The following is a 54,526-nucleotide window of genomic DNA, read 5'->3' on the forward strand; positions in this document are numbered from 1 at the left end:
TCTGATCGCGCTCGGCACCGACAACGAACCGTCCCATGCCATCCTCCGGTCGTGCAGAGGAAAGCTACCACCTTCGGGGTTTTGACACAGCCAGGGTCGGGAGCGGAATGGCCGCTCGGGGTGGTCTCCTGACGGTCGGCTTTCAGATGGTAATGCATGGAAGCGGACGTCGTCTCCGAGCCCGCTCACATGGCCATACGGGCGACCCGCCATGCTTGTTCCCCCGGAATGCATTCGGGTCGACGAGTAAGATCGATGCCGAACATGCAACCAAGCTGCTGCCGCTTCAAAAGACTGGCGGTGGTGTAACCCGCGAGGCGGAGGTCGGAAGCCTCGGGACCGGCCGTTCACCCCTCTGGCGATCTCGGTTGACATAAAACCATATGGCTTCATCTACAGAGGCGACGCTGGATGCTCTGTTCCACGCGCTTGCCGACCCGACCCGCCGTGCGATCCTGCGCATGCCTGCAGAGAGGCCTCACGGCCTCGGTGAGTTTGCTCCCGCCTTCCCAATGTCGAGCGTCGCCGTGTCCAAGCACGTGAGGACGCTCGAAGCCGCGGGGCTTGTCACGCGGCAGGTGCAGGGCCGCTCCCATCTGTGCCGTCTTGAGCCGATGGCCCTCGTGGCGGCCCATCGTTGGCTCCAGGCCTATGAAGTCTTCTGGACACAGCGCCTCGACGCGCTGGAGGACCTGCTCGCGGAGATGAAGCGGAAGGCAGGTCCGCCCTAGGCTGGTTTCCTACGTGCTGGCTTTCGGCCGAGAGTTCGCGAAAGTGGACGCAATTCTATGGCTTCGTGATAGGTAGCCCTTCTGAAGGCCAGACAAGACCAGCACCGATCGCAATCCAAACAAGGTGCGCATCGGTGCGTGCACCAAGCGTGGTGCGGATCACCGAGAGGTTGTTGTGCACCGTCTTGAGACTCAGGCACAGCGCCTCGGCCACGGCCTGAGCGGTCATCCCTCCGGCGGTCAGGCTTAGGATTTCGAGTTCCCGCGGGCTCAGTTCTTCAAGCGCTGTGCGCCCACCCGCTACGTCGTCCTGTGCGATCGCACGAGCGATATCGTCGCTCATTGCCCGCTCGCCGCGTAGCACGGTGGCTACGGCCGTCAGCAGCTCGCGGGGCGAACTGGCCTTGCTGACATACCCGCTCGCGCCTGCGGCGAAGGCTTGGCGCGCGATCACCGCCCCGGTGCGCATGCTGAACACCAGGATGCGGGCGGCGCCGTCCCATTGACGGATGTGGCGGATGGCCTCGATCCCGCTCGGACCCAGCAGCGAGAGGTCGAGGATCACGAGCTCCGGCGCGTGGGCCTTGTATTGGTGATAGGCAGCTGCGGCGGTTTCAGCTTCTGCGACCACGACCAAGCCTGGCTGCCGCTCGATAAGGCGCCGATAGCCCTCCCGTACAACGGGGTGGTCATCGACAAGGAGGATGGACGTCGCCATGCCGCGATCTCAGCCCGTGGTTGGTACAGACGCGCAGGCACGGATGCCACTGTCGGTGCTTGTCAGCGAGAAGCTTCCGCCCACGGCAGCGAGCCGGGCCCTGATACCGATCAGCCCGCGGCCGGTGTGGGATGCCGTTTGGGGCACATCGCCCCCGCCGTCGTCATCCAGCGTGAGCGTCACCGGTCGTGCCCCGGCCTCCGAGCGGTCGAGCCGCAGGAAGACCCGGCTCGGCCTGCCGTGGCGGAGAGCGTTCGTCAGAAGTTCCTGCGCAATCCGGTAGAGGCTCGCCGACACGTTCGTGGGTACGCCGGTAAGATCGCCGGTCACGTCGAGGTGCAGGGCTGGCCCGGACCTGAGCTGCCCCCGCCAGTTCGCGACCAGACCACGGAGGGCCGACTCCAATCCGGCTTCGGCGAGATCGGGCAGTTCGAGGCGTGTCAGAGCCCCGCGCAGACTCTCCCGCATAGTAGCGATAATGGCTTCGATGCCGCGGGCATCCTCGCGGAGCTCTTCGTACTCCGGGGGCGCAGCCAGTTCGATCGCGGCAGCCCGCGCCCCCGCAGCGGCCAGGCACTGGCCGAAGGCATCGTGCAAATCGCGCGCGAGCGCCTGCCGCTCCTCTTCCTGCACGGTGACGAGCCGTTGCATCAGGTCCGCGCGTTCGGCTTCGTAGCGGGCAAGCCGGTCGGCGAGCGCGTTGCAGGCGAGGGCAATTCGGTCGAACTCGGCGGCGGCGAAGCGTGGCAGCGGCGACCGAGCGCCGACTGTGTCGAGGTTCTCCAGCCCTTGCACGATCCGCCCGGCAGGCGCGACGAGGCGCATGACGGTGAGCCAGCTGAGAAGCGCCGTTGCCGCAGCTAAACCGAGGGCGAGCCCACCTGCAAGGCGCATCCGCCGCCAGAGACGAGCCGTCGATGCCATCGGGTCGGGCCACGTCGTGACACTGCCGATGGTACGATCGCGATACACGATCGCGCGGATCGTTGGTGCCGCATCGGCTTCCCATACGGGCACCTTGCGGAACCATGAGGGGGCGGCATCGAGGCCATCCCAGTCACCGCAGAAGCGGCGGGGCAATTCCACGCCGAGATGAATGTCGGCGCAGATCCCCGGCAGAAGCGTGAGGATAGCGGGTGCGGCCTGCGGAGCGTTCGCTGCCATAGCGGCCGGCCCGGCGCTGCCGAGCCCCGGCTGGCGCGCAAGCTGCGCGGCGATACGATCTGCAGAGGTCGCAGCCTCCCACCGGAGGTTCGCGTGGGCCTCCCAGGCAGCCCATGCGACCGCTCCCGCGAGGCAGAGCGCGGCGACCACCACGAGGCGTAGGCCGAGATGCGCGGGCAGGCTCATGGATGAAACGGCCGGGCTCGAAGCAAGGGTCCGATTTGGCACCGGGAACGTCCCGGCGCGCAAGCCAGGGTTCGCAAGGTCGGGAAGAATGCCCGGCCGTCAGCGGGAGGACTTCCCTGGCTCGATCCTGACACGATCCGGAGGATGGCGCGGCCTCATCTGCACGGAGCCGCTCATGTCCCTTCGTCTCTCCCGTCGCAACCTGCTGGCCGCTTCCGCTTTGCTGCCGCTGGGGTTGCGCGTCCCTGCCATAGCTGCGCCCTCGAGCGGGTCCTACCGGGTGGGCGCGTTTACAGTTACGCCCTTGCTGGACGGGCTCTTCCCTCTGGAACCGAGCATGATCCCGGCCGCCGAAAGCCAAGCCGGACAGGCCTTGTTGAAGGGGGCAGGCCTTCCCGCGACAGGACCGTCCCCGGAACCGGTCAATGCGTTCCTGATCCGACGCGGAGAACGCCACTGGCTACTCGATGCGGGCTGCGGCACCGTCCTCGGGCCGGGGTTCAACCGTGTGACCGCGGCACTGGCGGCGGAAGGCGTGCGGCCGGATCAAATCGAGACCGTTTGGCTGAGCCATCTCCATGCCGATCATGCCGGCGGTCTCCTGACGCCGAGCCGCCTCGCGCGGTTCGCGAACGCAGAACTCGTGCTCCAAGAACGTGAGGTGACCTACTGGTCGGATGCAGCTGCCAGGGCTTCTGCTCCGGCCGCTTTGAGCCCGATGTTCGAAACGGCGCAGGCGGTGCTGGCGGCCTATCCGGATCGGATCCGCCGTGTCTCCGGCGAGGCGGAGCTCGCACCATGTATCCACGCGCTGCCACTGCCTGGCCATACGCCGGGACATATGGGCGTGCTGATCGTAGACGGTTCTGAACGGCTGCTGATCTGGGGCGACATCGTCCACTCGCGGCTCCTGCAGATGCCGCATCCGGACTGGACGGTGATCTGGGACACGGATCCGGCGGAGGCGATCGCGACGCGACGGCGCATCCTCGACCGCGTGGCAGTGGAGGGGTTGAGCGTGACCGGGATGCACCTCGCCGCGAGCGGAAGGATCGAGCGCGCCGGAACAGGATATACGCTGATCTAGGCGCACCAGACCTCAGGGGATCACAGGCGTTCGCTCACGTGAGGCTTCAAACGGCCGTCCGATGATCGCACCGGAGTGAGATCAGAAAGGCTGCTTGGGTGGAATTTAGACGGTCCGCTTCTGGGCAACCGTGCTTCGAAGCGGACGTTGGCCCCGCGCCTGCTGGCGACCCAACGCCGTCGCCGGGCTTACCGTCACTCGCACTTGGATGCGCTCGTCGGACCGCCGGGGCAACACCGTGCATCGAAGCTTTGAGCGAGTTGGGCGAGGCTGACTGAACCGAGCCGCGTGACCAACAACGCCTCGGCCTCCCGAAGCGTGTCCTCTACCGCCTCGTTGACGACCTTCTCGACACCGCAGCCAGGGCTCGAACGATCGCTACCGATCGCGAAGATACGTGGACCGCCCACCGCGCGATGGACGTCGAGCAGCGAGACCGCGTTAAGATCCGCGGCGATGGTCCATCCGCCGCCATGCCCCTTCTCCGACTTCACGTACCCCGCGTTCCGAAGCCCGGCCATCGTGCGGCGGACGACCACGGGGTTCGTCCCGAGCATCCGCCCGATCGCCTCGGACGTCATCGGTCCGTCATGGCGCGCCATGTGAAGCAGGACATGGAGCGTTCGGGAGAGGCGGCTGTCGGTGCGCACCCGTCGATCCACCACACCCGGCCCGGGATTGGCAACCAGGCCCAATCACGATACTTATCAAGTTGCGTGACAGGGCGGAGCTGAAGCGGTGCACGAGTTCGAGAACCCAGCTCGGTGGGACAAGGTCGCCGAGCACTACGAGACGACCGCCCACCCGTTCACGGCGCGCTTCGCCGAGGCGGCGCTCGCGCGGGTGCCGCTGACCGGAACCAGCCGCGTCCTCGACGTCGCGGCGGGCACTGGTGCTCTCGCGCTGGCCGCGGCGCGGACGGGAGCGCAGGTCCTCGCGGTCGATTTCTCGCCCGGCATGGTGGCGCGCATCGCCGGGGCGGGACTGCCCAACGTCGACGCGCGGGTCATGGACGGTCAGGCCCTCGCGCTGCCCGACGGTGGTTTCGACGCGGTGTTCTCGATCTTCGGGGTGATCATGTTCCCCGACTGGCGAAAGGGCCTTGCCGAGATGGCGCGCGTGACGCGACCGGGGGGATGGGGCGTCGTCGCGACGTGGCTGGACCAGGGCGCGGCGACGTTCCTGCTGCTCGGCGAGATCCGCCGCAGGCTGTTCCCCGAGCGCGAGAGCCGGGCGATGCCCGAAGGGGTGCGGGCGCTCGGCAATCCGGCCGGTTTCGCCCGGGAGCTGGTCGCTGCCGGGTATGGAGCCCCCCGGATCGAGCGGGTGACCTTCGACTACGCGCTCGACGTCGCCATGCTCGACGACCCGGACACGGTGTTCGGCCTGTCGCCGGACTGGGTCGACTTGAACGCGGCCGACAGGGCCGCGGTGATCGCGGAAGCGCGGCGCATGGCGGGCGGTCGACCCATCCTGACGATCCCGTCCACTGCCCTGATCGCCGTAACTGAGCGATAATGGCCGCTCCGTTGCAGGGAACCCCACAACTGCAAAGCAACAGTGCGCAACCCAACACCCCGGCTGTACGTCCGCTTCGGCAAGTCGCTTCCAATAGCGGACCAGAGACCTTCCACCCCGAACCGCAGTTGCTGGACTTCTGACGAATATCCGCTATCGAGCAATGCCGATGTCGATCTGGGTGATTGTGACCTAACCGGTATTTTGGACCGAGCCGATTGAGCGACTGTCTTGTCGGTCAAGCGGTTTGCCATGGCGTTCCGTCTCTCAAGATGGCGTTGAGGATTGTGATCAGCTTTCGAGCGGTGGCAATCAGGGCAACGAGCTTGGGCTTGCCGGCCGCGATGAGCCGGTCACGGAAGGTTTTCAGCGTGGCGTTGTGACGGCTGGCCACCAGGGGCCCCATGAACAGCGCCGTGCGGACAGGCGCGCAACCGCCCGCGATAAAGCGTCTCCCGCGCCACTGACCGGATTGCCGCGTCCAAGGGGCCAGGCCGACCAGTGCGGCGACTTGCTGTCCGTTGAGGCTTCCAAGCTCGGGCAGATCTGCGATCAGGGTTCGTGCGATCGTCGGTCCGGGTCACGCCCCACGCGGCGAGACCGTTCGCGCACAGATTCGCGCACAGAGGAGAGGGACAACGATGATCATCTGGTCCGGCTGGGGCATGCTTTCGGCGCTGATCGCGGGCGCGGGCTTGGTCGGCAGCGTGCTGCTCGACCCGGCGCTCGCGCGCCTGGGCGTCCCGACACCCACGGGGGTGATCCTCGTCTGGATCGTCGCGGCGGGCTTCAACTGGTGGCTCGGGACCCGGCTGAACAACCGGCCGGGCCGGGAACTCCTCGATCCACGCACGGGGCAGACCGTGATCCTGCGCTCTCGCCACACCCTGTTCTGGATCCCGATGCAGTACTACTCCGTGCTCATGGTGCTGCTGGGTGTGCTCGCCATCATCGGCGCGATGCACGCGGGCACGTCGGGGCGGCCTGTCTGATGCCGGCCCGCCCGGTCGCGGGCGAACGGCCCGGGCCGTCGCGCCGGCCGGTGCGGGAGCCGGCACCGGACGAGGGCCGCATCGATATGCCCGTGGCGCGCTGGCGCCTGACGGGCCTCCTCGCGGACGCCGTTGCCTTCATCGCCGGCATCGCCTTCGCGCTCGTGTCCGGGGCAGGCGTCATCGGTGCCTCCGTGCTCGTTTTCGGCGGCGCGTTCCTGGGTCTGGGCGCCCTCGCGATCCTGCACGATCTTCTGCGGCACGGCCCGGTCGTCTCGGTCTCGGCACACGGCATCTTCGACCGGCGGCTCTCGACGGACTAGGTCCAGTGGTCGGCGCCCGGCTACGTCGGCGAGTCCGGCATCGGCGCCCAGGCCTTCCTCTGTCTCTAACCCCCGGGCGGATCGCGATGCGGCGCTTCCCTGGGCGTGGCGGGCGCCTCACCGCGCGCCGCAACCACATCCTTGGCGGGCGGCTACTGGCTGCCCAGGCAGGGCGTGCAGGGTGGCATCCCGGCGATCCTCGACGCCATGGCGCAGGTGCGGGGCCGGCGGCGCTAGGGACAGTCCGGCGTAGCCGGTATCGCGTCGAAGGCCCGCGGTCCGGGCTCGGCACGAAAGCGGAAGACGAGGCGCACCGTTACGCGGCAGCCACCGGCCCGCACCAGAAAGCGATCGCCATCCAGGCGTTCGACCGCCTCGACCGGACGCTTGCCGAGGACGCGCGCGGCTGCCTCCACGACGGCCTGGAACTCGCGCACGCGCTGCCACGACGGTGGCAGGGCGGCCAGAGCGGCCATCGGCGAGAACAGGAGCCCGGCCGCCAGCGGCCAGCGCAACGCGGCTATCATGTCCCGGTCCCTCAGTGCGGTGGCGTGAAGGCGTCGTCGCCCACGAAGATCATGTCGCGGTCGATCGCCGGCGGATCCCCGTGGGAGGCGAAGGCGAAGAACAGGCGCCGCACGCGGCCGTCCGGCGCGGTCAGGGTCAGGGTATGGCGGTCGAGGGCGTAGCGCCCGCCCTCCGGCGCGCGGCGGCCGGAGACGGCGGAGCCGACGCCGCTCGTCGCCCCCGAGTTCGTAGCCCCCACCGAGCCGCCGCGGCCGTAGGTCCCGTCCGCCCGGAAATCGTAGCGGTTCGAGACGGCGATCATGACGTCGCCGCCCATGGCGGTGTTGCCGCCGCCCGACAGGTTCCGGTAGCTCCGCGCGACCGTCTCCCCCGCGCCGGCCGGGAAGGCGCGGAAGAAGCGGCCGTCCTGGAGCGTGTAGGTGTCGGCGCGGCCCCGGTCGTCAATGAGCGTGACCGTGTCGCCGGCCCGCGTCCAGCGGCCGAACCGGCGGGGCTCGGCGGCGCGCTCGGCCGTCAGGTCCACATCCTCCAGCGCCGCCGCGGCGACCGCGTAGGTGGTGCCGTCGCGCAGCAGGATCAGGGGCTCGAAGCGCAGGATCATCATGCCGCCGACCCCGACGCCGTACGCGGCGCGGAAGTACACGCCCTCGACACTCGCCCAGTTCCCCGGGAAGCGCGGCTCGGCCGGCAGCTCCGGCTCGGACGGCCTCGCGCGGGCGGCGTCCCCGCGCGCCGGGGCCGCCGCGGCGGGCGGCACCGCCCGCGTCCGGGCGTCCCGCGGCACCAGCCCGTCATCGGTCATCGCGAGGGTGCGCAGCGTCGCCGGCGCGAGGAGGTCGCGCGGCAGCGTCGCAAGGAAGCGCGGCAGCGTCCCCGCGCCCTTGGCCGCCTGCCAGCCCGCATGGTGGAGGACCGCGCGCAGCTTCACCTCCTCGGCGAAGGCCGCCCGCGCGCCGGGCAGCGACAGTGGCGGCTTGGTCGCGAGCGGCGCCACGAACTGGCGGCGGATCGCCCGCAGCGCCGCCGGGCTCGGCTCCGTCGTCGCGTCGTTGGCGACCATCCATTGCAGGACGACGAAGGCGGCGAGCACGTCGCCCGCATCGGTCTCGCGCAGTGCGGTCCCGGCGAGGAATCCGCGGAAGATGGCGTCGTAGTCGTGCCGCGCGAGTTCCCGGGCCGCCACCGCGGCGCCCAGGGGATCGGCGACCTGCATCCGCCGCAGCCGCTCCGCCACCGTGCGGGCGCGCAGGTCGGGCGTGGAGGCGAAGGGCAGGTCCGGAGCGCCCGGATCCGGAGCGGCCGCATCGGACCCAGCCTCGGGCGGCCGGGCGGAGCCGGGCGCGGCCTCGCGGAGGCTGTCCAGAGCCGGCGCCTGCGCCGCGGCGGTGGCGGGGATCAGCAGGAGCCCGAGAAACCCAAGGCGTCCGCGCATGCGCGTCTCCCGTTCCGACGGTACGATCCGGCCTCAGCGGACCGCGAAGACGGAGGCCGGAGCGCCGTGGCGGCGGTCCCAGCCCTCCCAGGCGACGTCGGTCGGTCCCACGGCGAAATCGACGACCCGCCAGCCGTCGCCGTCCTGGTGCAGGAGCGCGGCGTAGTCGTCCGACGCCAGGTCGTCGGCGCCGCGCCCGAGGGGGCGGCCGTCGGGCCGCTGCATCCGCGCGAACAGGAAGGCCCAGGGGCCGTCCCGGTTGAGGGCGTGCACCACGAACTGCACCGGCTGGCCGCGCCCGGCCTCGGCGGGGCCGCGGGCGGCGTCGAGGAGCGCGCGCCGCGCCGCGCCCTGCGGCGTCCCGGCCCGGGCGGGCTGTCCGACCCCGCCGCCGCAGGGCTGCCAAGTCCGCTGGGCGCCGATGTCGCCCGGCCGCCCGTAGCACCAGCCTGCGGCGGCGAGCCGGCGGTCGATCGCGTCGCGCTGGTCGCAGGCTGCCCGCGTGCGCGGGTCGTCGCCGGAGCCGCCGCGACAGAGGCCGTTGAGCGCCGTCCAGTCCCGCAGGAGCTTCGGGACCGCCTCGGCGCGCGCCGGCGCGGCCATGACCAGGGCGCCGACCGCGCCGACGAGGATCGTTCGCATCATCAGGTCTCTCGGGTTCGCATCGCGGTGCCGGGGCAGGGCGGGCGGAGACAGCGGCGCGAGGGCGCGGGACGGCGTCACGGCGGCGTCACCGCAGCGCCAGGGAGGCGGCCACGCGCTCGATGCCGTCGAGCGCGCGCGTCTGGTCGGGCCCGGCGACGCCGAGGAGACGCAGGTAGCCGGATTTGGCGAACAGCATCGTCTGCGTCACGCGCAGGCTGCGCCCGGATCGCGCGTCCTTGGCGGTGCCCTGGAGGCGCACGACCGTGACGCCGTCGCGGACCGACCGGTCCTCCCCGGTCACCGCGATGTCCGTGATCTGCGGCAGGCCGCCGAGGAGGGCCTTGCGGGCGAGGGCGCCCTCGCCGCCGGCGGGCACCGCCACCGGCCCCATGGACGGCGTGACGATGGCGAGCGCCTGCGTTCCCTCGGGGTCCACGTCCTTCGGGCCGTCGGTCAGCAGGAGGCCGCTGCCCATGAAGACGCGCACCGGACGCAGGCCCCCGAGATCCCCGACCGTGTAGGGCAGGGCGGCGATCTGGTCGTTCAGGCTCGCGGGGGCCCGGAAGCCGATCGTGCGCAGCGCCGCCTCCACGGCGGGCGCCGGCACCTGCGCGTCGGCGGCCTGCGGCACCTGCACGGTCACGAGGCCGGTGCCGGGGGCGCCGCGGACGATCGCGACCCATTTCGTGTAGGTCAGGCCGTTCGCGGCCTGGCTGCCGCGCAGGATGCGCCCCTCGCCGCCCGCAACGGGGAGGGGCTCGCCAACCCCCTGGGCCGCGAAGCCGGTCGCCCGCAGGGTCTCGGGCGTGAAGCGCTCCACGAGTTGCGGGTAGGCCTCCGGCGGCATCTCGGCGATGACGATGGAGGCGCCGGACGGGTGCTCGAAGCCCGCGAAGGTCTTCGCGGGCGTCATGCCGGGCGGCGGCACGAGGCCGACCGAAGCGTTGGCCGGGAAGACCGGCTCGGCGGCGCGGGCGGCGGGCGGCGCCGTCAGCAGCGCGACGAGCCCGACGAGCGCGGCGAGCCGGACCAGCGGGCGCGGCGGGATGCGGTGAGCCATCGGCATGTCCCTGACGGAGGCGCGGGCTTCAGCGCGTCGCGATGCGGCGCACGACGATGGTGTTGCCGGAGAACTGGACCTGCCCCGGCGCGCTCATGTGGTCGAGCATCAGCCGCAGGTTGCGGGTGAGGCGGGCGGAATCGGAGCGCGTCTCGTACCAGTACTCGGCCGAGGCGCCCCCGGCGCGCACCGGGCGGTGGTGCTCGTAGCAGCGGAAGGCCGCCATGTACTCCTCGGCCGCCTGCACCTCCTGGGGCGAGAACCCGTCGAGGCGCACCGTGTAGGCGGTGGGCAGGCCGCCGCAGCCCTCGCCGCCCGCGGCCGGGCCGCCTCCGGCGACCGGCGCGGCCGGCGCGGCGTCGCCCGCGGGCGCTCCCGCATCCGACGCGCGGCGGGGTGCCACGAAGCCGTCGAGCTTCGCGGTGAGCGCCGCGGCGACGTCCCCGGCGATCGTCTTTGCCTCGGCGCCGACCCGCTCCAGCAGGCACTCGCGGTCGCAGCCCTGCGGCAGGGGCGGCAATTGCAGGCCCGCGACCTCGAAGGCGCCGAGCGACTGACCCGTGCGGACGTTGAGGAGCCGGCCGGGGATGCGCACCTGCGGCCGCACGATGTCCGAGTAGGCCGACTTCGAGGCCGAGGCGTAGATCTGGAAGATCGCCACCACGTCGAGGGGCGGGCTCGACACCGCACGGGCGACCTCGATCAGCTCGGCGTCCCGGCGCCGGACGCGGTTCGGCTGGGTGAAGCCCATGGCGACCGCAGTCTCGTCGTAGACGTTGTAGCCGCGCAGGTTCATCGTCTCGGAGAGCTCGGCGATGACCCGCTGGAAGATGCGGTTACCCCGCGGCACGGCATCCTCGTCGGCATCCTCGCCCATGACCACGATGTTGGGCTTGGCCTGCGCCTGCGCTGGGGCGGCCGACAGGGCGAAGACGAGGGCGAGGCCGGCCGATACGGCGGCGGAGAGCGTGCGCATGGGTTGGGCTCCTGTCTCGGGTCGCGGGGATCGGTGAAGGGTCAGTCGGCGCAGGGCAGCGGCGTCGGGGCCGCGTCGAAATCGTCGAGGTCGAGGGCGACGCGGCGCCGGGGATCGGCGAGGCCCGGCCCGGGGCAGCCGGCGGCGGCGACGGGAAAGCTCCAGGCCCCCAGCGCGGCGCCGCGCGGTGCGATCAGGCTCACCTCGACCCGGCGGTTGACCCGGGCGAGCGGCGCGTCCGGATCCTTGAGCCGTCCGGGCCCCCAGCCGTGCACGCGCAGGCGGTCGGGATCGATCCCGTAGGTCGCGACGAGATGCGCCCGCACCGCACGAGCCCGGGCCAGCGACAGGCGCCGGTTGTACGACCAGCCCCCGGCCGCGTCGGTGTGCCCGGCGATGAGGAAGCTGTGGCGGGCGAGCTCGCCCGAGCGCAGCGCCTGGCCCAGCGGCTCGAGCTGGATACGGGCCTCGGGCGTCAGCCGGGCGCTGTCGTAGGCGAAGAACACGGTGAGATCGACGGCCCGCGCCGCATCGACCCGGATCGGCGCGCCCCCGTCGGCGGGCATCACCGCCAGCGGCTTGGCGGGGGCGCCCGGGTTGCCGTCGGCGAAGGGGGCGAGGGAGCGGATGATGGCGGTGGCCGAGGGGTTGGCGGCGCGCGCCTCCTCGGCCTCCGCGGCCTCGTCGCGGGCAGGCGGCGCCGGGGCCTGAGGCACGGCGTCCCGCGCGCCGGGCACCTCGGTCAGCGGTCCCGCCCAGGCCGACGGCGCCGCGAGCAGGATGGCGGCCAGGATCAGGGTCGGCGGTGGCGCGAAACCCGTGGGCATGGCTGTGCTCCTCGTACCTGCGGGCCGCGCATCGGCCCCTCCTGACCCGTCCATGGGCGATGCAGAGCGGTTTTTGCCGCCGGATCCCCTCACCGGCCGCGCAGGATCGCGTTCATCCCGTCGGTATCGAGGGGACCGCCCGCGGGCGGGTTCGCCGCGGCGGCGCCGGCGGCCGGCGGGCGGCTTGCGGGTGGGGCAGGGGACGCGGCAGGGGGCGGGGCCGGGGCTCTGGCGACCGGCCGCGCCTGCGCGGCGGCCTCGGCGAGGACGCGGCTGTGGCCGAGGATCGCGGCGAGCCGGGTGGCGGCGTTGAAGCTCGTCGCGTCCTTCGGGTCGAGCCCGCCCTCCTTGTGGAGGGCGACGCCCGCCTCCGCATCGAACATCAGCGAGCCCGACGAGCCGCCGAGGGTGTCGCAGCGGTGGCGCAGGTCCGGACCCTCGGCCTGGTCCTTGAGGGCGAAGCAGCGGAAGCGGCTCATCACCTTCGGCCGTCCCATCGGGTGGTGGATCACCAGCATCGAGCGGTTGCCCGGGACGGCCTCGGCGGACAGCCGCACCGATCCGTAGGTCCCCGTCGGGTGGCCGGCGACGCGGGCGACGGCGTAGTCGAGGCGCGGGTCGAACTCGACGGGGCGCGGGTCGATCTCGAACCGCCGGGCGCCCGTCCCGTCGAGGGTCAGGTAATCCATCAGGATCGAGGCCTTGACCGGCCGGAGGTCGCCGGATTGCGGCAGGCAATGGTGGTTCGTGAGCACGTAGTCGCCCGCGACCAGCTCGCCCGTGCAGGAGGCGCCGATCATCTGGCCGCTCGACACGTTCTGCATCACGATGTCGACGCGGCCGATCGGGCGGGCCAGCACCGCGAGGGCGCTGCTGGGGTCGAGCTCGGCGACGGGCTCGAAGGCGCCCTTGTTCTGGTCGACGTAGGACGCCGCGTCCCCGGTCGTCTGGCGCAAGGGCAGCTGCGCCTTGCCGTAATCGGCCGGGTCGAAGCCGACGCTCTGCGCCCGCGCGCCCGTCGCCGTGCAGGCTGTCAGCCCCGCGAGGGTGGCGAGCGTCGCGCGGCGTCTCCGGTGGCGGGCCTCAGCCATTCCTGTCCTCCCTGATCGGGCCGCCGAAGCCGCGCCCGGGCGACGCCGCTTCGCCGACGCGACGTCTCATGGACGCTCGATGCGGCGCTCGGTGGGGCGCTCGAGCGCGTGAGTGATGCGGCGCGCGGCTCCCGCCTCCGGAACCGCTTGGACCGCGTAGACGAAGTTCTGGCGCGCGCCCTCGCGCAGGAAGTACGCCTGGGCGCCGTCGTTGAGGGCGCTCGGCGGCAGCGACGCCGCGCGCAATTCCGGGCCGACCTCGATCCGGCTGCCGGGCAGGGCGGAGCGGAAGGCGAGGCCGCACAGCTCCGGCGCGAGGCGGGTCGGGCGCAGCCGCCCCTCCGCCTCCTCGGGCACCGGCCGGCGCTCGGGCGGGTCGGCCCCGAAGGCGACCCGCCGGCAGGAGGAGCGGGCGGGCGCGACGAGTTCGTCCACGCGGATGACGGGCGCGGCGGCGGGCGCGGACGCGGCCGTGACGCCGACCGTGGCGGAGCTTGGCGCTGCCGCTCTCCCGCCCAGCTGGCCCGGGCGCGGCTCCGGGCCGGCCGCGGCGGTCGCCGGTGCCTCGGCCGTGGGCGGGCGGGCGTAGACGGCCCCGAGGGCGACGCCGGCGAGGCCCAGGGCGAGGGCTCCGGCCGCGACGGCTGGGCCGCGCCGCCGCCGCGGCACGGGGATCGCGGATCCTGCGTCGGCGGCCTCGCGCGCCGCGAGGGTTTCCAGCGCCGCCGCCACGGTGGTCGCCGGCAGGAGACGGAGGGCGCCCGGGGCGCCGAGGGCCTGGACGGTGAGCAGAGCCTCCGCCCGCTCGGGACCCTCCGGCAGCAGCACCGCGCGCGGGGTCTGCGGTGCGGCGTCCAGCAGCGCGCGCGAGCGCTCGATCTTGTCGCGGAGGGCGTAGTCGCCGGGCAGGACCGCGAGGTCGAGATCGACCGCGCCCGTCGCCCAGAGGATGAGATCGGCCTCCCCCGGCTCGGCGACGAGGCGATGTCCCCGCGCCAGGAGGCCGTGCGCCAGGCAGACCGGCACCTCCCAGGAGCGGCCGGCGTCGAAGGAGCCGGACAGCCGCAGCTCGTGCGCGGCCGTCGCGCCCGTGAGGGACGAGAGCGGTCCGCCGGGGGCGGCGAGACGGGCGTAGTCGCCCGACCACGGCAGCGGCCGGTAATCGCCCTGCGCGAAGGCGGCCGAGGCCGGCAGTCCGGGGCGGACCTTGAGCGAGCGCACCACGAGCGGGCCGCCCGTGGTCGGCACCACGATGAGGACCGCGGCCAGCGTCATGGCGTTCCGGCCCTCACAGCAGGAAGACCGCGGCGGCGGGGTCGCGCAGGAGCTGCCCGAGCCGGTCGGCCTCCGGCACCTCCGGGTCCAGGGCGATCACGATCGCGCCCTCGACCGGCGGCGGGAGCGCGAGCCGCACCGCGTCGTCGCCGAGGCTCACCTCCAGCGCCCGGACCGGCCTGTCGCCGCCGCCGCGGATGACCAGAAGCGGCGGCGCATCACCGTCGGCGGGCACCACCTCGAGGACGAAGGGTCCGACCCGGCGCGCCGCGAGGTCGCCGTCCGAGGCGGCGATGGCCAGGGGGGCGTGGGCCACGGCCTGCCCGGCGAGCAGCGTCCGGTAGCGCCGCGCGGTCTCGGGGTCGCCGCGGAGCGCGCGCACGACCGCCAGGTCGACCGGCGCGCCGGCCTCCCGAACGGCATGGGCCCAGAGCGCCGCGGTCGCGGGCCGCACGGTGGCGGGAGCGGGCGTGCGCATCAGTGCGCGGGCCGCGTGGATCTCGGCGAGCAGGCGCGCCGCCTCCTCGCTCACGCCGCCGCCTCGCCGGCATAGGCCGCCGAGAGGGTCTCCGCGAAGACGGCGCGGTCGGCCGCGAAGGCCGCGTCCAGCGGGCGCTGCCGCGCGAGCGCGTCGAGCGCCCGTTCCAGGCCGCCGATCTCGTCGGCGAGGCGCAGGAGCGCCGCGTCCGCCGCGGCGAATCCGGCCTGGACCTGTGCGCGGTCGTCGAAGCCCGCCCGCCGCACCCGCTTCAGGTCGGCTTCCGCGGCGGCGAGGGCCGCGCGCACCTCCGGCGCGAGGCCGTCGGCGGCGGCGAGGCGCAGAGCCGCCGCGATGCGCAGCATCCGCGCGAGATGGGCCGACAGCGCCTTCGCGCGGGCCGCCACCGCCGCGTAGCTCTCCGCCTCGGCGCAGGCCGCGCGCTCGGCGAGGCCGGCCCCGCCGCCGCCGCGGCGCAGGCGGTTCGCGAGCCCGGACTGGACCCGCCCGAAGCTCACCGCGCGCAGGCTGGTGAGCGGGCGCGTTCGGTGGAACGGGTCGAGGCGCAGGAGGTCGGCGAGGTCGTCCCGCTCCGCGCCCGTCAGGATCTTCGGGCCGTCCGGCAGGTCCGCGAGCAGGTCCGCGAGCCCCTCCGCCGGCTCGGCGGTGGCGAGGTCGGCCAGCGAGGCGTCGAGACGCTCCTCCCAGCCCGCGACCGCGTCGAGGGAGGCGGCCGAACCGAGGCTCGCGAGGCTGCCCAGGAGATGTCCGGCGACCTCGAAGGTGACGAAGTGCTCGGCGACCGTGCGGAAGCCCGGCCGCTCGTCGCCCGCCGCCATCTCGCCGCGCCAGAAGCCGACGATGTCGTCGTCGGTGAAGGCCGTGCGCCCGTCGAGGTGGTCGAGGATCGCCCGGAAGCGCCGCTCGAGGGGGGCGAGCGGCAGGTGGGCGTTCCTGTAGGCCGCGAGCTGCCGCGCGAGGCGCTTGGCCAGGAACTCGGCCGCGTCGGGGCCGGGGGCGCGCACCAGTTCGTCGAGCCAGCCGGACACCGTGGCGAAGGACGCGAGATCGTCGGCGGTCAGCAGGAACTCGGCGACAGTGAGCAGGCGGCCGAGCCCGGCCCAGGTGCAGCGCCAGTCCCGTGCCCCGGACAGCACGAGGCCGCGCGCGTCCGTGGCGGCGCCCTCCGACCGCGCGTCGGCGAAGCGGGACGCGGCCGCCGCCGGCTTGGCCAGCCGGGGGTCGAGGATGAGGGTGACGAGGTCGCGTCCGTCCCGCGCCCGCGCGAGGGCGGCCAGGGCGGCGAGGGCGTGGGCGAGATCCCAGAGCGGCTTGTCGCGGTTCGGTCGCACGGCGCCCGTCACGACGCGGACGAGCCATGCCCGGTCCTCGCGCGTCAGGTCGCGCCCCTCGCCGAGACTGGCGAAGTCAGCCGCGCAGCGTTCGTCGTAGCCCCCGATGAGTCGCCCCCCGCGGTCTGTCTGGCGCGCCCGAAGGCCCGGCTCGCCGATAAACTTTCCGTGACCCCCTGTCATCCCCCGAAACCCCTGCGTGAGCTGATCGCGTCTCAGCCTTGGGCCTCCAGAGCAGATTTCGCGCGCGTTCAACGCACGGTGATGCGCGCGGTCGCCTCGGTCACGCCGGGCACGCGGCGGATCCTGTCGAGGAGATCGAGCACCTCGGCGGGCTGCAGCAGGCGCGCCTCCGTGCCGGCGGCGGGCGCGGCGTCGAGCCAGCGCGCTGCAAGCTCGGGGGGCAGACCGCCCTCGACCCCGAAGCAGGCGAAGAGGTTCTCGAAAGGCTCGGACGCCACGATCTCGTCGAGCCCGTAGCCGCGGGGATAGCGCCGGGCCGTGCCCGGGGCGACGGGCGCCTGCGAGGCCGCGTTGCCGCGCACGGGCAGCGCGACGAACGCGGTCTCGTCCGGAGCCAGGACCCAGCAGTAGAGGTTCTGGCGCGCCTTCGCGTCGATCCGCACTTCCAGGCGCTCGCCCCGGGCGAACGGCGCCGAGACCGCCGAGACCGAGAGCCGGGCGCCGTCGGTCGGCGCCGTGGCCGCCACGTGGTCGAGGAAGGGCCGCGGCGTGGGATCGCAGCCGAGTCCCTCGATGCCGATGCGGCGGCGTCCTGTCGGCGCGACGACGGTCCCGTCGCGCTGGAATTCCAGCTCCATCCAGAACTGCCGGGCCGGATCGGTGAGGAAGCGGCCGCGTGCCGTGAGGCCGGTGCCCGGGCAGGCGCCGCCGGGGGGCTGGCGCCGCACCTCCAGGCGCCCGCCCTTCAGGATGCGGTTCGGCGCCCGCGCCTCGGCGTCGAGGGCGATCGCGAGGCGGTCGGTGAGGGCCGCCGCGCAGGAGGAGTGGCCGCCATCGGTGGCGAAGGGACAGAGGTCGACGCGGCTCGCGTTCGGCACGGCCGCGTCGAGCGCCCGGACCGCGCCCTCCATCACGGCATCGATGTCCGAGACGCCCGGCCCGGCGCGGATCGGCACGACCACCGGCTCGCTGGTTGCCTTGCAGTCGGCGGCCTTGGTGATGGCCTGGAGGCGGAAGGCGGCGGTGTCGCCCGCGCGCCGCGTGTCGACGAGGAAGACGCTGGCGTCGCCCGCGAAGGCCGCGCGGATCTGCGCCTCGGCCTCGCTGGCCGAGAGTCCCGTGGTGCCCTCGCGCAGGGCCTTGATGCGCACCACGTCGGCCGCGGCCGCCAGGCGCACGCGGCCGGTGGCCTGAAGCCGGGTCTCGGCCGCGAGCCGCACCTCCTCGGCCTGCTCGCGCGAGAGCGCGGTCTGGCCCGGATCGACGCCGATGACGGCGAGGGTGAGGTCGGACCGGCCGGTGCAGGCCGCCACGGCGTCGAGGAGGGGGGTCAGCGCCGCGGTTCCGGGATCGGCGCGGGCCGGGGACGGCGCGGCGAGAGATGCGGCGAGGCATGCGGCCACGAGCAGGGCCGGCCGCCGGCCCGCCCATCCCGCGCGGCGCGTGGACCTGGTGCGGCAGATCGGGGCGCGCGGCCGCGCCGGCCCTGGTCCGCTCATTCCGCCTCGTTGGCGCGCGCGTACTGGTCGAGCGCGCGGACGAAGACGGGGTTGAAGCGGCCGTCGATGGCGCCGGGGTAGTAATCCGCCTGCTTCACCGCCTTCTGGACCGCCCGGATCGTGTCGGGCTTCAGCTTCTGGGCCGCGGTGTCGGTCGCCGAGACCGAGGCGGCGCCGAGTTCGCCCCGCTTCAGGGCCTGCAGCACGAGGTCGGCGGAGCGCACGCCGGGGAAGAAGCGCGCGAAGCCGTTGTCGATGAGCGTCGCCATGGTGGCCATGGCGACGGGGTCGCCGCGGTCGGCGGCCTGCCGGAACAGGTCGAAGCCCTGGCGCAGGTCCTTCGGGAAGCCGTAGGCGCCGGTCGCGTAGTGCGGCACCAGTTTCGAGATCGACGCGACGTCGCCGCCATCCACCGCCCGCTTGTAGAGGGCGACCGCCTGCGCCTCGTCCTTGGGGATGCCGTTGCCGTACTCGAGCATGCGCGCCGCGTTGGCGAGGGCCACCACGTTGCCGCCCTCGCCGGCCCGCCTGTAGAGCCGGAACGCCTCGGCCTGAGAGCGCTTCACGCCCTGGCCGTTCTCGTAGAGGGCCGCGAGGTTGTTCATCGCCGAGATGCTGCCGGCCTTGGCCGCCTGGTCGTAGGCCGCAAACGCCTCCTTGTAGCGGTCGGCGCGGTCGTATGCGCGGCCGAGCTGATAGGCGAGGCGGCGCAGCTTCGGGTAGGCCTCCGCCGCCGGGCGGCAGGCCTCGATGGCGGCCGCGGATTCGATGCGCCCGAGCTTGATCCCGGTCACGGCCGCGGGCCGATCGGGATCGTCCGTCCCGGCCGCCAGCGCGTCGCACCGCTTGACCCGCGGGTCGGCCGCGGGATCCGAGCCGCCGAGGTAGCCGAGGGCGAGGCTGCGGTAGGCGCAGACCGCGCCGCAGGAGTCGAGATAGGCCTGGTACTGCCGCGCCGCGCCGAACGTCGCCCAGTTCTCCTGGTCGAGGGCCGCCGCGTCGCGCTGCCGGCCGGCGAAGAGCCGGTCCATGGCCTGGGCGCGGTAGGCGCAGGTCGGCCCGCAGGTGCCGATATAGGTCTCGACGGCCGCCTGGGTGCCGAGCGCCTCCGCCCGGCGCCACGCCGCCTCGTCGCGCACCTGCGCGACGCCGTCCGCCACCGCGGCGACCGGAGCCGAGGCCTTGAGGACGATCGGGGCGTCGTCCACCTCGGGCACCTGCTCGCGCCCGCTCGCGCGGCGCGCCGCCTCCGCAACCTCGCGGCGCAGATAGGCCTTGAGCGCGGCCCAGGGGACGTCGCCGCCCGACTCCTCGGCGAGGCCGGAGACGCCCATCAGGAACCGGCTGGTGAGGAGGCCGAGCCTGTTCGCCGCGTCCCAGTTCGCCGGTGTCGCCCCCGAGGTCGCGACGACCCGGACGATCCCCGCCTCGGCCTTCGGCTTGGCCGGCGCGAAGCCGGGGGCCGAGACCGCCAGCAGGCTCTCGCCCTTCCGGCCGGTCTCCCCGGTGAAGCAGGCATCCACCATCACCACGAGCTGGCGCTCGGGGCCGATCTTGCGCTTCACGAGGTCGAGGTTACGGTAGAGCGTCTCGAGGGAGAAGCCGCTCTCGCCCTGGTTGGGGTTGCCGTCCTGCGGCAGCAGGAACGGCTGGCGCGTGGCGAGATCCGGCACGCCGTGGCCGGAATAGTACACGAACACGTTCGAGCGGCCCTCGCGCACGCTGCGCCACAGGCGGCCGGATTGCGGGTTCCGCTCGGTGCCGAAGACTTGGTTGAACTCGTTCAGCGTCGCGTCCTTGAGGACGAAGACGTTGGCCTCGCGGTAGCCGAGGCGCTGGACGAGGTAGTCGCGCATCGCGTCGGCGTCGTTGTGCGCGTAGTCGACGGGCACGGTCTGCTTGTAGTCGCGGTTGCCGATCACCACCGCCACCGAGTCGCCGTTGTCGGCGAGGGACGTGGGTTCGGCGGCCCGGGCGCGGCCGCACCAGAGGCAGGCGCACGCGACCAGCACGAGGACCAGCAACCAGCCGCGCGGCAGGCACGGATGTCCACGACGAGCCGACACCGTGACGGGGGTCACCATGCGCCTCTCCTTCTCGGCTGCCGACGCGACTGCACGCGTCGCCGAATACTCAGGACCGGGGCCGGAATAGTCGGCCAGGACCGGTGAGACAATGCCGGCGGCGATGGCCGGGGCACACCCGCTCACATCCGGTCGATGAGCGCGAAGACGAGGCCGAGAGCCGCGAGGTGCAGGGGGGAGAGCCGGGCGAGCATCATGCCGCTCCCCCGTCAGCGCAGGTAGAGGCCGCGGCCGCAGCGGCGCACGCGGCGGGCCTCGACGTAGCCGGTGTAGCGGTTGAACACGTCCACCGTGCGGTAGACGCAGAAGCGGCCCGAGTCGTGGCCGTTGTAGTAGACGCCGCCATTGTCGAGATCGACGCCGATGAATTCCTGGTTGCCGCGGGGCTCGGCGGACGCGGCCGGCTCCTGCGCCAGGGCGGGGTGCGCCGCGCCGATCAGGCTGCCGGCCACGAGCACGAAGATCATCGTCTTGGTCATGTCACGTCTCCCGCGGGCGGTCCGTTCCGCCCTTACGACAGCCATGGGTCGGGCAGAGCCGAATTTGCGGGCGCCAATCCGAAGCCGAACACGTCCGCGCGCGTCGTCCCGCGTGCGGTACGTCCGCCGGGCGTGTCGCGAGCCCCGGTACGGAGCGCAGAAGAGCCTCTACCGCCCCGCTTTCATGCTTTGTTCGCGTCGGGAATCCGAACCAGTACGCCATCACTCCGGATCGGAGCGGCAAGCTGGGCAGGTATGGCTAACGACCCGCAAACCTCAGCCCATTCGGGTTTGCGGCAGGCCCGAAGGGGCGGCACCCGAAGCCTAGCACCCCTTGATGCCCCAGGTGCAGTCGGCGGTGAAATACACGGCCATGGCGCTCTCCAGCGACAGCGATGCGCGGGCCGGCTGGTCTCCCATCGGCAGGTCTTGCCGGCTCAGGACGCGGCGCGTTTCGCTATCAATCGGAGGGTCGTCATAGGCTCGCGGCGCACCGATCGGCGACTGTGAGTAGGGGTGGATTCGAGGATCGGTTAGCGATTCCCTGACCTGCGAATACGACGCGGCGGGCCGCCCATCGTTGTATCCCCGCTGTATCGCGAGGCCACAGACCCTCATCGATGAGGACCAAGATCCCCGCGCAAGCCGTTGCTGCAAATAAGGAAAGGGAGTGGAGCGGGCGATCGGGATCGAACTGACGACATTCAGCTTGGGAAGCTGAGGCAGGCTGTTGATTTTATTGAGAGGCGTTCCCGCAGGCCGAGAAAAGCTCCGCGAGCGGCTTCTGCCGAGTGACGCAGCTCAGCGTCTTATGATGTAGCAGGGTCTGCCTGCCCGAGATCGACGATCACGATCTCGGGCGGCACACCCAGGCGTACCGGGCGGCCGGCCACAAAGTGAGAGCCTAAGCCGGCTGAGACCACGAGATCCCGGTCTCGCTCGACGATGTGGCCATAGGCGTATCGCAGACCGTAGCGGGACGGGATCCAGGGTGACCAACCCAGGATGCGAATCTGGCCCCCATGCGTGTGGCCCGACAAAGTTATGACCACACGCGGATCGTGATCCAGGGCGAAGATGTCTGGCTCATGCGCCAGCAGGATCACGGGCTCGTCGACCGGCACATCCCGGAGCGTTCGTTGCAGGGTACCGAGGCGGTAGCGGTCGAATCTCCCTCGCTCGCTCGGTACACTCGGCGTCTCCTCACTCTCCAGTCCGGCCAGCCAGATCGGTACGGGAAGATCGAGCCGCACCGTCGTGTTCTCGATGAACGGAATGCCGACCGCCCGTAGCGCACGTTCGGCTTGTGTGGGGCCGTGGCCACGACGGCGCGCGTCTCGATCGTCGCCCCAGTCATGGTTGCCCTGGATCGCGTAGACGCCCTTCGGTGCCGCGAGGTCGCGCAGGATGGCGGCGACCGTCTCGATCGGCACCGGTCCTGGGCTCTGCGAGGCGTAATCCCCCAGCAGCACCATGAGATCGGGCGCGAGCGCGTTGGTCCGGGCAACCACCGCCGCGAGCTCAACCTCGCCCATGCAGCGCGGATGAGCGTGGAAGTCGGTCAGGATCGCGATGCGCAGCCGTAGACCCGGCGGCCAGCCCCGGGGCGACAAACGGTAGGTTGTGACCTGCACGCGATGTGGCTCGAACGCCGTCGCGTAACCGGCGCTCATCAGGCTGCCCGCTGTGGCCAGGGCGCCGGTTAATGCAGGGCGGGAAAGCAGCGCACGTCGCGTGAGCATCAAGGTGCAGCGCCTGGGATTGGCGAAGGTTCACGGGAGATAGCACTGGTCGCGTGTCTAAATCGACCCGATCACGTGCAGCCTTTTTGCACACGCCAGGGCAGTAGCCTCGACCGTCATATTCCCATTGCGGTCCGTCGGGCGATTCCAGCAATTTCCCTAAAGCCGACATTGCAGCAGCGCATTTTGTCCCTCTTGGGTGCGGCTCGAGCGGACCTCGCCTGGGCGCGCCTTGAACGGGCATGTCGATCTTGAAGCAGCCCGCAGACTGATAGCCGCGGGATGAAATTAACGATGTTCGTAGAAGTCTGAGTATCAGACTACGAATCCCTGCTGTTAACAATTTATTAATCTTGATCGGTTGCCGTTCTAGGACCGCCGAAAGAGGTGCTCATCACGCAACAGCAGACCTACACCGCCCGCCGCGCCTATTCGGCTCACCTGCAGACAGCTGTTGCTCGGGGGAGAAGGAGTTACGGACGACGCCGCCGTGAGCCAACGACACGGAGGGATGGATTGCATGAGCGAGGCAGCAGCTGCCTCCGGTTTGCTGATGTTCAGCCAGCAATTTGGGCCAACCTGTGCGGCTCAACGACGATTACCCGTTCACGGCCGAGTCGCACGATTTCCTGCTTCTGCCAGGCACTGAGGACCCGACTCACAGTAAAGTACGTGACACCCGTCATCTCGGCCATGTCATTGCGCGTGACCGGGTGCCTGATCTCTACGCCCTTGGGAGAAGTGCGCCCGACTTGGCTGGCCAGACGAAGGAGAACGCCGGCGAGCCGTGCCTCCACCCCTTTAGCGCTCAAGTCCGTCACCCGCTCGATCATCTCTTGAGCGCGACCTCCGACGCTCTTCAGCGCATTCGATGCGACTGCGGGATAGCGGTGGATGAGTTCGAGGATCTGCGCGGCACTCCAGCACAGCAAGCTGCAAGGCTTGCTGGCAATCGCGGTTGCGGGAAAGGGAAACTGCTGGAAGATCGCGACGCAACCGACAAGCTCACCGGGTCCCATGAACCGGAGCGTTGTCTGCTCACCGTTCGTGCCAACCCGCGACAGCTTCACCAATCCGGTCACAACCTGGAAGAGCTGGCTGGGCACATCCCCCTGGTGGAAGAGGGCCATGCCCTCCGCAATCTGACGGTGCGTGGCAGCGTCCAGCAAGGCGTCGGCTGCTTCGCGATCGAGATCGCTGAATAACACACCTGCGGCCGCTCTCATCCTTTGCGGTGATTGGTTCATCGCTCCCTTCTGTCTTCATCCTGATGCTACCAGCCCCCTTCCTGCTACTCTCCGGGACAGTGGCTGGTGCCGATGACGGCACGGTCTGGAAAGCTGAAGGGTGGTCGGGCCTTCGGCTGGCCCGCGATCAGTGCACTGTCCGGCCCCTGGGCGCGTTGATACACCTCAAGGGCCCACGGCAGCACGGCCAAGCACGGTGGGGGCAAGGCGCACGCGGATTTCGGCACAACCTGAAGACGTGTTTGCGCAAACGCAAAGAGCGCGGGGCGCTTTCGGCTACGGTGCGCGAAGGCGCCCCGCCAAGGTGCACGTATCCCCGGCGCCATCGATGCGGCGAGTGCGTGCGCCTCGCGGGGTTACAGAAGCCGGAGAGCGGTCTTGCACCTGGTTCTTGGCGTTGCTGTCGCGATTGCGCTGATGGGATCGGTGCTGGGGCCGGCGCACGGAGAGTCCCCCGCATCTCCACCGGATACGATGGCCGAGCGCGTGCTGGCCTGCGCCCCTTGCCATGGCGCACAGGGCGAAGGGACGCGCGATCCCTACTTCCCGCGCCTCGCGGGCAAGCCGGCAGGTTATCTCTTCAACCAGCTCGTGGCATTTCGAAACGGCCGGCGGCACTACCCGCCCATGAACTACCTTCTGGCGTACCTGCCAGAAGCCTACCTTAAGGACATGGCTGAGTATTTGGCCAGCTTGAACCCGCCGCTGCCGCCTCCCGCCGTTCCAACTGCCGCAGAGGAGGTACTGGCAACAGGACGAAGGTTGGTCACTCAGGGCGACGCCGCGCGTAACATCCCGGCCTGTACGAGCTGCCACGGTCCCAACCTGACCGGCATGGAGCCGGGTATTCCCGGTCTCCTCGGGCTCAAGCCCAGCTACATCAGCGCGCAGCTCGGCGCCTGGCGCTACGGCACGCGGACCGCCCTCTCGCCGGACTGCATGCAGGTCGTCGCCGGACACCTCACGGAAGCGGACGTCGCGGCCGTCACCGCATGGCTCTCCTCGCGACCCGCGCCGGAGGAGCGCCGCTCCGTTCCAAAAGGGACCTACGCGCTCCCCTTTGCCTGCGGGAGCCAGCCCCAGTGAGGAGGAACGTCGTGGCTAGCCTCGCCCGCATGGTCTTCCCGGCTCTGCTCGCCGCGCTCCTCGGCACCGCCGCCGAAGCTCAGACCCCACCAGCCGCCCGTCCTGACGCTAGCCTACTCGCCAAGGGCGAGTACCTGGCGCGAGCCGGCGACTGCATCGCCTGTCACACCGCGCCTGAGGGCAAGCCCTTCGCCGGCGGCAGGTCCATGGCGACCCCCTTCGGCACGCTCTTCACCTCCAACATCACGCCTGATCCGGAGACCGGGATCGGCAAGTGGACCTCCGACCAGTTCTACCAGATGATGCATACCGGCCGCTCGCCGGACGGCGGGCTGCTCTATCCGGCCATGCCTTTCGGCTCCTATACCAAGGTGACCCGCGCCGACAGCGACGCGATCTACACCTATCTGATGTCGGTCCCGCCCGTGAAGCAGGCGAATAGGCCGCACGATCTCAGGTTTCCCTACAATAATCGTCAGCTTATCCTCGGCTGGCGTACGCTGTTCTTCCGCGAAGGCGAGTTCAAGCCTGATCCAAAGCAGTCGGAGGAGTGGAACAGGGGCGCCTACCTGGTCGAGGGCCTCGGCCACTGCGGCATGTGCCACACGCCGATCAACGCGCTCGGCGGCAACTCAGAGTCGCAGGCGTTCCAGGGCGGGCTCATCCCGATGCAGAACTGGTACGCGCCGTCCCTCACCTCCAACCGCGAGGCCGGGGTCGGTGACTGGACCATTGAGGAGATCTCCGACCTCCTGCGCACCGGTGTCTCGCGACGCGGCGCGGTTTACGGCCCGATGGCGGAGGTCACCTACAATAGCCTCCAGTACCTGACGCCCGAGGACACGCGGGCCATGGCGGTCTACCTCAAGAGCCTCGGCCAGGAGGTCCCGCCGCCGGTCACGTCGAAGGTGCCCACGGCCGAGAGCAGCCTGCTGCTCGCGCTCGGCAAGACGGTCTACGACGGCCAGTGCGCGAGCTGTCACGGCGCGCAAGGCCAAGGCAAGCCGCCGCACTACCCGCCGCTAGCCGGCAACCAGTCCATCCAGATGTCGTCGGCGGTGAACGCGATCCGCATGGTGCTGAACGGGGGCTATCCCCCGGGCACGCAAGGCAATCCGCGTCCCTACGGCATGCCGCCCTTCGCCCAATCGCTCTCGGACAACGAGGTCGCGGCCGTGGTTACCTACATTCGGACCACCTGGGGCAACCACGGCGCGGCGGTGACCGCGCAGGAAGCCAACCAGCTTCGCTCCGCTCCCTTGGACTGAGGTCATGCTGAACTCTCCCCCTCTGCAGCACTGCGACGAGGAAGCCGAGCGCCGCGACGTCGATTCCGTCGTGAGGGCGGGGCCATCCGGCGCTGTGACGGTCGCGGCGATCGCGACGGCCATCGTCGTGGCCTGCTGGTTCGCCTTCTACCTGTTCGTCTTCCTGCCGCGCGGGAGCTGACCCGGAGCCCCGATGACGACTCATGAGCACATTGACGAGGGTGCCCGCGTCGCCGAGCGGGTCGAGCGCCGATGGGCGACCCTGTCCATTGGCATCATCGTCCTGCTGGCCGGAATGGCAGCCTTCGCGGGGATCCACCGGGCGACGATGCCCCAGGCGCGCGTGGAGACGATCCAGCCCCAGACTCTCCACCTCACCGGCGAGTTCGTTGAGAGCAACCTCGGCAGCGCGGTCGAGCCGGATGGCTCGGTGACGGTACGGGCTGTGGGCCAGCAATACAGCTTCACGCCTCAGTGCATGGTGGTGCCCACCGACACCCCGGTGGTGTTCCGGGCCACGAGCCCCGACGTGGTGCATGGCTTCCTGATCCAGAAGACCAACGTCAACACCATGCTGGTGCCCGGCTACGTCTCGGAGATTCCGGCCAAGTTCAGCAAGCCGGGCGAGTACCTGATGCCCTGCCAGGAATACTGCGGCGTCGGTCACGAGGGCATGTGGGCCAAGGTCAAGGTGGTCGACAAGTCCGCGTTCCTGTCCATGATCTCTGCCAACCGGAGGGTCGCCTGTGTTGAGTAGCAGGAGGCTCGTCCTCGCCCATTTCTGGCTGGCCTTCGCCGTCTTCGGCCTCGCCCTGCTGCTCGGGGCCTGGCAGATGTTTATCCGTAGCCCGCTCCATACCTGGATCAGCAACCCCGAGTGGTATTACCGCTCGCTGACGGCGCACGGCACCGTCATGGGCTACGTGTTCCCAACCCTTGTGGCGATGGGGTTTGGCTACGCCATTAGCGAGGTCTCGCTCAAGCAGCGCCTCATCGGGCTGCGGTGGGCCTGGGCCGGGTACTGGCTCGTCGTGGCCGGTGCGGTCATGGCGATGGTCCCGGTGTCGCTCGGCCGGGCCTCGGTTCTGTACACCTTCTACCCGCCCCTGATCGGAAGCCCCTTCTACTACCTGGGCGTGGTGCTCGTGGTGGTGGGCTCCTGGATCTGGGTCGCCCTAATGTCGGTGAACCTGCACGCCTGGAAGAAGGCGAACCCCGGCACGCCGGTGCCGCTTCCGATGTTCGCCAACGTGGCCGGCTCCTACCTGTGGGCCTGGACGGCGGTGGGCGCAGCGCTCGAACTCCTCCTGCAGATCCTGCCGGTCGCCTTCGGCCTGAGGTCGACCATCGACGCGGGCCTGTCGCGGGTGTTCTTCTCTTGGACGCTGCACGCCATCGTCTACTTCTGGCTGATGCCGACCTACATCGCCTACTACACCATCGTGCCGCGGGCGATTGGCGGGAAGATCTACAGCGACACCATGGCCAGGATCTCGTTCATCCTGTTCCTGGTGGTAGCGATGCCCATCGGCATGCACCATACCTTCGCCGACCCTCAGGTTGGCGCAGGCTTCAAGTTCATCCACTCGGCCTTCACCGCGCTCGTGGCACTCCCGACGCTGCTGACTGTCTTCACCATCTGCGCATCGGTGGAGATCGCCGCACGCCTGCGCGGCGGCCGCGGGCCCTTCGGCTGGATCAAGGTCCTGCCCTGGTCGAACCCGATCATGCTCGCGGTCGCGTTCTCGTTCGTGATGCTCGGCTTCGGCGGTGCCGGCGGACTGATCAACATGAGCTACCAGCTCGATACGTCCATCCACAACACGCAGTGGATCACGGGCCACTTCCACCTGATCTTCGGTGGCGCCATCGTCATCATGTACTTCGCGATTGCCTACGACCTGTGGCCGCACCTCACCGGCCGCGCACTGGCTGACCTGCACCTGATGCGCACCCAGCTCTGGCTCTGGTTCGTCGGCATGATTGTCACGACCTTTCCCTGGCACTGGGTTGGCATCCTTGGCATGCCGCGCCGCATGGCCTACTTCGACTACGGCGACCCTGCCGTCGCCACGCAGGCCTTCTCGGTGATCCTCTCGGCCATCGGCGGCTTCATCCTGGTGGCGTCGGGAGCCCTATTCATCCTCGTGCTAGTCCGGGGCCACCACGCGCCGCGGGAGGATGCTGGCGCCTACCGATTCGCCGAAGCTCTCCACCCTCCGCTGAGTGTACCGGCGCTCAACGGCTACGCCCTATGGATCGCCCTGATGGTTGGCCTCACGGTGACCAACTACGGCTTTCCCATCGCGCAGCTCGCGTTGCGCAAGGACACGTCAGTACCGGCGGTGTACGTGGGGGCCAATCCATGAGCGACGATCGCCTCCTTTCGCCGAGGGACCCCTGGTTCACCGGTTCAGTCAGCATCACCGTCGGCCTGCTCGCCGTGACCGCGCTCGGCGGCTTTGTGCTGCTCCCGTACGCACAGCCGGACCTCAAGCTCGCCGGCGTTTGGGACGCCATCTGCAGCGCCGCGGGCGTGCCGAAGTCTTCCTCGGCAACTGACCCGGTCCAGCCGGACGGCAAGCTCACCCGGGTGGTAATAACCTCTGCGCTGCCCAGTACCGCTGACCCGGAGGCGGTGGGACGCGGCGCGACGCTCGCGCAGCAATGCGCGATCTGCCATGGGCCAACCGGAGTGAGCCGGGCCGACTCTCCCAATCTCGCCGGTCAGTACGCGCCCGCGATCTACAAGCAACTGGCCGACTTCAAGTCAGGCGTGCGGGTCAACGCAACGATGACGCCGTTCGCCGTGAACCTGTCGGAACGAGACATGACCGATCTCTCGGCGTACTACGCGTACCTGCCGCGGCTGCCCGGATTCCACCCGGCCAGCGACAAGCCCGTCCCGCGCATCGTCATCAACGGTGCTCCGCTGCGCAACGTTGCGCCCTGCGGCTCCTGCCACGGCGTGCTCGACAACAAGACAGGAAGCCCATGGCTGGAAGGTCAGCCCGCCGCCTACGTGAAGGCTCAGCTCCAGGCCTTCGCCTCAGGTGCGCGTCGCAATGACATCAGCCAGCAGATGCGTAACGTCGCCCGGAGGATGACTTCCGAGGAGATCAACCAAGCGGCGGAGTGGTACGCCTCGCAGCCGCCGACGGGCATTCATACCCAATGAGCCTCTAGCCTGCAGCATTGCGCCGAGGATCTGTACGCCAGCGAGTCGCCTGGGCCTTGAACAAGCCGAGAGGGCGAACCGGGCTAAGCTGGCCGAGCTCCTCGGCGGCAACCAGTCTGCTCCCGCCCCTGCGGGCCCCGGCGCCGGCGCACAGCTTCGGCTGCGCGCTTGGCGGGTTTCCGGGCGGCCTGCTCGGCAACCACCACGACACGGCTCCTGGCGGATTCCTCAACAGCCGACCTGGGGAAGATGCTGGCGCACTTCCTGCGGGCCGGCCACGGTGCTGGCCCACGAGGCGGCAGGCGTACCGCTCCGAGAGACCATGCTTCTCCCAGAGAGCGTCCACAACCTGCCTGTGCCGCTCGGAGGCTACAAGTTTCCGAGCTGACGGCCTTCAGCTCGTAAGTCATACCTCAGGGCGGACCACCTCAGGCGAGGATCAGGATCACTCCGAGGCTTTCACCTTTGCCGCACGAGTGTCCGTTTGTTCACTCCCCGAGCCTCGAAGCGGACGAGCTGCTTACGGCCAGACTACACCATGCTGGATCGCCGATCAGCGCAAAACCCGTCGTTCGGCTTTGCGCCCGGCTCGGCCGTTCAATGTTCCGGACGCGATGTCCATAAGCGGACGTAGGGGCCGTGCCCGGTTGTATCGCGACGGGGCAACGGCTGCGGCGTTGCCCTGCGAAGGTGTCAGCGATGCCTCCACAATTGTCTGTCAAACCGTGCGTGTGCGTCTTGGCAACCGTGGTGGAGCCTCCTTAAATCGCCGGCGGCGCACGGTTTCCTATGGTGAGACGGGCGGGTGGACCTCGATGTTGGAAACCGCCGTCAGGCCTGGAAGGACGGCGGTCGGTGCGACGACGATGCTGGACAACCCGAGCCACGACGCCGTCAGGCGCAGCTCCCCGAGCAGCCGTTCCGCGGTATCGGCCGGCGCCCTCGGCTCGACATGGGCGCGCTGGACGACCAAGACGCCGACCTTCCGGTCCGCCTTCAGGTCCACGCGGGCGACGAGCGCGCCGTCCAGCAGGAAGGGCAGCACGTAGTAGCCATGCTCGCGCTTGTGGGCCGGTGTGTAGATCTCCAGGCGGTACCGGAAGCCGAACAGCCTCTCAGCCCGAGGACGATGCCAGACGAGCGGGTCGAAGGGGGAGAGAAGCGCGGAGGCGCCGAGCCTGCGGCCGGGCTTCGCGTCCCTGTGTAGATAGGCCTGTTTCTGCCAACCGCTCACGTGCACCGGGACGAGCGTGCCCTCCTCGACGAGCTGCTCAATAGGCAGGACCGCGTCCGCCGGCGGTATCCGGTAATAGTCGCGCAGATCGTGCACCGTCGCGACGCCGAGCGCCTTTGCCGAACGCGCGATGAGATCCCGCCTCGCATCGATCCCGGTCGGCGTCGGGATGTCGAGAACGGCACGGGGCAGCACCCGCTCCGGGAGATCGTACACGCGCTCGAAGCTGCTCCGACGATGCGTCGAGGCCACCTGTCCCGACCAGAAAAGCCATTCGAGCGCGTGCTTGGCGTCGCTCCACTCCCACATGCCCTTCGCGGCCCTGTCACCGGCCACGTCTGAGGCGGCCAACGGCCCCTCCTTCTCGATCCGGGCGAGGAGAGCATCGGCCTCGGCCCGCTTCTCGCCCGCGAAGGGCTCGAGCCGCTGCCAGACGCCCTGACCGCGGAGTGCGCGGTCCATGCGCCAGCGCAGCAGGGGTTGGAGGTCGATGGGCAGAAGGGACGCCTCGTGCCCCCAATACTCGAAGAAACGCTTCGGCCTGGCGACCGTGACCGCGTCGAGGAGGTCGCGATCGTACGGCCCCAGGCGCGAGAACAGCGGCAGGTAATGGGCTCGTGCGAGGACGTTCACGCTGTCGATCTGCAGCAGGCCGAGCCGGCCGATCGCGCTGCGGATCCGCGTCGCACTGACGGGACCTTCGCGAGGGGGCGCGTCGAAGCCCTGTGCGGCGAGGGCGATGCGCCGGGCTTCGAGCGCGCTCAGATCCGTCTTCAGCGCCGATCCCCCGGGATCGTCGCAACGAAGGTCCGGAGGTCTGCGAGCATCAGCTCCGGCTCCTCGAACGCAGCGAAGTGGCCGCCGGCCGCCATTTGGCTGTAGTGGACGACGTCGTAGGTCTTCTCGGCGAAGGACCGTAGCGTCGGCAGGAACACTGGATCCGGGAACGCGGCTATTCCCATCGGCACCAGGACGCGTGTGCCGGCGGGGAAGCGGTCCGATCCTTCGAGACGCTTGCCGTGATAGATCCACGTCGACGTCACGACGGCCGACGGCCCCAGGTACAGCATGATGTTCGTGAGGAGGGCCTCCTCGGAGAAGCGTGCCCAGAGGTCGGGGCTGCCGTCGGCGCGCTTCGGAAGGTCCGCCCACTTGCCGAACTTCTCGAGGATCCAGCCGGCGGTGCCGACCGGGCTGTCCGCCAGCGCGACTCCAAGGGTCTGCGGACGGGTCTCCTGCTCCAGGTTGTAGCCGGTCTCCCAACGGAGGATCGCGTTGCGACGTGCAGCGACGTCCTTTTCCTCCGCCGTTGTCGGGACCGCGTCCTCTGCGTGGATGCTGGCCATGTTGACGTGGAAGCCGGCCATCGCCTCGGGGCGCAGGTACGCCATCCAGCTCGCGATATGGCCGCCCCAGTCCCCGCCCTGGACGAAGAAGCGCGTCTCTCCGAACAGTCGCGCCATCAGGCCATGCATCAGTTCGGCGATCCGGCGCGGGCCGACGACGCAGCTAATCGGCTTCGAGAAGGCGAAGCCCGGCAGCGAGGGGACGATCACGTCGTGCCCGTCCGCGGCGAGCGGATCAATCAGGTGCTCGAACTCGATGAAGGAGCCGGGCCAGCCGTGGAGCAGCAGAATGGGCGGCTTCGACCCGTCGCCCCGCTTGTGAAGAAAGTGGATCCCCTCGGCCTCGATCGTCGTGTGAAAGTTGGGCAGTCGATTCAGGCGGGCCTCGGTCCGACGCCAGTCGTAGTCGTCAAGCCAATACCGGACGAGCCTCTTCAGGTCCTCGATCCCGACCCCGGCGGACCAGCCGCCCGCATCGGAGAGCTGGCTCCAATCATACGCCGCGATCTTCGTCCTGATCGCGGCGAGCCGCTCGTCGGGGACATGGATCGTGTAGGGCGAGATCATCTGCGTCTCCGGCGGAGCGGCGAACCGCCGGCTTAACGCAGAAGTGTCGGCGGACGGTCCATGCCCGGACCTGTCGACGGCCAAGTCCCCGCTCCCCCCTCTGGGTGGACATGGGCGGGACCATCTCGCATTCCCTCCAAGAAACGTCGATGCTGCCGGTGGCTTCGAACTAAAGCCACCGGAAAACCGAGGACGGACCGGAGCCGGCTGAATCTGGCCGTAAGCTGCCGGTCCGCTTCTGACGTTCAAACCGGAAGAGCAGACCTTTCTCGTGACTGAAGTGGTTGCTCCTGAAGGAGGCTGCGCGGTCCTTCTACCTGCTTAAAGGTCCACTCTAATCCGAGTGGTGCACGCTCGACGAACGACCACAACCTGCTCAACAAGCACACAGCCGGAACCGTCGTGAACCCGGAGATCAAGATCACCAACATCATCGCGCTGTTGCTGCTCGTTAGGCTTTAGAGATAGCCGATAATAGCCGCCCCAAAGATCCGATTTGGGACCCAGAGTTCCGCTATAAAACTACCTGAGGTTACGAGGGGCGGCTGCCACGTTGGAAGCTGCCCCTCGCTCGAAGTGTCATAGGCTGAGGGCCAGGCCGACCTGCTGCAGCTGGATCATGTTGGTTCTGGAGCGTCTCACTCGTTCAGCAGTCCGTCCTTGTGTCCGAGGGCTACGCGGACAGGAGAATCCCGGCTCTATGCGGAAGACTGAAGGAGCCTCGTCCGATCAGGGTCGAGGACGAACCAACCCTCTCCGTCACGGTTCGCAACCGGATTTCGGAGATGCCGCCCATGGTCATGATCATCATCTGCTTCCTGGCGCCATGGCTCGCCATGTTCCTGCGTGGGAAGGTGCTCCAGGGCATCCTCTGCATCTTCCTGCACCTGACGCTGATCGGCTGGATACCAGCGACCATCTGGGCTCTCATCGTGACGCGGCGCGAGAGCGCCGCCTGACGTTCATCGGACGGGGGACGGCACCATGAGGTCACGTCGGAAACCGCTGGCCAAGGCTGCCTCGTTCCTCACGATGGGCGCCGAGCTCGCCATGCTCGGCGTCGAGGCGCAGATGGTCATCGGCCAGCGCCTGGCGCTGTTCATGCTCGGCGGGCCCAAGGCACGGAACAAAGCCCGGCTGATGGTGACCGAGCATGTCATGGCCCATCAAGCGACCGAAACGCTACTGCTTGGTTCAATGCTGAACCCTTAGGTTTCACGGGTATTCACAGGGTGAGATCGGTCACGATCTTCCCGGGAGCATGCCCGGTGCGATTGCGCTCGATTGCAGCGGGCAGATCGTCGAACGCGACCACCTCGGCGACGGTCGACCGAAGCGTGCCGGCGGCGACCTGGCGAGCGATTGCAGCCAGACGCGCGGTGTCGGGCCTATTCGACAGGAAGACGCCGCGCCCGCCTTGGGGCGTACGCGATACGACGTCCGGCGCGGCGATGCTGACGAGGAGGCCGTCAGGCGACAGGATCGCCCAGGACCGATTCACGACCGCCCCGCCGACGAGATCGATCACCAGATCGACGTCCTGCGCGTGCGCCTCGAATTTCTGTTGCCGATAGTCGATCACCTCGTCCGCGCCGAGGGCCCGGACATGCGAAAGGCTCGTGGTCGAGGCCGTAGCATAGACCGATGCGCCGGTCGCCTTCGCGAACTGGACGGCGAAGCCTCCCACGCCGCCTGCCGCCCCATGGATGAGCACCCGTCGCCCGGCGAGGTCGAAATCCGCAGCCTGGATGATATGCCAGGCCGTCATTGCCGCAACGGGGATGGCCGCCGCCTCGACGTCCGTCAGGGTCGGCGGCGTCGGGACGAGCTTCTCCGCGTCGATGATTAGATGGTTGGTATAGGCGCCGCAGTCGCCGAGGGCGGCAAGGACCCGGTCGCCGGGCTTCAGGATTTCGACGCCGGGTCCAGGCCGCAGCACGACGCCGGCCATCTCGATGCCGATGGTCGCCGGCAGCGAAAGCTCGAACTTGTTGCGGACGTAGCCCTCACGGATCTTCCAGTCGATGCCGTTCACCCCGGCGGCCTTGACCTGGACCAGGACTTTGCCGGGACCCGGAACGGGCGCAGGCACGCGGTCAATGACGAGGCCTTCCCGACCGCCGTAGGCATGAAGCCGCAAGGCCCTACCGAAGGCGGCGGGTTCGGAATCGGAATCGTTGCACATAAGATCGTCGGACTGGGACATGGGTTTCTCCTTCCTGTCGGAAGGTACGTGTCCCCGGTCCTCTCGGTAGGCCGACGATTTGGGACGGCCCGTCTCATCAATGAGACGTTGGTGTTCCAGCCATCTCCTCAGCCGGATCGATCCTCCGGCCTTGGCGATGGGCCTTCTTCACCGCGAGGCCAGTTGTGCGATCAGCCATCGACCCGCAGGGCCCGGCGGGCGCTCAATGGGGTAGACGGCCCACATCGGCAGGAACAAGCCGCCCTTGGGCAGGGCGGCGATGTCCAGCCGCACGAGTTGGCCGTTGGCAAGGTCATCCGCGACGACGTCCAGGGGCATCCCGCCCCAACCGAGGCCCGAGCGGAGGAAGGCGTGCTTGGCCCCGAGATCCGCCAGCCGCCAGGTCCTCGGCGAGAACACGCCGAACTCGCGCCCCTTGGTCAACTCGCTGCGGTCGGTCAGCACCAGCTGGACATGCTCGGCCAAGTCGGACGTCGGGATCGTCCCGGTCATGCAGGCCAGCGGATGCGCGGGCGAGGCGACCATCACCAACTCGACCTGGCACAACGCCTCGCGCGCGAGCTCGGGGGGCAGCAGGGGCGTGGCCCCGGCGACCGCGAAGGCGCAGCGCCCGTCGAGAACCGGTGCGATCACCGCGCCAAGGGTCTCGACTTGGATGCGCAGGGGGGTCGTCGGGAAAGCCGGCTGGAACGCGGCCACGGCGGCCGTGAGTACCTGGATCGGAAACAGGACGTCGAGCACGATGCTGACCTCCGGCTCCAGGCCGCCGGCGAGCTCCCTGGCGTGCGACTTGAAGGTTTCGGCGGCTGCCACGGTCGCACGGGCATGGGCGAGCAACACGCTGCCGGCCTCGGTCAGAACCGGATAGCGGCTGGAGCGGTCGAACAGCTTGATGCCGGACTGAGCCTCAAGGTTGGCCATCGATTGGCTGACGAGAGACTGCGCTCGCCCAAGCTTGCGCCCGGCCGCCGAGAAGCTGCCGGTGTCAACGGCGGCGACGAAGGTTCGCAACTGGTCGAGGGTGAGATGATCGAGCATCCATCTGTCCAGGTGATGGGACGCATCGAAAAATAGAGGCTTCGATGGGAGATGGAAGGAGCTTAGCTCTTTTGCTCACAGCCAAGCCGCATCCGCGGTCGGCCACCTCGAACCGGATGTCCATCATGTCCCCGACCCTCACGGCCTCGCCCGCCCCGTCGCGCAAGCTCAACATCGTCGCCTGGTCGCTGCAGGTGCTGCTTGCCCTGGTGTTCCTCGCCGCCGGCGGCGCCAAGCTCGCTGGCGTGCCGATGATGGTACAGGTCTACGACCTCATCGGCGTCGGTCAGTGGTTCCGCATCGTCACCGGCCTCGTGGAAGTCGCCGGTGCCATCGCCCTGCTGATCCCCGGATACGCCGCCTTCGCCGCGCTCTGGCTTGCCTGCACCATGGCGGGCGCCATTCTGGCCCATCTCACAGTCCTGCCCACGCCCGCCGCTCCGGCCGCCGTGCTGCTCGCCCTGACGGCGACCTTGGCCTGGCTGCGCCGGGATCAGATCCTCGCCGTTCTCGGTCGCCGCTGAGCCCTTGCCGACCGGCAGGTCGCGGCCGCCCGCCTCGGCCTCCCTCGTCCAAGGACGAACGACCCAACACGTCCCCTTGGTCCCGCGTCACGCACCACAGGCCATCCGCCATGGAAATCGGCATCGACAGCTTCGCCGTCACGCTTCCCGACCTGAAGACGGGCCGCACTGTCACGGGGACGGAGCGGATGGAACGCCTGCTCGACGAGGTCGAGGTCGCCGACCGCGCCGGGCTCGACGTCTTCGGCATCGGCGAGCACCATCGCGCGGAGTTCCTCGACTCCGCACCCGCCATTATCCTCGCCGCCGCGGCCGTGCGCACCAGCCGCATCCGCCTGACGAGCGCCGTCACGGTGCTCAGCGCCGCCGACCCTGTGCGCGTCTTCCAGGAGTTCGCCACCCTCGACCTCATCGCAAAGGGCCGGGCCGAGATCGTTGTCGGACGCGGTTCCTTCGGAGAGGCCTACCCGCTCTTCGGCTTCGCCGCCGAGGATTACGACGCGCTCTTCGTCGAGAAGCTCGACTTGCTCCTGGCGCTACGCGACCAGACGCACGTCACCTGGCGCGGCCGTTTCCGCCCACCGCTGACCGGCCAGGGCGTCTACCCGCGGCCGCACCAGGACAGGGTGCCGGTCTGGATCGGCGTCGGCGGGACCCCGGCCTCCTTTGCCCGCGCGGGCACCCTCGGCCTACCCCTGATGGTCGCCATCATCGGCGGCAGCTTCCAGCGCTTCCGTCCCCTGGTCGAGCTCTACCGGGAGGCCGGACGCAAGGCCGGTCATGACCCGGAGACCCTGAAGGTGGGCGTGCACGCGGTCGGTTTCGTCGCCGACATGGACCGGGCCGCACAAGAGGCGTTCTTTCCCGGCTGGGCCCAGATGTTCGGGAAGATCGGGGCGGAACGGGGATGGCCGAGCACGGACATGCGCGAGCAGTTCGCGGCGATGTGCGGCCCCTACGGCGCCTACCTCATCGGCTCGCCGGAAACGGTCGCGGCGAAGACGCTTGCGGCCAGCGAAGCGTTGGGGGGCATCTCTCGCCTGACGTTCCAGATGAGTTCGGCGATGCAGGAGCCCGACGCCATGCGGCGGTCGATCACGCTGCTGGGCACCGAGGTGATCCCAAGGGTCAAGGCGCAACTCGCCCAGACCGCGTGACCGACAACGGCGCCCACGGCCATGGCCGGACCTGCGGCCTGACATCACCTGCCCGGCCGATGACCGCCGGGAAGACCAACCTACCAATCTCAGGGACGTACGACCATGACCGATGCCACGTTCAAGCCGACGGTCTACCTCAAGACCGGCTGCCCGTTCTGCCTGAAGGTCCGCCTGTTCCTGCTCGAAACCGGCCAACTCGATCAAGTCGTCCTGCGAGAGTTCGTGCCCGGCGACGATGAGGTGACCGCGATCCGCGCGCTGCTCGCGCCCGTCGTCGAGAAGGTCACCTTCCCGACGGCCGAACTCACGCCTGGCCGGTTCACGACCGAGTCCGACGCCATCGTCGCCTATTTCGCCAAGCTAGCCGGCGTCGATCCCGACGCCCTTCCGACCTACCGGTCCTATCTCGACGGGGTCCACAAGGGCATGCAATCGCTCTTCCGAGAGAACCTGCAACTCAAGAAACAGGCTGAAGCGGCCTGATACTCGGCCACCTCCATCCGGCCTGGCCCGTCATCCGCTGATATGGGCGGCCAATTCATCGGCGGTTCCCATCGGAAATGCCTCCTTGAGGTGGTCGAGGAAGGCGGACACCCGCGCGCTCAGCAGTCGCCGGGACGGGTAGAGGGTCCAGAGGGCGATCTCGGGTCTGTCGAGATCGCCCCAGAGCACCAACCTGTCGACAGCCAGGTCATGGCTGACGAGGGAGATGGGAAGGCGCCCGGCGCCGACGCCAGCCAGGACGGCATCGCGGACCATCATCAGCGATGGAAGGCCGAGGACGGGCTCGGCGATGACGTTCGACTTGCCCGCTGGTGATCGCACGGGCCAGGTCATGGAGTCCCCCATCGACCCGCGCACGACGGCGGGCACGGCCGCATCGCCCTCCGGCCGAGGCAGGCTCGGAGCAGCCACGACGACCAGACGGTCCCTCAGGAAGATGCGTCCGACCAGGCTCTCATCCGGATCGGGATTGACCCGGATCGCGAGGTCATAGCCTTCCTCCACCATGTCGACGGCACGGTCCTCCGTGGTGACCTCAAGCCGAACCTCGGGGTGCTTTAAAGCGAACCTCGCGGCGAGCTTCCCCATGGCGGCCTGGGAGAAGAACACGGGCGCGCTGACGCGCAGCCGGCCCCGTGGCTTGCCTCCGCCCGAAGCGACGACCGCCGCCGTCTCGTCTAGCTCCGTCAGTAGCACCCTCGTCCGCTCGTGGAGCGCCCGGCCTTCCTCAGTCAGCTTCAGGACGCGCGCCCCGCGTTCGAAAAGGCGCAGAGCGAGACTGGCCTCCAGTTCCGCGACACGGCGGGACAGGGTTGCCTTCGGGCGTCCCGCGGCGCGGGCAGCCCGTCCGAAGCCTCCATGACGGGCGACGAGGTTGAAATCAGCGAGGGCGAGGAGGTCCATGTGTTCCACCAGCGAGACGGACTGTCTTAACCGACCATCTCCCGGGTCGCGAGTGGATCGAGCATCTTCTGGATGTCCCTAGAGGCAAACCAGGAGTTACCCCCATGACCATTCTCGTTATCGGCGCGACCGGCACCGTCGGCGGCCATGTCGTCGAACACCTCGTGAAGCGCGGCGCCAACGTGCGCGCCCTGGTTCGTGACACCGCCAAGGCCAAGTTGCCGGCGGGCGTCACCGCGGTCCAGGGAGACCTGCTCGACGTCGACGCCATTCGGAACGCCCTGTCGGGTGTCTCAACCCTGTTCCTGCTGAACGCGGTGGTGCCCGACGAGGTCACCCAGGCCCTGATCGCCCTCAATCTCGCCCGCGAGGCCGGGATCGAGCGGATTGTCTACCTGTCGGTGATTCACAGCGACCTCTACGTGAACGTGCCGCATTTCGCGGGCAAGTTCGCGGTCGAGCGGATGATCGAGGCGATGGGCTTCCACGCCACCGTCCTGCGCCCGGCCTACTTCATGAACAACGATTTCATGATCAAGGACGTCGTGCGCGACTACGGCGTCTACCCGATGCCCATCGGCGCCAAGGGCCTCGCTATGGTCGACGCCGCCGACCTTGGGGAGATCGCGGCCCTCGAACTCATCCGTCGCGAGCAGGCCGAAACCCCGCTTCCCTTCGAGCGGATCAATGTCGTGGGTCCCGAGACGCTGACCGGTTCGGACGTCGCCGCCATCTGGTCCGACGTCCTGGGCCGCCCGATCAACTACGGTGGCGACGATACCGCTGCCTTCGAGCAGAACCTCCGGCAGAAGCATGCGCCGGGCTGGATGGCTTACGACATGCGCCTGATGTGCGAGCGCTTCCACAGCGTAGGAATGCTGCCCGACGCCGGCGATGTAGACCGTCTTACAGCACTGTTGGGACGTCCGCCCCGCTCCTATCGTGACTTCGCCGCCCAGGCCGCAGCGACCGCCTGAAAACTTGTTGTGATACATTGGTGTCGCTGATGAGGCTCGCATTAAGGTCAGGGCGGACCTCGTCGGCGATCATCAAGTCAGAAGGTCAAGGCCACCGGCGAGGCCGCGGTGACCATCGCCATGGGCGGAACGCCACGCAAGGTCGTGAGGGGCTATCGCCGCAAGGTTCGGGCGAACCAGTGGCGCCTCGGCGAGGGGTGATCCAGCCCAAGGCATCGGACTTGCGCCACGCACGACGTCATGCGCCGACACATCGAAGGACCGCGAACGCAACATGGGCCGGTCGGTGCATCGCATCCGGCCGCGGTATTCCTGCCCGGCAGGCTACGGCGCCTACTGGGCGGACTGGATGCTCGGCGGCCCGAGGTGCTGGAGGAAATCCGGCTTGCCGAGGCTCACCCCAGCCGCGCGCAGGATCGCGTACGCGGTGGTGACGTGGAAGAAGAAGTTCGGAAGCGCGAAACCGGTGAGATAGGCCTGCCCCGTGAAGCGGTAGCCCATGCCGTTCGGGAACTTCAACTCGACTTCCCGCTCCGCGCCCGAGGCCAGCGCCGCCGGATCGACGCCCTCGACGAAGGCAATCGTCCTGGCGCAACGCTCCTTGAGTTCGGCGAAGCTCGCCTCGACGTCCGGCATGGTAGGCGCCTCGATCCCGGCAAGCCGCGCCACGGCGTTCTTCGCGCTGTCGGAAGCCATCTGGTACTGGGCCGGCAAGGGCCGCATGTCGGGGGCGAGACGGCCGAGGAGCAACTCGGCCTCGGGCTTCTCCGATGCCGCCTTGTCGAGCCACGCGCCCATGTTGCGGAGCGAGTTGACGAAGACCGGCACGCTGACGTCGTGGATGGTGATGTTCATGCCCTCAGCCTAGGGCATCCCTCCCCCTCGACACAACGACGATGCGCCTCGCACGGGCAACGCCCGTGCGCCTCCGCCCTGCTCCCGTGCATGACGGCAGGACGTACGAAGCCCACCCGCGCCACGGCCGGATGCGTGGTCCGGGGGGGCAATCCGGATGCCGCCGGCAAGCGACGGATCGGCCGAGCACGGATGTGCTGCGACCGGCGGGTCAGGTTTGCGAGCCCTCGGGCGTTGCTTCGTCACGCCGCCGCAGTGCATGTGCTTGACGGCATCATACCCGTCGTCCGGCGACCGTATGGACGCCGAGATCCGGGGGCTCCTGCAACAGGACGACCGCAGGGCTCGATGGCTGCGGCGCTTGCGTGCACCCTGACGGTCCCGGCGCCTCATGCTTTCGCCGTCGTTCCCAGACGCGCGGTCGGGGGCAAGCAAGTCGTCTCGTCATCCGCCTTCGCCTTCCATGCAGGAAAAGCCTGGGCTCGCCGCGCAACTCCCCGGAGGTCATAGATGGAATGCTTCGAAGGCGATGCTTTCGGCTCCCTCGATCACTTCAGGCTGATCGAACGACCGATTCCGGTGCCCGAGTCCCATCAGGTCCGCATCCGCATTGAGGCGACCGCACTCGGCTTCGTGGACGGCCTGATGGTCCAGGGGCGCTATCAGATCAGACCTCCGCTTCCCTACGTCCCCGGCGGCGAGATCGCCGGGGTGGTGGATGCCGTCGGCCCTGGGGTCGGTCACCTCGACGTCGGCGACCGGGTCGTCACCTGGCAACTGGGCGGCGGCCTCTCCGAGTACACCGTCGTGGCCGCCGACGAGGTCGAGACGGTCCCGGCAGGCCTCCCCCTCGCGAACGCCGCCGCGATGCTGGTCGACTACCAGACCGCGCACTACGCCCTGTTCGAGCGCGGCCGGATCGCAGCCGGGGAGACGGTCCTGATCGCGGGCGCCGCGGGCGGGGTCGGCTCGGCGGCGATACAGCTCGCCGCGCGGGCGGGTGCCTACGTCGTGGCCCTCGCCTCGACCCCGGAGAAGCGTGAGCTTGTCCTCGCCCTGGGTGCGAAAGCCGCCATCGCCCCGGGCGGCGACGATATCCGTGGCGCCATCATGGCTGCCGCGCCGCGCGGCGTCGTCGATGTCGTCGTCGACCCGGTCGGGGGCGCTGGCTTCGAGGCGCTTTTCCGGTCCCTCGCCAAGGAGGGGCGTCACCTCGTGATCGGTTTCGCCGGCGGCGCCATCCCCACCCTCCCGGCGAACCTCCCGCTGTTGAAGAGCGCGGCCCTCGTGGGCGTCGAGATCAGGCACTACCTGGCATCGAGGCCGCTTGAGGCCGGTGCCGTCCGGGCGGCCCTGTTCGGCGACGCCGCCTCCGGCGCGCTGGCCGGCGCCCCGGATCGTCCCGTTCCGCCTCGCCCGGGCCCGGGACGCGCTGGATGCACTCTCGCGGCGTGACAGGGTAGGCAAGGTCGTAGTCTCCCCGTGACGGCCGACGGTCCCCCGCATCCTGGAATTCAATCTATTTGGCGGCATCACGGACCGCCTTCTTGATCTCCTTCGCCCAATCCGCCTCGCCAGACGCCCGTGCGAGCATGTTCGCCCCCACCATCGCCGCGAACAGCAACCGAGCCCGATCCTCGTCCATGGTCTCCCGGGCCTTCGCCAGGAAGGTCTCGAAAAGCGCGCCTGCGCCGTCAGCATAGACCGAACGCAATGCGCCTCCCTCATGGCTCCGCGCCGCATCCTCGCCATGGCCCTGCATGGGGCAACGATGCTCAGGTGGCTGGACCGAGAGGTAGTAATCGACGATGGCCGGGATAGACGGCCCGTCGTCCCCGGGTCCTTGCCCGGCCGGCCGCGCCCACGCAGCCTCCACGGCCGCGAAGCCGGCGTTCCACGCCTCGCAGGCCAACGCCTCCTTGGTGGCGAAATGCTTGTAGAACCCGCCCTGGGTCATCCCGGCGGCCTTCATCACGTCGGCGATCCCCACGGCGTCGTAGCCGTGGCTGCGGAACAGCTCGCTCGCCGCCGCCACGATCCGCTGCCGGTTCGAAGCCACCTGATCCTTGCTCGAACGAGCCACTTGCGATCCCCGGAATGGCGGTTGACCGAACTCTAAACCGCGTATAGAGGTTGGTCAACCGCTATCGGCTGCGCGGTGCAAGCCACGGTGACGTTGGACCCAACCCATGGGATATGATCCGTCGACGACCGCCATCCTGCTGGTGGACCCGTATAACGATTTCCTGAGCGAGGAAGGCAAGGTCTGGCCCCTGGCCAAGCAGGTGGCCGAAGAGGTCCACCTGCTGGACAACCTCCGCGACGTCGTCGCGTCGGCCCGGTCGGGCGGGTTCAGGATCTTCTTCGTTCCCCATCACCGCGCGGAACCGGGCGACATCGCCGACTGGCTGCATCCCACGCCCCTCCAGCAGCAGAGCTCGTTCCATCAGACCTTCGCGAAGGGAAGCTGGGGCGGCACATTCCACGACGACTTCCAGCCCCGGCCGGGCGATGTAGTGGTCCATGAGCACTGGCAGTCCAGCGGCTTCGCGAACACCGACCTGGACCAGCAACTCAAGCAGCACGGCATCCGCAGCATCGTGCTGATCGGCATGGCCGCCAACACCTGCATCGAGGCGACGGGCCGGTACGGCAGCGAGCTCGGCTACCACGTCACGCTGGTGAAGGACGCCACCGCGGCCTTCAGCCACGAGGCCATGCACGCGGCCCACGAGATCAACGGGCCGACCTATGCCCACGCGATCCTCACGACGGATCAACTCGTCGCGCAGCTCGGGGGCCGGAAGTGATGGACGCCGAGACCACGGCGCTGGTCCTCGTGGACCCCTACAACGACTTCCTGGCCCGCACGGGTCAGGCCTGGATGATGACGAGGGACGTGGTCCTCTCGAACGGGATGATCGGCAAGGCCCAGTCCATCCTGGAGGCCGCGCGCCGCCGCGGGATGACCGTGGCGTACGCCCCGCACCATCGCTGGCGGCCGAACGGCCTCAAGGGACGCAAGTACCTGCATCCGACCCAATTCATGCAGGACAAGTCCCACATCTTCGCGGAGGGCAAGTTCGGGGGCAGGTTCATCGCCGAGCTCGCTCCGGCGGACGGCGACGTCATGTCGAGCGAACATCTCTGTTCGAGCGGCTTCGAGGGCACCGACCTGCACACCCAATTGCAGGGCCGCGGGATCACCCACCTCGTCATCATCGGCATGATCACGAATTCCTGCATCGAGGCGACCGCGCGCAGCGCCGTGGACCTCGGGTATCACGTCACCCTCGTGACCGATGCCGTCGCCGCGTTCTCACCCAACGAGCATGACCTCGCGATCCGCGAGACCTATCCCCGCATCGGGCACGTGGTGACCGATACGTCGGGCCTGCTCGAAACCTTGAGGTCCTGACGGATGATCAATCGGCTCCTGAACGCCGCGACCGGCTGGTACGTCCGGCGTGGCCTGCGCGCCTACCACCACTTCCCGGCCGACAAGACGGCCGTCATCCTCGTCGACGCGCAACGCGCGTTCGTCGACTCGGGGCAGCCCCTCTCCGGGTCCTTGGCCGAACTCGCCCGCTGGGCGCGGGCCAGAAAGTTCGCGGTGGTCCACGCGCCGATTGCGATGGGTGCCGGTGGTCCCTTCAAGACGCCCGCGCATCGCCGGATCGAACAAGCGCTGGCGGGGCAAGCAGACGGGCCCGGTCTCGCCCCCGCCGTCGGGCCGTCACCCGGCGACATCGTGCTGCCGGCGCGCAAGACCCTGAGCATCTTCGGCTTGCCCGAGACCGACGCCCTGATCGAGGCGCGTGGCTTCGAGCACCTGATCCTGGCCGGACCGCTGGCGGACCTGACGCTCGATTCCTCCCTTCGGGACGCCGCGCAGCGCGATGTTCACGTCACGGTGGTGAGCGATTGCGTCGCGGCGTCGACGCCCGCGGCCCTGGAACTGGAAGTCCGCCATACGATGCCGCGCTACGCCCATCTGGTCACCGGCCTCAAGGACCTGGAGCGACGCGTCGGCGGGTGATCGAGCCGAGGACGGCGTTCGGGGCGATGCATCCGGCTCGCCCGACCTCCGTCACCGGGGACGGGCGGGGGGCACGGGAGGACATCGGAAGGGCCGAGGACGACGGCCCTTCCACTATCGCTGCGGCGGAAGCGGCGACCGGCCTGCCCGGCCGCTCTCCGTCCTGGCGAACGGACCGCCGGGCGACGTCGGCCACGCACCCCAAGCGAGCGCACCGGCGTTGACGGCGGCCGGCATCGCGAGGCCCGATCCGAGGGCGACGAACAGACCCGCGGGGCCGAAGCCGAGATGGAGCGCGATCAGGCCACCGCCGAGGGCGACGGCGCTCGGCAAATGGCCGGCCGCGAGCGGCCATCCCACTTGGCCCGCACCCTGGGCGGCGAAATAGAGGGCGAGGCCCAGCCCGAAGAGCCCGTAGCAAGGCCCGACGATGCGAAGGTACTGCGCGGCGACGGCGAGCATCGCCCCGTCCTCGCCGAACAGGGTCAGCCAAGCCTCAGGGCGAAAAGCAGCGCCGGCCCCGACGCATTCCGTGACCAGGCCGGCCATGACCGCGCCGGTCCAGGCCGCGCGCCGCGCACGGGCCACGTCGCCGGCCCCCATCGCCGTACCGATCATCGCGGCCAGCGGGGCGCCGAGGCCGAACACCATGGGCACGAGAAGGTATTCGAGGCGGGCGCCGGTCCCGTACCCGGCGACCGCCGCGGGCCCGGCCACGCCGACGAGGCCCGTCGCCGTGGCTATGGTGACGTTCGTCGTCGCGCTCACGATGGCGGATACGGCGCCGACGCGCAGGATCGCCCACAGCGCCCCGCGCGAGAGCGCCGGTGGCCGGACTGAAGGGTGAAGCACGCCGTGCCCAAACCAGAGTTAGGCGGCGTAGGCCACGATGCCGGCAGCGTAGTACGTGAGGACCGCAACGGCGCCCCCGACGACGCCGAGGGCAGGAAGCGGCCCCCAGCCGAAGATCAACGCCGGGGAGAGCGGGACGAGGGCCACGGTGCCCGCACACATGACCGTGGCCGGGAGAAGCATGTTGCCGGTGCCTCGGATCACGGCCGGGAGCGCGTTGAACAGCCAGACCAGCACGGCGCCGGCGAAGATCACGTCGGAGTAGACGAGCGCCGCCGTCAGGGAGGCCCCGCGTCCGCCCATGGCCGCGTACAGGCTCGGGCCTGTCAGATGGGCCGCGACGGTCGTCAGGACGCCCAGGCCCACGGCGATGGCGACCGCGTGCCAGACGAGGTCGTTCGCCTCCGCGCGCCGGCCTCCGCCGAGGGCCCTGGAGATCGCCGAGAGCATGCCCCCGCCGACCGCGCCGCCCGCGATCATCTGGACCAGCATCAGCATCGGGAAGACCAGCGCCATGCCGGCCAGGGCATCGGTCCCGAGATGGGCGATGAAGTAGGTCTCGATGAGACCCGTCGACGCCTGGGCCGTGGTCATGAGGACGTTCGGGACCGCGAGGCGCAGGAGGGTGCCGGCGACGGGGCCGCGGAGCAGCCGGTCCGTTCGTTCGTCCCGCACCGGGACGGTCCCGGCCTGCGGACCCGCCGTGTCGTCGTCGGTCGGGATTGCCCTCCGGTCGGCTTGTCGGGCGCGCATCAGGAAATTCGCGTCCATGGCGCCAAAACCGGATCCACGACCTCCGGCTCGGGGCGGTCGCGGGCCGGGACGTCGAGGAGCAGGCATGTCGAACTCGCCGTGGCGCAGAGCCGGTCGGCACCGTCCGAAAGACGCGCCTCGGCCACCGCTTGCCTACGCCCGGAGTGCACGACCTCCCCGACGGCGGTGAGCGGTCCCGAGGCGGTTGTGACGGCGCGCAGGTAGTTCACCTTGATTTCCAGGGTGGTGAAGCTGCGGCCTTGAGGCAACGTGGAATGCACGGCGCATCCCATCACGCTGTCCAACAGGGACGCGACCGCCCCGCCGTGGACCGTACCGAGCGGGTTGTAGTGATGCTCGCCCGCCATCATCCGCATGGTGACCCGGCCCGGCTCGGCCGAGACGAGGTCGATGCCGAGCAGGGCGATCAACGGCGGAGGCGGGAGCTCGCCGGCCATCAACTTCCGCAGGAACCCGAGGCCGTCTAGACCGTGGCCGGCCCGTGCCAGAACCGCGGGATCGGACCATTCCACGACGCGACGGCGGAGCGGCTGCGAGTTTGAAGCGTCCTCATCGGTCATCTACGCAGGTTCCTTTCGACGGGGTGACCTCACGGGTCCGCGACGGACTCGATGGCAGAGGAGAGAAAAATTCCTTCGAGCTGCCGGACCGGCCCTCAGCTCGCTTCCAGCAGCAGTGCGATGCCCTGACCGCCACCGATGCAGAGGGTGACGAGACCACGTCGGATGCCGTCCCGCCGCATGGAGTGCAGCAGGCGAGTCGTCAGCACCGCGCCGGTCGCGCCGATGGGGTGGCCGTGCGCGATGGCGCCGCCCTCGACGTTGACGATGTCCTCCGGCAGGCCGAGTTCCTTGGCGACGGCAAGGGGGACGACGGCGAAGGCCTCGTTGATCTCGACCCGCTCCAAGTCCCCGAGCCCCCAGCCGACCCGTTCCAACGCCTGCCGGACGGCTGGGACTGGCCCGAGGCCGAACAGGCCGGGCTCGCAGGCTCCGACCCCGTAGGCCACGAGGCGCCCGAAGGCGTCGAGGCCATTGGCCTCGGCGAAACCGCGTTCGGCGACGATCATAGCCGCCGCGCCGGAATTCAGCCCGGGTGCGTTGCCGGCCGTGATCGTTCCGTCCTTCCGGAAGGCCGGCTTCAACTTCGAGAGGGTCTCGGCCGTCGTCTCAGGTCGGGGCGCCTCGTCGCGCGCGAACGTCTCCGGCCCCTTCCGGCCCCTGACCTCGACGGCGGCGATCTCGGGGTCGAACGCGCCGGCGGCCTGCGCCTTGGCGAACCGTGCCTGCGAGCGGGCCGCCCAGGCATCCTGAGCCTCCCGACCGATCCGGGACCGCGCGGCAAGGTCCTCGGTGTGCCAACCCGAATGCTCGCCGGAGAACGCGTCGTTGAGGCCGTCGTTCAGCATGCTGTCGAGGATCTGGGCGCTCCCCATGCGGTAGCCCCAGCGGCCACCCTCCATCAGGTACGGGGCGCGATCCATGTTCTCCATGCCGCCCGCGATGGCCACGTCGTGGCGCCCGAGCCGGATCTCGTCGGCCGCCGTGGCGATGGCCTGGGCGCCCGAGCCGCAGACGCGATTGACCGTGAGCGCCGGCACCGAGACGGGTATGCCACCGTTCACGGCCGCCTGCCGGGCGGGATTCATGCGGTTGCCGGCCTGGACGACATTGCCCATCGTCACGCCGCCGAGCTTGCCGGCCTCCAGGCCGGCCCGCCTCAGGGTCTCCCGGATCGCGGTCGCGCCGAGGTCGGTCGTGGCCACACCTTTCAGGCTACCGCCATAGGCTCCGATGGCGGTGCGGACGGGATGGCAAAGAACGATGTCACGCATGGTCGTGCTGCCTCGTCTTCAGCGTTCGACGGATGAGGAATCGTGGGGGAGGGCTCGAACCCTCGAAGGCCCGTTGCCTTCGACGGTCCCTCGTTCAGGCATCGAGGAAGGCGACCGCCTTCCGCGTGAAGGCTTCGTGGTATTGGAAAATGCCGCCGTGGCCGGCGTCCTCGTAGAAGACGAGTTCGGCGTTCGGCAGCCGACGCGCCATGTCCGTTGAGTTCGGGCTCGGCACCATGAGGTCCCGGTCGCCGTTCGCGACGAGGACGGGGCACGCGATGCGAGCGAGGTCCTGCGGCGCCTGCCGACCCCAGGCCTTGATCGCCTTGAGCTGCCTCAGGAACGTCCCCATCCCGACCGCCGTGTCCCGATCCGAGGTGCGCTCCTTCAGGCGCCCCAGGAACGCCCCGGCGGCACGCCGGCTCGTCTCCGAGGCGGTGAAGAACAGGTAGGTCTTCGGATCCTTGAAGGTCAGGAGCCCCTTCAGGATAAGCGGCCAGGACACCGTCCCGACCCTCTCGATGCCGGTGCCCCCGGCGGGCCCGGTCCCGGCCAGGATCAGCCTGCGCACCAGGGCGGGCGCCCGCAGTGCGACGTCCTGCGCCACGAACCCGCCCAGGGAAAATCCGATGAGGTCGACCTGATCGAGCCCGAGCGCCCGGAGCGTGGCGACCGTATCGGTCGCCATCTCCTCCACCGTGAGCGGGGCCTTTCCGCCCGAAGCGCCGACGCCGCGGTAATCGAGCGCGAGGACCGGACGACTGGTTGCGAGCCCGTCGACGATGCGGGGGTCGAAGTTGTCGAGGTTCGCGCCCCAGTGATTGAGGAGGACCACCGGTACGCCGGCGGCGGGTCCCAACTGCCGGTACGCGAAGGTCGTGCCCGCCGCCGCGACGGTCCGGGTCGGGGCGTCCGCCCACCGTCGCGAGGGATCCGCGTAGCGGGAAAGGGGCATGTCCATGTCAAGCGTTCCCGTCAACGGATCGCGACCACGACCTTGCCCTTGGACCGGCCGGCCTCAAGCTTGGTCAGGGCCTCGTCGGTCGCCTCGAACGGGACGACCCGGTCCAGGACCGGGCGGATGGTTCCCGCCTCGACCAGCTTGGCGATCTCCGCGAGCTGCGCCCCGTTCGCCCGCATGAACAGGAACGCGTAGTCGACGCCGCGAGCCTTGGACTTGCGACGGATGCCGAAGCTGAGCAGGCGCATGACCAGCGCGAGGAAGACGTTCAGCCCCTGGGCCTTGGCGAAGGCCGGGTCTGGCGGTCCGGAGATGGAGATCAGCTTCCCGCCCGGCTTCAGGATGGCCAGGGACTTCCGGAGCGTCTCGCCGTCCAGGCTGTTGAGTACGACGTCGTAGCCCGACAGGACCTTCTCGAAGTCTTCGCGCCTGTAGTCGACGACGACGTCGGCCCCGAGGCTCCTGACGAGGTCGGCGTTTCCTGCGCTCGCGGTGGTCGCCACCGTCGCGCCGAGGTGCTTGGCGAGCTGGATGGCGAAGGTGCCGACCCCGCCGGATCCGGCGTGGATCAGGACCTTGTCGCCTCGCTTGAGCTTGGCGTGCTCGACGAGGGCCTGCCACGCCGTGAGGCCGACGAGGGGGATCGAGGCCGCCTCGGCCATCGAGAGGTTCTTCGGCTTCAAGGCGATGTCGGACTCGTCGACGGCGATGCGCTCGGCCAGCGTGCCGATCCGCCCGTCCTGCGGCCGCGCGTAGACCTCGTCGCCCACCTTGAAGCGGCGCACCCCAGACCCGACCCGGACCACCGTGCCGGCGAGGTCGTGCCCGAGCACGAAGGGCGGCTTGTACGGCAGGAGCAGCTTGAACTCGCCGTTGCGGATCTTCGCGTCCAGCAAGTTGAGCCCGGCCGCCGCGACCTCGATCAGAACGTCGCCGGGTCCCACCTTGGGCTCCGGCAGATCTCCCGGGCGCAGCGGCTGCTCCTTCTTGTATCGGTCGAGGATGAACGCCTTCACGGGACTACGTCTCCGAACTCAAGGGCTTGGATTGGGTTACGCGGCCGGGGCGTAGCGCGGGGCCGGCTCGACCGTGCCGAAGCCCGGGATCATCGCCTGGCGCGCGGCCTGGAAGGCGTCCCACTGCCCGGCGTCGTGGAGGTGCGGGATCGTCACCGGCTCGCGGCGGTCGAAGCCGGCCAGGGCGGCGTCGACCAGGGCGCCGACCTCCATCATCGGCGGGAGCGACGCCTCGTCGGCGCCCGACCGGCTCCAGATCTCGGTGCGGGTGGCCGCCGGCAGCACGGCCTGGACGTAGACGCCCTTCGGGCCGAGCTCGTGCGCGAGGCCCTGTGACAGGAACTGCACGAAGGCCTTGGTCGCGCCGTAGACCGACATCGAGAACTCCGGCACCAGGCCGACCACCGAGCCGATGTTGACGATGGCGCCTTCGCCGGCCTCGGCGAAGCGGGGGGCCACGGCCCGGGCGAGGCGCATCACCGACGTGGCGTTGAGGGTCACGAGGCGCGCGATGTCGTCGGGCGACTGCTCGGCGAAAGTTCCGCCCACATTCGCACCGGCGTTGTTGACCAGGACGCCGATGCGGTCGTCCTCGCGCAGGCGAGCCTCGACGGCGCGCGTCTGGGCCGCGTCGGTGAGGTCAGCCTGGACCACGTCGACGGCCACGCCGGTCTCTCGGCGGAGGCGCTCGGCGAGGTCGTCCATCCGGGCCTTGTCGCGGGCGACCAGCACGAGGTCGTGGCCGCGCCGCGCGAAGCGGTCGGCGTAGGTCGCGCCGATCCCGGAGGATGCGCCGGTGACGAGAACGGTGGGCTTGGTCGACATGACTGGGTCCGTTGGAGATAACTCGCTAATCATGATCGTTGTCATGATTGAACTTTAATATGATCGCTATCATAATAGTGTCAACGGCTGTGGCGGGGAATTTTTGGGATGAGGGTCACCCAGGAGCAGATGCGGGAGAACCGGAGGCGCATCCTCGCGGAGGCGAGCCGCCTGTTCCGCGAGAAGGGTTTCGAGGCGGTCGGGGTCGCCGAGGTGATGAAGGCCGCCGGCCTCACGCACGGCGGGTTCTACGGCCACTTCGCCTCGAAGGAGGACTTGATGGCACACGCCATCGAGCACGCCGCGGCCGAAAAGGCCGGCTCGGGCGGAAGCGTCCCGGACTTCCTCAAGTCTTACCTGTCACCGGCCCATCGGGACGACCCCGCCGGCGGCTGCCCGATGGCTGCCCTTGCCGCGGACGTCCGTCTCCGGCCGGAGGCCGCGCGGTCCGCGATGACGGCGGGCATCCGTTCGCAGATCGCGCGCATGGAGGCGGCGCTGCCCGACACCGTCACTGGGTGCCGTCGTCGCGAGGCCATCGGCACCTATGCCGCCATGCTGGGAGCGCTGATCCTGGCGCGCGCGGTCGAAGAACCCTCGCTCTCGGACGAGATCCTCGGCGAGACCCGCCGATGGCTGGATCACGATGCCTGACGCCGCATCCGGACGGGCAGCCGTCGGCCCCATGCCCTGGGTCGCGGAAGCCATCTCCGGAAATGACTGCGGACCCGAGACGGGCGGTCCCCCGTCAAGGCACCGACCTGGCGCGGGTTCGGCTCGACCATCATCGAGCGTTCCGTGCCCTACGAGCTCAAGGGCAAGGCTGAGGTTTGCTACGCGCTGACCGGCCTGACCGCGCGGTTCTCGATTCCCGCGGCCTTCGTCCGCGCCGCGCCGCCGCGGGCGGTCCGCGTCGTCCAGCCCGAAGCGGTCTCGTCCTTCTCGCTCAGTGGGACGGCGCTTGTGGTCGAGGACAACATGATCATCGCGCTGGAGGCCTAGGAGGCGTTCACGGCGTTGGGGACCGACGCGGTCGACATGGCGGCCTCGGTCCGGGAGGCGCTCCGCTTGATCGACACGTCGCCGCCCGACCGGGCGATCCTCGACGTGAACCTCGGCTGCGAGACAAGCGTCGCGGTCGCCCGGCGCCTGGCGGAGCACGGCATCCCGCTCGCGTTCGCGACCGGGTACGGCGAGAGCTTCCAGGTCCCGCCCGACCTCGGCGACGTGCCGGTGACCAAGAAGCCTTACGGGGCGGAAAGCCTGCAGCAGGCCTTCGGCCGGCCTCGGACCCACTGAAGCCGCAGCGTGGTGAGCGGACGCTGGGCCCGTGCCCTTGAACGCCTACCCGTCGAAGCTCTCGGGCTCGTGGTGGAACGGTCCAGGCGCGTCCGCCGTATCCGGCTTGTGGCGGGGATGATCTTCCCGGAAGCTTTCGCGGACGGAGGCGGGTGCGGTGAGAACGCCGAAGGGTTTCGCCGAATTCTCCTCACGGGTCGCCCGGACGGCGGGCCGGCCTTCGACCTTCGCGATCAGCATTGGGCTGATCATCGTCTGGGCGGTCACGGGGCCCCTGTTCGGGTACTCCGACGCCTGGCAGCTGGTGATCAACACCGGCACGACCATCGTGACGTTCCTGATGGTCTTCCTGATCCAGAATACGCAGAACCGCGACGGGGCTGCAATACAGGCCAAGCTCGACGAGCTCATCAGGGCGAGCGCGGCGCAGAACCGCTTCATCGGCATCGAGAACCTGTCGGAAGAGGAGCTCGACGACCTGCGCGCCCGCCTCGCGCTGCATAACGGCGTGGAGCCCGGCGCCATCGTGGAGGCCGCCGACCAGGCGGAGGCCGCGGCCGATGCCAAGGCCCGCGAGGCGGCGGCCCGGGTCGCGGGGGCGCCGAGCTACCCGAACTGACGGACCCGGCGCGGCTGCTACGGGGCGCGGCAATCCATGGCGGCGGTCGCCTCGACGACGCTCAGGGCGCGGCGCCGGACCTCCAGCGAGGCGTTCGAGCCGTCCGCGACGGCGGTCGCCTCCCGCTTGAGCGACGCGTCGCAGGCGCAGGAATGGTACCCGGCAGTGTCGTAGCAGGCGTCCTAAGCGGCACCCGCCGGGTAGCCGGCCTCGATCATGGCCTGGACGATCCGGTCGGGCTTCCCCTCGGCGCCGGTGACGGTCACCAGCTTGGCGCCAAGATCGACCTCAATGCGGGCGTTCGGCTCGACGGCATGGACGGCACGGGTCACCGCCTTCGCGCAGCCGCCGCACCCCATCTTCTCCACCTTGAAACGATGCATGACGCACTCCTCGGGATCACGTCGCACTGACGTGGTGCTTCCCACGGTTGGAAGGTCCACGAGCAGCATCGCCCTGCGGATCGACGCATCGTGCGTCTTCAGGTCCTCCTGGAGGCGCAGTTCAAGGGCCGCGCTCTCTAGCTTGTGCTGCGTCACGCTGTTTTCGAGCATGCTGGCGTGCCTGAGCTTGCTCGTCAGGGTCTCCTCACGGCTGATCAGCCGCGCGAGATCCTCGCGCATGACTATGAGGTCCTCGAACGCACCCTTGCCATTGAGTTTCCGAAGGATGACAGACCTCTCCTCGTCGTAGCGCACGAGGGCCGCATCGACCTTGATCCTGCGCTCGGCGGCCTCCTCCACCTGCCTGGCGAGGTGGCGCCGACGGTTCTCGGCTACCGACGCCTGGAATCGCTCCACCTCGTCGAAGCGTCGCAGCGCCACGCCGGGCAATTCCACGCCCGCGGCCTGGTACAGCCGCTCGACGGAGGCATGCCCCGGCGCGGTCGCCTCGCCCATGGACGTTTCGAGGTACGTGATGGTCTCCTCAAGGGTCGCGAGCTCGATGGCCGCCTCGGACATCGCGTCCTTCAACTGTGCGGCCCGGTCAGCCATCTCCCTGTAATTCTCGTGGACCTCGAAGGTCTTGAGCTGCGCCCGCAGCATCGCGATCTGCTTCTCGGTCCTCGCGAGCTCCGGCCTTATCTCGGCCACGGTGCCGAACAGCGACCCGAGCTCGCCCTCCTTGATGGCCTGCTTCAACGTGGCCGTGATCTTCTTGCGCGAGCGTAGCTCCTGGAACTCGCGCGAGACCTCCCCCCCAGCCCGAGGAGGTAGGACAGGTTGACCTGCCAGTCCCAGGGCTGCTGTTCCGCGTTATGCTTCTCGATGCTCGTGAAACCACCCGATTTCCGGCGCCGGACGAAGTAGCCGATCATCGAACGGAACGTCGGCGCGAAGCTCGTCTCGAAGGGGCTGTTCGAGCGGTCGGCCGGATGCCGAACCACCCGCGACCGAGTTCCCCCCTCCATTGTTCCAGCGTGATCTGACGCGAGGGCGCGCGAACCCATCCTTCGGGGGCTCCGCCAGGCGGAGCGGCGTCCAACTCGGTCACGACGACGCCACGGTCGTCCCCGCAATCCCGGGTTGTCCGTCGTCAGATGATTTGAGACGCTTTGAGGCGCTCAGGAACGGAGGCTCTGGTCCACCTGCTTTGAGAGGTTAGGCAGCCTGCGCCTGATGGCGCAAGCGGCGATCCATGAGGGTCTGGCGCTTGATCCGCGCCCATTCATGCAAGATCGTCTCGCCGCGGCCGAAGTGGACGTCGGCAGGGGTGTGGTTACCCAGGCTCTCGTGAGCCCGAGCGTGGTTGTAGTGCTCGACTAAGGCGGCATTCCGCGCCTCCAGGTCGCCGGGCAGGTAGGCGTGTTCGAGCAGGATGCGGTTCTTGAGCGTCTGGTGCGA

General features: G+C 69.6%; 58 protein-coding genes and 3 pseudogenes (1 of these 61 cut by a window edge). 25 read left to right on the forward strand and 36 right to left on the reverse strand.

Annotated features, from left to right (window positions below; genetic code table 11):
• Window positions 1-383 precede the first annotated feature (383 nt).
• Entirely contained in the window at window positions 384-731 is a 348-nt protein-coding gene (locus tag CIW48_RS27420; RefSeq protein WP_149313591.1) for a metalloregulator ArsR/SmtB family transcription factor, read from the forward strand.
• A 55-nt stretch (window positions 732-786) separates the two neighbouring features.
• Here the strand turns inward: CIW48_RS27420 and CIW48_RS27425 are convergent, their stop codons facing one another.
• Both CIW48_RS27425 and CIW48_RS27430 read right to left on the reverse strand, forming a co-directional pair.
• Window positions 787-1,449: a response regulator transcription factor gene (locus CIW48_RS27425; RefSeq protein ID WP_149313592.1), complete on the reverse strand. Its 663-nt coding sequence runs from the start codon at window positions 1,447-1,449 to the stop codon at window positions 787-789.
• 9 nt (window positions 1,450-1,458) lie between these two features.
• Complete coding sequence (locus CIW48_RS27430) at window positions 1,459-2,799, reverse strand: histidine kinase (RefSeq protein ID WP_149313593.1); 1,341 nt, start codon at window positions 2,797-2,799, stop codon at window positions 1,459-1,461.
• A 175-nt stretch (window positions 2,800-2,974) separates the two neighbouring features.
• On the opposite strand from CIW48_RS27430, the gene CIW48_RS27435 reads away from it, so the two are divergent.
• Window positions 2,975-3,886: an MBL fold metallo-hydrolase gene (locus CIW48_RS27435; protein ID WP_149313639.1), complete on the forward strand. Its 912-nt coding sequence runs from the start codon at window positions 2,975-2,977 to the stop codon at window positions 3,884-3,886.
• A gap of 194 nt (window positions 3,887-4,080) precedes the next feature.
• On the opposite strand, the gene CIW48_RS27440 is transcribed toward CIW48_RS27435, so the two are convergent.
• Window positions 4,081-4,536 carry an Rrf2 family transcriptional regulator gene (locus CIW48_RS27440; protein WP_149313594.1) on the reverse strand — a complete coding sequence of 152 codons (456 nt, stop codon included), beginning with the start codon at window positions 4,534-4,536 and terminating at the stop codon, window positions 4,081-4,083.
• An 88-nt stretch (window positions 4,537-4,624) separates the two neighbouring features.
• On the opposite strand from CIW48_RS27440, the gene CIW48_RS27445 reads away from it, so the two are divergent.
• Window positions 4,625-5,404 (forward strand): class I SAM-dependent methyltransferase, encoded by a 780-nt coding sequence (locus CIW48_RS27445; protein ID WP_149313595.1) that lies wholly within the window; start codon window positions 4,625-4,627, stop codon window positions 5,402-5,404.
• Window positions 5,405-5,642: 238 nt separating this feature from the next.
• On the opposite strand, the pseudogene CIW48_RS27450 reads toward CIW48_RS27445, so the two are convergent.
• A pseudogene (locus CIW48_RS27450) lies at window positions 5,643-5,981 on the reverse strand (transposase); the annotation flags it as partial.
• Window positions 5,982-6,045: 64 nt separating this feature from the next.
• On the opposite strand from CIW48_RS27450, the gene CIW48_RS27455 reads away from it, so the two are divergent.
• Entirely contained in the window at window positions 6,046-6,396 is a 351-nt protein-coding gene (locus CIW48_RS27455) for a hypothetical protein (protein WP_149313596.1), read from the forward strand.
• On the forward strand, window positions 6,396-6,719 hold the full coding sequence (locus CIW48_RS27460) for a hypothetical protein (protein WP_149313597.1): 324 nt from the start codon (window positions 6,396-6,398) through the stop codon (window positions 6,717-6,719). Before CIW48_RS27455 ends, CIW48_RS27460 begins: the two co-directional genes overlap by 1 nt.
• 233 nt (window positions 6,720-6,952) lie before the next feature.
• Here CIW48_RS27460 and CIW48_RS27465 read toward each other — a convergent pair whose 3' ends face one another.
• The 15 genes from CIW48_RS27465 to CIW48_RS27535 form a co-directional block, all read right to left on the reverse strand.
• On the reverse strand, window positions 6,953-7,246 hold the full coding sequence (locus tag CIW48_RS27465; RefSeq protein ID WP_149313598.1) for a hypothetical protein: 294 nt from the start codon (window positions 7,244-7,246) through the stop codon (window positions 6,953-6,955).
• A gap of 11 nt (window positions 7,247-7,257) precedes the next feature.
• A complete protein-coding gene (locus tag CIW48_RS27470) occupies window positions 7,258-8,679 on the reverse strand; it encodes a hypothetical protein (RefSeq protein WP_246695437.1) in 1,422 nt (473 codons plus the stop codon).
• Between the two features lie 33 nt (window positions 8,680-8,712).
• Window positions 8,713-9,324: a hypothetical protein gene (locus tag CIW48_RS27475; protein ID WP_149313599.1), complete on the reverse strand. Its 612-nt coding sequence runs from the start codon at window positions 9,322-9,324 to the stop codon at window positions 8,713-8,715.
• 85 nt (window positions 9,325-9,409) lie between these two features.
• Complete coding sequence (locus CIW48_RS27480) at window positions 9,410-10,384, reverse strand: hypothetical protein (RefSeq protein ID WP_149313600.1); 975 nt, start codon at window positions 10,382-10,384, stop codon at window positions 9,410-9,412.
• 28 nt (window positions 10,385-10,412) lie between these two features.
• Window positions 10,413-11,360, reverse strand: a complete 948-nt coding sequence (locus CIW48_RS27485) for a hypothetical protein (protein ID WP_149313601.1) — start codon at window positions 11,358-11,360, stop codon at window positions 10,413-10,415.
• 41 nt (window positions 11,361-11,401) lie between these two features.
• Window positions 11,402-12,187 carry an OmpA family protein gene (locus tag CIW48_RS27490; protein ID WP_149313602.1) on the reverse strand — a complete coding sequence of 262 codons (786 nt, stop codon included), beginning with the start codon at window positions 12,185-12,187 and terminating at the stop codon, window positions 11,402-11,404.
• A gap of 89 nt (window positions 12,188-12,276) precedes the next feature.
• A complete protein-coding gene (locus CIW48_RS27495; RefSeq protein WP_149313603.1) occupies window positions 12,277-13,278 on the reverse strand; it encodes a serine protease in 1,002 nt (333 codons plus the stop codon).
• A 66-nt stretch (window positions 13,279-13,344) separates the two neighbouring features.
• Window positions 13,345-14,553 (reverse strand): hypothetical protein, encoded by a 1,209-nt coding sequence (locus CIW48_RS27500; protein WP_149313604.1) that lies wholly within the window; start codon window positions 14,551-14,553, stop codon window positions 13,345-13,347.
• A gap of 13 nt (window positions 14,554-14,566) precedes the next feature.
• Window positions 14,567-15,085 (reverse strand): hypothetical protein, encoded by a 519-nt coding sequence (locus CIW48_RS27505; protein ID WP_246695438.1) that lies wholly within the window; start codon window positions 15,083-15,085, stop codon window positions 14,567-14,569.
• Window positions 15,082-16,566: a hypothetical protein gene (locus CIW48_RS27510; RefSeq protein ID WP_246695439.1), complete on the reverse strand. Its 1,485-nt coding sequence runs from the start codon at window positions 16,564-16,566 to the stop codon at window positions 15,082-15,084. Before CIW48_RS27510 ends, CIW48_RS27505 begins: the two co-directional genes overlap by 4 nt.
• 68 nt (window positions 16,567-16,634) lie before the next feature.
• Complete coding sequence (locus tag CIW48_RS27515) at window positions 16,635-18,065, reverse strand: hypothetical protein (RefSeq protein WP_246695440.1); 1,431 nt, start codon at window positions 18,063-18,065, stop codon at window positions 16,635-16,637.
• A complete protein-coding gene (locus tag CIW48_RS27520) occupies window positions 18,062-20,149 on the reverse strand; it encodes a caspase family protein (protein ID WP_149313605.1) in 2,088 nt (695 codons plus the stop codon). The genes CIW48_RS27515 and CIW48_RS27520 overlap by 4 nt, the downstream gene beginning before the upstream one ends.
• A gap of 209 nt (window positions 20,150-20,358) precedes the next feature.
• Window positions 20,359-20,628, reverse strand: a complete 270-nt coding sequence (locus CIW48_RS27525; RefSeq protein WP_149313606.1) for a hypothetical protein — start codon at window positions 20,626-20,628, stop codon at window positions 20,359-20,361.
• Window positions 20,629-21,437: 809 nt separating this feature from the next.
• Entirely contained in the window at window positions 21,438-22,370 is a 933-nt protein-coding gene (locus CIW48_RS27530) for a metallophosphoesterase (protein WP_149313607.1), read from the reverse strand.
• A 557-nt stretch (window positions 22,371-22,927) separates the two neighbouring features.
• Entirely contained in the window at window positions 22,928-23,617 is a 690-nt protein-coding gene (locus CIW48_RS27535) for a Crp/Fnr family transcriptional regulator (RefSeq protein WP_149313608.1), read from the reverse strand.
• Window positions 23,618-24,034: 417 nt separating this feature from the next.
• Between CIW48_RS27535 and CIW48_RS27540 the strand changes: the two genes are divergently transcribed.
• Genes CIW48_RS27540 through CIW48_RS27560 form a run of 6 tightly spaced genes read left to right on the forward strand, consistent with a single transcriptional unit; the run spans window position 24,035 to window position 29,149 of the window.
• A complete protein-coding gene (locus tag CIW48_RS27540) occupies window positions 24,035-24,703 on the forward strand; it encodes a c-type cytochrome (RefSeq protein ID WP_246695443.1) in 669 nt (222 codons plus the stop codon).
• Between the two features lie 11 nt (window positions 24,704-24,714).
• Entirely contained in the window at window positions 24,715-25,971 is a 1,257-nt protein-coding gene (locus CIW48_RS27545; RefSeq protein ID WP_149313609.1) for a cytochrome c, read from the forward strand.
• Window positions 25,972-25,975: 4 nt separating this feature from the next.
• A complete protein-coding gene (locus tag CIW48_RS33555) occupies window positions 25,976-26,152 on the forward strand; it encodes a hypothetical protein (RefSeq protein ID WP_173009422.1) in 177 nt (58 codons plus the stop codon).
• Window positions 26,153-26,164: 12 nt separating this feature from the next.
• Entirely contained in the window at window positions 26,165-26,728 is a 564-nt protein-coding gene (locus CIW48_RS27550) for a cytochrome C oxidase subunit II (RefSeq protein WP_149313610.1), read from the forward strand.
• Complete coding sequence (locus CIW48_RS27555; RefSeq protein WP_149313611.1) at window positions 26,718-28,340, forward strand: b(o/a)3-type cytochrome-c oxidase subunit 1; 1,623 nt, start codon at window positions 26,718-26,720, stop codon at window positions 28,338-28,340. The genes CIW48_RS27550 and CIW48_RS27555 overlap by 11 nt, the downstream gene beginning before the upstream one ends.
• Window positions 28,337-29,149 (forward strand): c-type cytochrome, encoded by an 813-nt coding sequence (locus CIW48_RS27560; RefSeq protein ID WP_149313612.1) that lies wholly within the window; start codon window positions 28,337-28,339, stop codon window positions 29,147-29,149. The genes CIW48_RS27555 and CIW48_RS27560 overlap by 4 nt, the downstream gene beginning before the upstream one ends.
• 787 nt (window positions 29,150-29,936) lie before the next feature.
• Here the strand turns inward: CIW48_RS27560 and CIW48_RS27565 are convergent.
• Complete coding sequence (locus CIW48_RS27565; protein ID WP_149313645.1) at window positions 29,937-31,160, reverse strand: crosslink repair DNA glycosylase YcaQ family protein; 1,224 nt, start codon at window positions 31,158-31,160, stop codon at window positions 29,937-29,939.
• Window positions 31,157-32,296: an epoxide hydrolase gene (locus CIW48_RS27570; protein ID WP_149313613.1), complete on the reverse strand. Its 1,140-nt coding sequence runs from the start codon at window positions 32,294-32,296 to the stop codon at window positions 31,157-31,159. Before CIW48_RS27570 ends, CIW48_RS27565 begins: the two co-directional genes overlap by 4 nt.
• A gap of 794 nt (window positions 32,297-33,090) precedes the next feature.
• Between CIW48_RS27570 and CIW48_RS27575 the strand changes: the two genes are divergently transcribed.
• On the forward strand, window positions 33,091-33,255 hold the full coding sequence (locus CIW48_RS27575) for a YqaE/Pmp3 family membrane protein (RefSeq protein WP_149313614.1): 165 nt from the start codon (window positions 33,091-33,093) through the stop codon (window positions 33,253-33,255).
• A gap of 25 nt (window positions 33,256-33,280) precedes the next feature.
• Complete coding sequence (locus CIW48_RS27580; RefSeq protein ID WP_149313615.1) at window positions 33,281-33,508, forward strand: hypothetical protein; 228 nt, start codon at window positions 33,281-33,283, stop codon at window positions 33,506-33,508.
• 13 nt (window positions 33,509-33,521) lie between these two features.
• On the opposite strand, the gene CIW48_RS27585 is transcribed toward CIW48_RS27580, so the two are convergent.
• Window positions 33,522-34,502, reverse strand: a complete 981-nt coding sequence (locus CIW48_RS27585) for an NADP-dependent oxidoreductase (protein WP_197739383.1) — start codon at window positions 34,500-34,502, stop codon at window positions 33,522-33,524.
• A 147-nt stretch (window positions 34,503-34,649) separates the two neighbouring features.
• Window positions 34,650-35,540, reverse strand: a complete 891-nt coding sequence (locus CIW48_RS27590; protein WP_149313616.1) for a LysR family transcriptional regulator — start codon at window positions 35,538-35,540, stop codon at window positions 34,650-34,652.
• Window positions 35,541-35,665: 125 nt separating this feature from the next.
• Between CIW48_RS27590 and CIW48_RS27595 the strand changes: the two genes are divergently transcribed.
• The 3 genes from CIW48_RS27595 to CIW48_RS27605 all read left to right on the forward strand — a co-directional run bounded on the left by CIW48_RS27595 (window position 35,666) and on the right by CIW48_RS27605 (window position 37,707).
• Window positions 35,666-36,064, forward strand: a complete 399-nt coding sequence (locus CIW48_RS27595; protein WP_149313617.1) for a DoxX family protein — start codon at window positions 35,666-35,668, stop codon at window positions 36,062-36,064.
• A 110-nt stretch (window positions 36,065-36,174) separates the two neighbouring features.
• Window positions 36,175-37,221 carry an LLM class flavin-dependent oxidoreductase gene (locus tag CIW48_RS27600; RefSeq protein WP_149313618.1) on the forward strand — a complete coding sequence of 349 codons (1,047 nt, stop codon included), beginning with the start codon at window positions 36,175-36,177 and terminating at the stop codon, window positions 37,219-37,221.
• Window positions 37,222-37,326: 105 nt separating this feature from the next.
• The gene (locus CIW48_RS27605; protein WP_149313619.1) at window positions 37,327-37,707 is read left to right on the forward strand and encodes a glutathione S-transferase N-terminal domain-containing protein; all 381 of its coding nucleotides are present in this window, start codon (window positions 37,327-37,329) and stop codon (window positions 37,705-37,707) included.
• Window positions 37,708-37,737: 30 nt separating this feature from the next.
• On the opposite strand, the gene CIW48_RS27610 is transcribed toward CIW48_RS27605, so the two are convergent.
• A complete protein-coding gene (locus tag CIW48_RS27610; RefSeq protein ID WP_149313620.1) occupies window positions 37,738-38,631 on the reverse strand; it encodes a LysR family transcriptional regulator in 894 nt (297 codons plus the stop codon).
• 104 nt (window positions 38,632-38,735) lie between these two features.
• On the opposite strand from CIW48_RS27610, the gene CIW48_RS27615 reads away from it, so the two are divergent.
• Window positions 38,736-39,608, forward strand: coding sequence for an NmrA/HSCARG family protein (locus tag CIW48_RS27615; RefSeq protein WP_149313621.1), 873 nt, complete (start codon window positions 38,736-38,738; stop codon window positions 39,606-39,608).
• A gap of 333 nt (window positions 39,609-39,941) precedes the next feature.
• Here the strand turns inward: CIW48_RS27615 and CIW48_RS27620 are convergent, their stop codons facing one another.
• Entirely contained in the window at window positions 39,942-40,463 is a 522-nt protein-coding gene (locus tag CIW48_RS27620) for a DUF1993 domain-containing protein (protein ID WP_149313622.1), read from the reverse strand.
• Window positions 40,464-40,973: 510 nt separating this feature from the next.
• Between CIW48_RS27620 and CIW48_RS27625 the strand changes: the two genes are divergently transcribed.
• Window positions 40,974-41,918 (forward strand): NADPH:quinone oxidoreductase family protein, encoded by a 945-nt coding sequence (locus CIW48_RS27625; protein ID WP_246695442.1) that lies wholly within the window; start codon window positions 40,974-40,976, stop codon window positions 41,916-41,918.
• A 64-nt stretch (window positions 41,919-41,982) separates the two neighbouring features.
• Here the strand turns inward: CIW48_RS27625 and CIW48_RS27630 are convergent, their stop codons facing one another.
• Window positions 41,983-42,546: a TetR/AcrR family transcriptional regulator gene (locus CIW48_RS27630; protein WP_149313623.1), complete on the reverse strand. Its 564-nt coding sequence runs from the start codon at window positions 42,544-42,546 to the stop codon at window positions 41,983-41,985.
• 106 nt (window positions 42,547-42,652) lie between these two features.
• On the opposite strand from CIW48_RS27630, the gene CIW48_RS27635 reads away from it, so the two are divergent.
• From CIW48_RS27635 to CIW48_RS27645, 3 genes are read left to right on the forward strand one after another with little or no spacing between them, the layout of a single operon-like run.
• Entirely contained in the window at window positions 42,653-43,273 is a 621-nt protein-coding gene (locus CIW48_RS27635) for an isochorismatase family cysteine hydrolase (protein ID WP_149313624.1), read from the forward strand.
• Window positions 43,273-43,881, forward strand: a complete 609-nt coding sequence (locus tag CIW48_RS27640) for an isochorismatase family cysteine hydrolase (RefSeq protein WP_149313625.1) — start codon at window positions 43,273-43,275, stop codon at window positions 43,879-43,881. Before CIW48_RS27635 ends, CIW48_RS27640 begins: the two co-directional genes overlap by 1 nt.
• A gap of 3 nt (window positions 43,882-43,884) precedes the next feature.
• A complete protein-coding gene (locus CIW48_RS27645; RefSeq protein WP_149313626.1) occupies window positions 43,885-44,502 on the forward strand; it encodes a cysteine hydrolase in 618 nt (205 codons plus the stop codon).
• 114 nt (window positions 44,503-44,616) lie between these two features.
• On the opposite strand, the gene CIW48_RS34760 is transcribed toward CIW48_RS27645, so the two are convergent.
• The 7 genes from CIW48_RS34760 to CIW48_RS27675 form a co-directional block, all read right to left on the reverse strand.
• Entirely contained in the window at window positions 44,617-45,354 is a 738-nt protein-coding gene (locus tag CIW48_RS34760; RefSeq protein WP_348645141.1) for an MATE family efflux transporter, read from the reverse strand.
• A gap of 18 nt (window positions 45,355-45,372) precedes the next feature.
• The gene (locus tag CIW48_RS34765; protein WP_348645142.1) at window positions 45,373-46,125 is read right to left on the reverse strand and encodes an MATE family efflux transporter; all 753 of its coding nucleotides are present in this window, start codon (window positions 46,123-46,125) and stop codon (window positions 45,373-45,375) included.
• On the reverse strand, window positions 46,107-46,688 hold the full coding sequence (locus CIW48_RS27655; RefSeq protein WP_149313627.1) for a PaaI family thioesterase: 582 nt from the start codon (window positions 46,686-46,688) through the stop codon (window positions 46,107-46,109). Before CIW48_RS27655 ends, CIW48_RS34765 begins: the two co-directional genes overlap by 19 nt.
• A 95-nt stretch (window positions 46,689-46,783) precedes the next feature.
• Complete coding sequence (locus CIW48_RS27660; protein ID WP_149313628.1) at window positions 46,784-47,962, reverse strand: acetyl-CoA C-acyltransferase; 1,179 nt, start codon at window positions 47,960-47,962, stop codon at window positions 46,784-46,786.
• A gap of 94 nt (window positions 47,963-48,056) precedes the next feature.
• Window positions 48,057-48,917 (reverse strand): alpha/beta hydrolase, encoded by an 861-nt coding sequence (locus CIW48_RS27665; RefSeq protein WP_197739386.1) that lies wholly within the window; start codon window positions 48,915-48,917, stop codon window positions 48,057-48,059.
• A 20-nt stretch (window positions 48,918-48,937) separates the two neighbouring features.
• Window positions 48,938-49,939: an NADP-dependent oxidoreductase gene (locus CIW48_RS27670; RefSeq protein ID WP_149313630.1), complete on the reverse strand. Its 1,002-nt coding sequence runs from the start codon at window positions 49,937-49,939 to the stop codon at window positions 48,938-48,940.
• 36 nt (window positions 49,940-49,975) lie between these two features.
• Window positions 49,976-50,764, reverse strand: a complete 789-nt coding sequence (locus CIW48_RS27675) for an SDR family oxidoreductase (RefSeq protein WP_149313631.1) — start codon at window positions 50,762-50,764, stop codon at window positions 49,976-49,978.
• 108 nt (window positions 50,765-50,872) lie between these two features.
• Between CIW48_RS27675 and CIW48_RS27680 the strand changes: the two genes are divergently transcribed.
• The 4 genes from CIW48_RS27680 (at window position 50,873) to CIW48_RS27690 (ending at window position 52,682) form a co-directional block, all read left to right on the forward strand.
• Window positions 50,873-51,418, forward strand: a complete 546-nt coding sequence (locus tag CIW48_RS27680; protein WP_149313632.1) for a helix-turn-helix domain-containing protein — start codon at window positions 50,873-50,875, stop codon at window positions 51,416-51,418.
• 144 nt (window positions 51,419-51,562) lie between these two features.
• Window positions 51,563-51,766 carry a hypothetical protein gene (locus CIW48_RS33700; RefSeq protein WP_197739384.1) on the forward strand — a complete coding sequence of 68 codons (204 nt, stop codon included), beginning with the start codon at window positions 51,563-51,565 and terminating at the stop codon, window positions 51,764-51,766.
• A 15-nt stretch (window positions 51,767-51,781) separates the two neighbouring features.
• Window positions 51,782-52,063, forward strand: coding sequence for a hypothetical protein (locus CIW48_RS33705; RefSeq protein ID WP_197739385.1), 282 nt, complete (start codon window positions 51,782-51,784; stop codon window positions 52,061-52,063).
• A gap of 157 nt (window positions 52,064-52,220) precedes the next feature.
• Window positions 52,221-52,682, forward strand: coding sequence for a low affinity iron permease family protein (locus CIW48_RS27690; protein ID WP_149313633.1), 462 nt, complete (start codon window positions 52,221-52,223; stop codon window positions 52,680-52,682).
• Between the two features lie 182 nt (window positions 52,683-52,864).
• On the opposite strand, the gene CIW48_RS27695 is transcribed toward CIW48_RS27690, so the two are convergent.
• The 3 genes and pseudogenes from CIW48_RS27695 to CIW48_RS27700 form a co-directional block, all read right to left on the reverse strand.
• The gene (locus tag CIW48_RS27695; RefSeq protein ID WP_149313647.1) at window positions 52,865-53,065 is read right to left on the reverse strand and encodes a heavy-metal-associated domain-containing protein; all 201 of its coding nucleotides are present in this window, start codon (window positions 53,063-53,065) and stop codon (window positions 52,865-52,867) included.
• Window positions 53,066-53,263: 198 nt separating this feature from the next.
• Window positions 53,264-53,728 (reverse strand): annotated as a pseudogene (locus CIW48_RS34770) (ABC-three component system protein); the annotation flags it as partial.
• 555 nt (window positions 53,729-54,283) lie between these two features.
• Window positions 54,284-54,526 (reverse strand): annotated as a pseudogene (locus CIW48_RS27700) (integrase core domain-containing protein); its annotated part runs 90 nt beyond the window's last position; the annotation flags it as partial.

Origin of the sequence: Methylobacterium sp. P1-11 (assembly GCF_008329595.1) — a bacterium.
Taxonomy (GTDB): domain Bacteria; phylum Pseudomonadota; class Alphaproteobacteria; order Rhizobiales; family Beijerinckiaceae; genus Methylobacterium.

Excerpts from the sequence above, each read along its gene's own strand:
- CIW48_RS27625 (WP_246695442.1), top strand. The coding sequence starts at position 40,974 with ATGGAATGCTTCGAAGGCGATGCTTTCGGCTCCCTCGATCACTTCAGG.
- CIW48_RS27435 (WP_149313639.1), top strand. The coding sequence starts at position 2,975 with ATGTCCCTTCGTCTCTCCCGTCGCAACCTGCTGGCCGCTTCCGCTTTG.
- CIW48_RS27535 (WP_149313608.1), bottom strand. The coding sequence starts at position 23,617 with ATGAACCAATCACCGCAAAGGATGAGAGCGGCCGCAGGTGTGTTATTC.
- CIW48_RS27470 (WP_246695437.1), bottom strand. The coding sequence starts at position 8,679 with ATGCGCGGACGCCTTGGGTTTCTCGGGCTCCTGCTGATCCCCGCCACC.
- CIW48_RS27560 (WP_149313612.1), top strand. The coding sequence starts at position 28,337 with ATGAGCGACGATCGCCTCCTTTCGCCGAGGGACCCCTGGTTCACCGGT.
- CIW48_RS27600 (WP_149313618.1), top strand. The coding sequence starts at position 36,175 with ATGGAAATCGGCATCGACAGCTTCGCCGTCACGCTTCCCGACCTGAAG.
- CIW48_RS27675 (WP_149313631.1), bottom strand. The coding sequence starts at position 50,764 with ATGTCGACCAAGCCCACCGTTCTCGTCACCGGCGCATCCTCCGGGATC.
- CIW48_RS27525 (WP_149313606.1), bottom strand. The coding sequence starts at position 20,628 with ATGACCAAGACGATGATCTTCGTGCTCGTGGCCGGCAGCCTGATCGGC.
- CIW48_RS27420 (WP_149313591.1), top strand. The coding sequence starts at position 384 with ATGGCTTCATCTACAGAGGCGACGCTGGATGCTCTGTTCCACGCGCTT.
- CIW48_RS27515 (WP_246695440.1), bottom strand. The coding sequence starts at position 18,065 with ATGAGCGGACCAGGGCCGGCGCGGCCGCGCGCCCCGATCTGCCGCACC.
- CIW48_RS27530 (WP_149313607.1), bottom strand. The coding sequence starts at position 22,370 with ATGCTCACGCGACGTGCGCTGCTTTCCCGCCCTGCATTAACCGGCGCC.
- CIW48_RS27635 (WP_149313624.1), top strand. The coding sequence starts at position 42,653 with ATGGGATATGATCCGTCGACGACCGCCATCCTGCTGGTGGACCCGTAT.
- CIW48_RS27495 (WP_149313603.1), bottom strand. The coding sequence starts at position 13,278 with ATGGCTGAGGCCCGCCACCGGAGACGCCGCGCGACGCTCGCCACCCTC.
- CIW48_RS34765 (WP_348645142.1), bottom strand. The coding sequence starts at position 46,125 with ATGGACGCGAATTTCCTGATGCGCGCCCGACAAGCCGACCGGAGGGCA.
- CIW48_RS27540 (WP_246695443.1), top strand. The coding sequence starts at position 24,035 with ATGGGATCGGTGCTGGGGCCGGCGCACGGAGAGTCCCCCGCATCTCCA.
- CIW48_RS27655 (WP_149313627.1), bottom strand. The coding sequence starts at position 46,688 with ATGACCGATGAGGACGCTTCAAACTCGCAGCCGCTCCGCCGTCGCGTC.
- CIW48_RS27570 (WP_149313613.1), bottom strand. The coding sequence starts at position 32,296 with ATGATCTCGCCCTACACGATCCATGTCCCCGACGAGCGGCTCGCCGCG.
- CIW48_RS27550 (WP_149313610.1), top strand. The coding sequence starts at position 26,165 with ATGACGACTCATGAGCACATTGACGAGGGTGCCCGCGTCGCCGAGCGG.
- CIW48_RS27485 (WP_149313601.1), bottom strand. The coding sequence starts at position 11,360 with ATGCGCACGCTCTCCGCCGCCGTATCGGCCGGCCTCGCCCTCGTCTTC.
- CIW48_RS27615 (WP_149313621.1), top strand. The coding sequence starts at position 38,736 with ATGACCATTCTCGTTATCGGCGCGACCGGCACCGTCGGCGGCCATGTC.
- CIW48_RS27500 (WP_149313604.1), bottom strand. The coding sequence starts at position 14,553 with ATGACGCTGGCCGCGGTCCTCATCGTGGTGCCGACCACGGGCGGCCCG.
- CIW48_RS27580 (WP_149313615.1), top strand. The coding sequence starts at position 33,281 with ATGAGGTCACGTCGGAAACCGCTGGCCAAGGCTGCCTCGTTCCTCACG.
- CIW48_RS27430 (WP_149313593.1), bottom strand. The coding sequence starts at position 2,799 with ATGAGCCTGCCCGCGCATCTCGGCCTACGCCTCGTGGTGGTCGCCGCG.
- CIW48_RS27460 (WP_149313597.1), top strand. The coding sequence starts at position 6,396 with ATGCCGGCCCGCCCGGTCGCGGGCGAACGGCCCGGGCCGTCGCGCCGG.
- CIW48_RS27510 (WP_246695439.1), bottom strand. The coding sequence starts at position 16,566 with ATGACAGGGGGTCACGGAAAGTTTATCGGCGAGCCGGGCCTTCGGGCG.
- CIW48_RS27680 (WP_149313632.1), top strand. The coding sequence starts at position 50,873 with ATGAGGGTCACCCAGGAGCAGATGCGGGAGAACCGGAGGCGCATCCTC.
- CIW48_RS33555 (WP_173009422.1), top strand. The coding sequence starts at position 25,976 with ATGCTGAACTCTCCCCCTCTGCAGCACTGCGACGAGGAAGCCGAGCGC.
- CIW48_RS27425 (WP_149313592.1), bottom strand. The coding sequence starts at position 1,449 with ATGGCGACGTCCATCCTCCTTGTCGATGACCACCCCGTTGTACGGGAG.
- CIW48_RS27610 (WP_149313620.1), bottom strand. The coding sequence starts at position 38,631 with ATGGACCTCCTCGCCCTCGCTGATTTCAACCTCGTCGCCCGTCATGGA.
- CIW48_RS27595 (WP_149313617.1), top strand. The coding sequence starts at position 35,666 with ATGTCCCCGACCCTCACGGCCTCGCCCGCCCCGTCGCGCAAGCTCAAC.
- CIW48_RS27585 (WP_197739383.1), bottom strand. The coding sequence starts at position 34,502 with ATGTCCCAGTCCGACGATCTTATGTGCAACGATTCCGATTCCGAACCC.
- CIW48_RS27660 (WP_149313628.1), bottom strand. The coding sequence starts at position 47,962 with ATGCGTGACATCGTTCTTTGCCATCCCGTCCGCACCGCCATCGGAGCC.
- CIW48_RS27620 (WP_149313622.1), bottom strand. The coding sequence starts at position 40,463 with ATGAACATCACCATCCACGACGTCAGCGTGCCGGTCTTCGTCAACTCG.
- CIW48_RS27475 (WP_149313599.1), bottom strand. The coding sequence starts at position 9,324 with ATGATGCGAACGATCCTCGTCGGCGCGGTCGGCGCCCTGGTCATGGCC.
- CIW48_RS27605 (WP_149313619.1), top strand. The coding sequence starts at position 37,327 with ATGACCGATGCCACGTTCAAGCCGACGGTCTACCTCAAGACCGGCTGC.
- CIW48_RS27520 (WP_149313605.1), bottom strand. The coding sequence starts at position 20,149 with ATGGTGACCCCCGTCACGGTGTCGGCTCGTCGTGGACATCCGTGCCTG.
- CIW48_RS27465 (WP_149313598.1), bottom strand. The coding sequence starts at position 7,246 with ATGATAGCCGCGTTGCGCTGGCCGCTGGCGGCCGGGCTCCTGTTCTCG.
- CIW48_RS27480 (WP_149313600.1), bottom strand. The coding sequence starts at position 10,384 with ATGGCTCACCGCATCCCGCCGCGCCCGCTGGTCCGGCTCGCCGCGCTC.
- CIW48_RS27575 (WP_149313614.1), top strand. The coding sequence starts at position 33,091 with ATGGTCATGATCATCATCTGCTTCCTGGCGCCATGGCTCGCCATGTTC.
- CIW48_RS27645 (WP_149313626.1), top strand. The coding sequence starts at position 43,885 with ATGATCAATCGGCTCCTGAACGCCGCGACCGGCTGGTACGTCCGGCGT.
- CIW48_RS27640 (WP_149313625.1), top strand. The coding sequence starts at position 43,273 with ATGGACGCCGAGACCACGGCGCTGGTCCTCGTGGACCCCTACAACGAC.
- CIW48_RS27490 (WP_149313602.1), bottom strand. The coding sequence starts at position 12,187 with ATGCCCACGGGTTTCGCGCCACCGCCGACCCTGATCCTGGCCGCCATC.
- CIW48_RS27695 (WP_149313647.1), bottom strand. The coding sequence starts at position 53,065 with ATGCATCGTTTCAAGGTGGAGAAGATGGGGTGCGGCGGCTGCGCGAAG.
- CIW48_RS27665 (WP_197739386.1), bottom strand. The coding sequence starts at position 48,917 with ATGCCCCTTTCCCGCTACGCGGATCCCTCGCGACGGTGGGCGGACGCC.
- CIW48_RS27590 (WP_149313616.1), bottom strand. The coding sequence starts at position 35,540 with ATGCTCGATCATCTCACCCTCGACCAGTTGCGAACCTTCGTCGCCGCC.
- CIW48_RS27455 (WP_149313596.1), top strand. The coding sequence starts at position 6,046 with ATGATCATCTGGTCCGGCTGGGGCATGCTTTCGGCGCTGATCGCGGGC.